The following is a 57,671-nucleotide window of genomic DNA, read 5'->3' on the forward strand; positions in this document are numbered from 1 at the left end:
GAAACGCCCGGTTACATTCCGAACCCGGAAGCTAAGCCTCAAAGCGCCGATGGTACTGCAGGGGGGACCCTGTGGGAGAGTAGGACGCCGCCGAACAAATTTTGATAGTGGAAAGGCCCCTCCCGGGTTCGGGAGGGGCCTTTCTGCGTTAATCTCTGCGAATGCAGAACCTGACCCTTACGTGGCAGACCGCGGGCGGTGCCTCGGTGGTCCTGGTCGGAGCGGCGTATGCGGTCAAGCGTGCCACGCGTTCCGGACCTGCCACACGTGCTGCCGGTACGGCGGCTGTGCTGCGGGAGGCCGGTATTCTGCTGGGGCTCTTCATGCTCTGGCAGTTGGTCGGCCATCTCTCGCTGTTGAGCGCGGATCATGCGCTGGACCGGGCGGAGTGGATCCACCGGACCGAACTGCGGCTGGGGCTGCCCGACGAGGCGTCCTGGCAGCGTGCGGTCGTGCCGCACGGATGGCTGGTCACGGCCAGCAACTACTACTACGCGACCATGCACTTCGGTGTGATGCTCGTGCTGTTGCTCTGGCTCTTCCTTCGCCACCGGGACCGCTACCGGTGGGTGCGGACCACCGTGGTGCTGACCACGGCCGCCTGTCTGCTGATCCAGTTCATTCCGGTCGCGCCGCCGCGCATGCTGCCGGACAGTGGGTTCGTCGACCTGGCGGCCGAGTACGGGCAGTCGGTGTACGGCGGCAGGGTCGGCGGGGTGGTGGCGGATCAGCTGTCCGCGATGCCGTCGGTCCACGTGGCGTGGTGCGTGATCGTGGCGGTGGCCGTCGTACGGGTCGCACGAGGGCCGTGGCGGTGGCTGGTCGTGCTGCACCCGCTGATCACGGTCTTCGTCGTGGTGGTGACGGCGAACCACTTCTGGGCGGACGGCCTGGTGGCGGTGGCGCTGCTGGCGGTGGTGTACCTGGTGCAGCACGCTGCGAGCGGTTGGCGGACGGACGTCGAGGAGCCTGCGGGAACGTCCTCGAAGGTGACGGTCCGGGTGGCGGAACGGACGTCCGCGAGCAGGCCGTGAACGCCCGGCACGTGTACGCCCGGCAACCGTCCCGCACGGCAAGACAGCAATGGGGTGGGGCCGGACTCCCTCGGGAGTCCGGCCCCACCCTTTCTGCTGCCCGGCTGCCCGGCTGCCCGGCTGCCCGGAGGGTCCGACGCTGCCGGCTGGTCCGGCGCTCCAGGCGTCCGGAACACGCGGGCTGTCGGTTACTTCACCGGCAGTGCGGTGCGGCCCCAGCCGCTGTTGGTGAGGGCCGCAGTGGCCCAGTACCAGGCGACCACTCCGGCGAGGGCGGCGATCCAGCCGGCTGCCTTGGCGAGCCCGCCGCTGCCGGCGAAGGTGGCGATGGCGGTGAGCAGCAGAGCGACCGTCAGCAGGCCGTAGACCAGGCGGCTGAAGAGGCCGGAGGTCCAGCTGGCGACCGCGAGGGTGAAGGCGAGCAGGGCCCACAGCAGCAGGAAGAGGCCGGCCGCGTGCTTTCCGGCGCCTGCGGCCACGGACCAGGTGGCCCAGAAGGCGCCGAGGCCGGTGAAGGCGGTGCCGGTGAAGGTGTCGCCGCTGCGGAGCTGCCAGAGGCCGGCGATGAAGAGGGTGACCCCGCCGACCAGGTGGGCGAGGGCCACGGCGTCCTTGACCCCGGTACCGCTGAGGATGCCGGTGGCGAGCAGGCCGTATGCGAGAAGGGTCAGTCCGAGGGCCAGGTGTCCGAGGGGACCCGCGTCGGCTCCTGCGGGTCGGGCGTTCGCCCCGGTAGCTTCAGTGCTCACCGGAGGCTCCTTTCACTCTGTGTGCCGGGTGGCGGCGTGAGTGCGATCGAGGTGCTGCGTGCGATCGAGGTTCGGTGCGTCGTTCCGTGCCGAAGGCGCACGGGAGCGGCACGCGGCACAGGGCGCATGGCACCGGACACAGTGCGCAGGGCAGAGTGGCATCGGGCATACGGCTCTGGACGCGTGGCGCCGGCGTGCGGGCGGCTGCGGTGGAGTGAAGAACCGGCACATCCGGCAGGTCGAGCCGGCGGCGGTCCGGTGGTTGATGTCCCCTCCGGGGGAATCCCCGGTGAATCCGGTGTACCCGCCTCCGGACGGCTTGTACCCTTGTGAATCTCACAATTTGTACAGTCGTCAGCTGTCGGGCGGCCGAGGATGACCGGTTGCTGAACGAGAGTGAGCGGGAGGGTGGCGCAGCCGGTCAGCGGGTCCGCTGGGTGGGCAGCCGGAGGGTGAGGATCGCCATGTCGTCCGAGGGTGGCTCGGGCGCGAAGCGCTCCACGGCTCGCTGGACGCGTGCCGCGACCGCTCCGGCGGTGAGCCCTGTGCAGCCGCTGAGCACCTGGGCGAGACCGTCCTCGCCCAACATCCTTGATCCCTCGCGGCGTTCGGTGACGCCGTCGGTGACGCAGAGCAGGACTTCGCCGGGGTGCAGCACCAACTCCTCGGCCTCCAGGTCCAGTTCCTCCAGTACACCGAGCAGCGGCTGCGGTGAGGCGGCCGGCTCGACCTCGCCGTCGGTGCGCAGCCGGAGCGGCAGCGGGTGGCCTGCGCAGACCAGGGACAGGACGGTGGTGCCGTCCGGTCGGGGGGTCAACTCCCCGTACAGCAGGGTGAGGAAGCGGCTGCGGGCGCCCTCGTCCAGGATGGCCGCGTTGAGCCGGGTGAGGACCTGTGGTGCGTCCAGGCCCTCGCGGGCGAGCAGCCGCAGTGAGTGGCGGGCCAGGCCGGTGACCGAGGCGGCTTCGGGGCCGGTGCCGCAGACGTCGCCGATGGCGAAGCCGTAGGTGCCGGGGCGGATCGGGAAGATGTCGTAGAAGTCGCCGCCGACCTCGTTGCCCTCGCCGGCGGCCTGGTAGAAGACCTCGACCTCGACGCCCGGGATCTTGGGCAGCTCCGGTGGCAGCAGTGCGCGCTGGAAGGCCTGGCTGGTGGCGGTGCGCTCGGAGTAGAGCCGGGAGTTGTCGAGCGCGAGGGCCGCTCGCCGGGAGAGGTCCTCGGCGAGTTCGAGCATCTCCTGGCGGAAGCGGACGCCGGTGCCGACGCCGAGCACCAGCAGGCCGATCACCCGGTTGCGGGCGGCGAGCGGCAGGACCACGGTCTCGCCGAGCAGTCCGGCCAGGTCGGGGGTGTCGGCCAGGCCGGAGGCGCGGGCGGTCTCCAGCGGGCCCTTCCAGAACCGGGCGCCGGGCGCGGGGTCGGTCTCGGGTGCGGGGGTCTTGTCGAGCAGGGCGCGCAGCGGGTCGATCCGGTCCTCGTCCTCGTGCAGGACGAAGGCGAGGTCGGCGCCGCCGTTCTGGTCGGCGGTGGTGTAGACCGCGCACCAGGCGGCGAGGGTGGGGACGGCCATCTGCGCCATCAGGGCGAGCGTCTGCCGGTGTTCCAGGGTGCCGGCCAGCAGGTCGGAGGCCTCGACCAGGAAGGACAGCGAGCCTCTGCGCAGCCGTTCGAGCTCGGTGAGCCGGGCGCTCTCCAGGGCGAGGGCGATCCGGTCGGCGGCGAACTGCAGCCGCAGCGCGTCCTCGTTGTCGTACCGTCCCGGGGTGGCGGCGGCCACGCCGAGCGAGCCGGTGAGCCGGCCCTCGACCTTGAGCGGGACGGTGATGAGCGAGCGCAGGCCGGTGCCGGTGAGCAGCGGGGCCGAGCTGGGCCGGACCGAGAGGTCCTCGTGCACGGCGGGCAGCCGGGCGGAGTCGTAGCGGCCGGCGCCGGATTCGACCGGGATCGGTCCGTGCCGGCGGCCGACCGGGCTGAGACCGGTGGCCGCGCGGACCTCGAACTCGGTCTCGTCGTCGGTGGTGAGCATCAGGTACGCGGCGTCGGCGTCGAGCAGGTCACGGGCGCGTTCGACGACGCGCTGGAGCAGGCCGCCGAGGTCGTGCTGGTCGATCGGGCCGACCAGCAGGTCCAGCGGTTCGATGGCGGAGGGGGTCTCGACGGAGGTGCCGGGGGAGCGCAGCACGCCCCGGTCGGTCTCGCGGACCAGCAGGCAGAGGGTGGACGGGATGCCGTGGGTGTCACGGACCCGGACCTGGAGACCGTACACCTCGGTGACCTGGCCGTCGGCGCGGCGCAGCCCGAAGCTGCCCTCCCAGCGGGCCAGGCGGAGCGTCTCGGCGAGGCCGAGGCCGATCCCGGCGGTCTGCGGCCAGGCGGCCAGGTCGCTCCAGGTGCGGCCGAGGACCTGGTCGGCGGGGTGCTGGAAGAGGGCTTCGGCGTCCGGGTTCCAGGCGCGGACCAGCCCGTGCTCGTCCACCTGGACGACCGCGACCATGACCGGCCCTTCGGCGTCCGGGAGTTCGCCGCCGGGGAGGCTGGGGAGGGCGTAGCGGGTGCCGGCCACCTGGGCGGGGAGCGGCAGCCGGAACCAGACGGTCTTCTGTCCGGCGGCGTACTCGACGCCCCAGCGGCTGGAGAGCGCGGAGCACATCAGCAGGCCGCGGCCGCCCTCGCCGTCGGGGTCGGCGTAGCGGTCGGAGGAGGCGGCGGGGACGTTGGCGAAGGACGGCAGGCCGCGCTCGGGGTGACGGTCGGTCACCTCGATCCGGATCGAGTCCTCCTCGCGCAGGCAGGCGACCTCGGCGGCGGTACCGGCGTGCACCACGGCGTTGGTGACGAGTTCGCTGACCAGGACCACGGCGTCGTCGACGACCTCGGGCAGGCCCCAGCCGAGCAGCGCGTCGCGGACGAAGCCGCGCGCGGCCGCGGCCGAGCGGCCGACCGGTTCGAAGGTGGCGGTTGCGCGCGCGGTGACCACGTGCCACTTCTCCCATCAGGTCGATCGACGGCCCTGCTCCGGCCGGTAGGCTCCGGCCGGGAATGCCTTCCCGGTGGCGCCGACCGGGAACCCCTCCCGGCCTGGCCGACCTGGCGGCGGGTGTCGGTGCGGGCGCGGGAAGCGCCCATGGCCAGGTGCAGCGCTCCACCCTACTTTCCGCTTGGTACCCCGTGGGCCCCGGGCGCCGAAACAGGCACCAGAGGGTGATTCTGGCCACCACTTTGTTCCCGGCCGGTGGAGACCCTGTGCAACGGGCCGGACACGGAGCGCCGGTGCTGACAGACTGGGGGGTCCGCAGCATGCGGCGACGCAGTACGGTCGGTGGGGTGTCGGCGGCTGTCCGCAGCAGCCGGGGCGGCGTTCGGGGGCGGGCCGGTGCCCGCTTTCGATCGGACCTGAGCAGTCACGATGTGGGAGGGCCCGTTGAGTTCGGCCACCAAGGACGTACCCGGTACGACTCCGGCGACCGCGCGCGCCGGGCGGGCTGCGCAGGCGCGCGGCAGCCTGGGGCGGCGTCCGAACCACAACCGGGGGGCCGAGCCCGCCGATCTGCGCAAGCTGCTGGCGGCGCTGACGGCGATGCGGGACGGCAACTTCCGGCGCCGCCTGACCGTCCCGGGGGACGGGCCGCTGGCCGAGATCGCGGCTGTGTTCAACGAGGTCGCCGAGCGCAACCAGCATCTGACCGGTGAGCTGGCCCGGGTCCGCCGGGCGGTGGGCCGGGAGGGACGGCTCTCCGAGCGGCTGGAGAGCGGGGTCGGCGAGGGCGCCTGGATGGCGGCGGTCGACAACTGCAATGCGCTGATCGACGACCTGGCGCGGCCGATGGCCGACGTGGGCCGGGTGCTCTCCTCGATCGCCGAGGGCGACCTGGACCAGCGGATGGAGCTGCGCTCGGTCCACACCAACGGGGTGAGCCACCCGCTGCGCGGCGAGTTCCTCAAGGTGGGCCGGACCGTGAACGGGCTGGTGGACCAGCTGTCGGAGTTCACCGACGAGGTGACCAGGGTCGCCCTGGAGGTGGGTACCGAGGGCAAGCTGGGCGGCCAGGCCAGGGTGCGCGGCATGTCGGGCAGCTGGAAGGACCTGGCGGACTCGGTCAACACCATGGCCGGTCGGCTGACCGCGCAGGTGCGCAACATCGCCGAGGTGACCACGGCGGTGGCCAAGGGCGACCTGTCGCACAAGGTCACGGTGGACGTGGCCGGCGAGATGCTGGAGCTGAAGAACACCGTCAACACGATGGTGGACCAGCTCAACTCCTTTGCCGCTCAGGTCACCAGGGTGGCCAGGGACGTGGGCACCGAGGGCCGCCTCGGCGGGCAGGCCCAGGTGCCGGGTGTCGCCGGGGTCTGGCGTGATCTCACCGACTCGGTGAACTTCATGGCCAACAACCTGACGGCGCAGGTGCGCAACATCGCCGAGGTGACCACGGCGGTGGCCAAGGGCGACCTGTCGCGCAAGATCGAGGTCGATGCCCGGGGCGAGATCCTGGAGCTGAAGAACACCATCAACATCATGGTCGACCAGCTCTCCGGCTTCGCCGAGCAGGTGACCAGGGTGGCGCGCGCGGTGGGCACCGAGGGCATCCTGGGCGGCCAGGCCCAGGTGCCGGGCGTCGCGGGGGTCTGGAAGGACCTCACCGAGAACGTCAACTCGATGGCCAACAACCTCACCAACCAGGTGCGCAACATCGCCCAGGTGACCACGGCGGTGGCCAAGGGCGACCTGTCGCAGAAGATCCAGGTGGACGCCAGGGGCGAGATCCTGGAGCTGAAGAACACCATCAACACCATGGTCGACCAGCTCGGCGCCTTCGCCGACGAGGTCACCAGAGTCGCCCGGGACGTCGGCACCGAGGGCATCCTCGGCGGCCAGGCGAGTGTGCCGGGGGTGTCGGGTACCTGGAAGGACCTGACCAACAGCGTCAACTTCATGGCCTCCAACCTGACCAGCCAGGTCCGCAACATCGCCGAGGTGACCACCGCGGTGGCCCGGGGCGACGTCTCGAAGAAGATCACCGTCGATGCGCGCGGCGAGATCCGCGAGCTGGTGATGACCGTGAACACGATGGTCGACCAGCTGTCGGCGTTCGCGGACGAGGTCACCAGGGTCGCCCGCGAGGTCGGCACGGAGGGGATCCTGGGCGGTCAGGCCCGGGTGAGCGGGGTCTCCGGTATCTGGCGGGACCTGACCGACAACGTCAACTTCATGGCATCCAACCTGACCAGTCAGGTGCGGAACATCGCCGAGGTCGCCTCGGCGGTCGCCCGGGGTGACCTCTCCAAGAAGATCACCATCGAGGCGCAGGGCGAGGTCGCGGCCCTGGCGGGCACCCTGAACACCATGGTGGACCAGCTGTCCGCGTTCGCCGTCGAGGTCACCAGGGTGGCCCGTGAGGTGGGCACCGACGGCATCCTGGGCGGCCAGGCCGGCGTCCCCGGCGTCGCGGGCATCTGGAAGGACCTCACCGACAACGTCAACCAGATGGCCAACAACCTGACCGGCCAGGTCCGCAACATCGCCCTGGTGATCACCGCGGTCGCGCGCGGAGACCTCTCGCAGAAGATCGACGTGGACGCCCGCGGCGAGATCCTCGAACTCAAGACCAGCATCAACACCATGGTCGACCAGCTGTCCGCGTTCGCGGACGAGGTCACCAGGGTCGCCCGCGAGGTGGGGACCGACGGCCGCCTCGGCGGCCAGGCCCGCGTCCCCGGGGTGGACGGCACCTGGCAGGACCTGACCGAGTCGGTGAACGAGCTCGCCAACAACCTGACCCGCCAGGTGCGCGCCATCGCCCAGGCCGCCACCGCCGTGACCAGGGGCGACCTGTCGCTGCGGATCGACGTGGACGCGTCCGGAGAGCTCGACGAGCTCAAGGACAACCTCAACCAGATGATCGCCAACCTGCGCGAGACCACCCGCGCCAACCAGGAGCAGGACTGGCTCAAGACCAACCTGGCCCGGATCTCCGGTCTGCTCCAGGGCCGCCGCGACCTGGAGGCCGTCGCCTCGCTGATCATGACCGAGCTGACCCCGGTGGTCTCCGCCCAGCACGGTGCCTTCTTCCTCGCCCAGCCCGCCGGCCGGACCGCCGAGCTGATCACCGAGGACGACGACGAGAACGACACCGTGCTGCGCCTGATCGGCAGCTACGGCTACCAGCGCCGCGCGATGCCGACCACCTTCCGGCCCGGCGAGGGCCTGGTCGGCCAGGCGGCGGTGGAGAAGCGCTCGATCATCCTCAAGGAGACCCCGCCCGGCTATCTGAAGATCGCCTCGGGCCTGGGCGAGGCCAGCCCCGCCCATGTGGTGGTGCTCCCGGTGATGTTCGAGGGCCGGCTGCTCGGCGTGATCGAGCTGGCCACCTTCAGCTCCTTCACCACCGTCAACCTGGACTTCCTCAACCAGATCGCCGATCTGATCGGCGTCACCGTCAACACCATCAGCGTCAACACCAAGACCGAGGGCCTGCTGCTGGAGTCCCAGCGCCTCACCGCCGAACTCTCCATGCGGTCCGCCGAACTGGAGGCGCGCCAGGAGGAGCTGGAGCGCACCAACGAGGAGTTGCAGGAGAAGGCCGAGCAACTCGCCCAGCAGAACCGCGACATCGAGATCAAGAACAGCGAGATCGAGGAGGCCAGGCAGGTCCTGGAGGAGCGCGCCGAACAGCTCGCGCTCGCCTCGCGCTACAAGAGCGAGTTCCTCGCCAACATGTCGCACGAGCTGCGCACCCCGCTCAACTCGCTGCTGATCCTGGCCAAGCTGCTCTCCGACAACAACGAGGGCAACCTCTCCGGCAAGCAGGTCGAGTTCGCCGAGACCATCCACGGCGCGGGCTCCGACCTGCTCCAGCTGATCAACGACATTCTCGACCTCTCCAAGGTCGAGGCGGGCAAGATGGACGTCCGCCCGGCCAAGATCGCCCTGGTCCAGCTGGTCGACTACGTCGAGGCCGCGTTCCGCCCGCTCACCGTGGGCAAGAGCCTCGACTTCGCGGTGATCGTCACCTCCGACCTCCCGGTCACCCTGCACACCGACGAGCAGCGGCTCCAGCAGGTGCTGCGCAACCTGCTCTCCAACGCGTTCAAGTTCACCGAGTCCGGCGCCGTCGAACTGCGGATCCGCCGCGCCGACCTCGCCCCGCAGCACGTCCGCGAGCAGCTGCTGGAGAGCGGCGCGATCACCTCCCCCGACGAATCGCTGATCGCCTTCTCGGTCTCCGACACCGGCATCGGCATCCCGGACAACAAGCTGTGGGAGATCTTCGAGGCCTTCAAGCAGGCCGACGGCGGGACCAGCCGCAAGTACGGCGGGACGGGCCTCGGCCTGTCCATCAGCCGGGAGATCGCCCGCCTGCTCGGCGGCGAGATCCACGCCGAGAGCGAGCTGGGCCAGGGCTCCACCTTCACCCTCTACCTGCCGCTGCGCAGCGAGGCCCCCGGCCCGGCCGTCACGCTGGAACGCCTGGCGTCGCCGCTGGTCAGGGCCAGCGTTGCGGTGACTCCGGCCGGCACGCCGGTGCCGGTGGGGGAGAACCCGGCCGAGCACTGGGCGCAGGAGGTGCGCGAGCTGGCGGAGGAGCGCCGCCGCGGCGAGGCCGAGCGGCGCCGGGCGGCGGCCGAGGAGCCGGCCGGCGGCCCCGGCGGCGAATCCGCCGCACGACCGAGCACGGCCGCGCAGTTCCAGGGCCGCTTCGACGGCCAGCGGGTGCTGATCGTGGACGACGACGTCCGCAACGTCTTCGCGCTCACCAGCGTGCTGGAGCAGTACGGCCTGACGGTGCTGTACGCGGAGAACGGGCGGGCCGGCCTCGAAGTCCTGGAGCAGCACGAGGACGTGGCCGTGGTCCTGATGGACATCATGATGCCGGAGATGGACGGCTACGCGACCACCGAGGCGATCCGCCGGATGCCCCAGTTCTCCGGCCTGCCGATCATCGCGCTGACCGCCAAGGCGATGAAGGGGGACAAGGAGAAGAGCCTGGACGCGGGAGCCAACGACCATGTGACCAAGCCGGTCGAGACCGACCACCTGTTGGCGGTGATGCGCCAGTGGCTTCCCGGCAAGTAGTCGCCACGGCGCCGGGCCCGGAACTCCCGGCGCCGAGCGGTGCCGCAGCAGGGCCGAGCCGGGCCGCGGGAAAGAGGAATCCGGCTCTCCGGCCGGGCTGGCGGGTCGTGCCGGGAACCCGGTAAGGTCACCCATCGTTGCGAACAGTGACCGAACGGTGACAAGGCGCTCTCATGGGTCGGCTGCGGTTCGGGTGTCTCCACGAAGTCTGCAGGCCGCATTTGCGCACAGCGATGTGGCGGGCGAGGGGGTGCGGCTAGCATGACCGGGGCAGTGGTGGGCGGCACGCGGGTGCCTTCCCTCGGAAAACAACCGGCAGGAGGGCGGGTCCTGGTGCAGAAGGCGAAGATCCTCCTGGTAGACGACCGGCCGGAGAACCTCCTCGCGCTGGAGGCGATCCTCTCGGCGCTGGACCAGACTCTGGTCCGCGCCTCGTCCGGTGAGGAGGCGCTGAAGGCGCTGCTCACCGACGACTTCGCGGTGATCCTGCTGGACGTGCAGATGCCGGGAATGGACGGCTTCGAGACGGCCGCCCACATCAAGCGCCGCGAGCGGACCAGGGACATCCCGATCATCTTCCTGACCGCGATCAACCACGGTCCGCACCACACCTTCCGGGGTTATGCGGCCGGTGCGGTCGACTACATCTCCAAGCCCTTCGACCCGTGGGTGCTGCGCGCCAAGGTCTCCGTCTTCGTGGACCTCTACACCAAGAACTGCCAGCTCAAGGAGCAGGCGGCGCTGCTGCGGCTGCAGTTGGAGGCGGGTGAGCAGCAGGCCATCGGCGGTGCGCTGCTCGGCGAGCTGTCCGCGCGGCTGGCGTCGGTGGAGGAGCAGGCCGAGGCGCTCACCAAGCAGCTGGCCGGCTCCACCGAGGCGGGTGCGGCGGTGACGGCGGCTCATCTGGAGCGCAAGCTCGCCAGTCTGCGCCAGGCGCTCGACGCCCTGCGGCCGGGCGCCAACTGAGCGCCGGGAGCGCGCGGGAGGCTCCGCGCGCTCCCGGCGCGCCTCCAGGCGCCGGGCGGCCGCGGACGGCTGTCCGACAGCTCTCTGACGGCTCGCCAGGCTGCCTCGCAGGGCCGGTGGATGAGTGCCTCCGCAGGGCGTGCCGAGGTGGTTCCCGGCGCCTCCGGCGGCCCTGACAAGGCGTCGGCGACACGTGGCCGGGCCCGGGGATCGGTCACATGTGCAGGGCAGACGACCCCCGGTAGGCTGCTGACCCATGGCCACACGTATGCCCGGAAGCCCCGCACGCAACTCGAAACCCGGGCCGGCCAAGAAGGCCCCCGCCGCCAAGCCAGCCGCTGCCAAGCCCGCCGCGAAGCCCATGGCGAAACCGGCTGCCAAGAAAGCCCCCGCCGCCAAACCACCGGTCAAGCGGGCCCCCGCGAAGAAGGCCGCCGCCAAGGCTCCGGCGTCGCCGCCGCCGAGGCCGATGCTCTTCCGGGCCGTCCGAGCGGTCTGGTTGGGCATGGCGCACAGCATCGGTTCGGTCTTCCGGGGCTTCGGCGACAGTGCCAAGAACCTCCACCCCGACCACCGCAAGGACGGGGTGGCGCTGCTGCTGCTCGCGCTCTCCCTGATCACGGCGGCCGGTACCTGGTTCAGCCCGCAGGGCTGGCTGGGCGAGGCGGCCACCAACGTGGTGTCGGGGCTGTTCGGCCGGCTCGACGTGCTGATGCCGCTGCTGCTGCTCGTGCTGGCGATCCGGCTGATGCGCCACCCCGGCGTGCCGGAGGCCAACGGCCGGGTGGCGATCGGGCTCAGCGCCCTGATCGTCGGTGTCCTCGGCCTGGTCCACATCGGCTGCGGTGCACCCGGAATGTCCACCGGAGCGACCCGGATACGGCAGGCCGGCGGCATCCTCGGCTGGGCCGCCTCGACGCCGATGATGGCCGCCGCCGGACCGCCGCTGGCCGTCCCGCTGCTGCTGCTGCTCGCCTTCTTCGGCCTGCTGGTGGTCACCGCCACCCCCGTCAACCGGATCCCCGAGCGGCTGCGCCTGCTCGGCGAGCGCCTGGGGGTCGTGGAGTCGCCGTACGACGAGTACCCGGACGAGGCGTACGACCGCGAGTTCTCCACCGAGCCGCCCGAGGACGCCGACCCCGAAGCGCTGCCGTTCAGCATCGAGGACACGGAGGACGAGGTGGCGGCCCGGCGCCGCCGCCGGCGCAGGAAGGCGGACGGGCCGGAGCCGGCCGACGCCGTCCCCGACGCGTTCGCCAAGGACCCTTACGCGACCCGGGACATCGCCGCCGGGGTCGCCGCCGAGCTGGACGGCGCCCTGGTGCACGGGGTGCCCGCGTCGCCCGCGGTGGCAGGCATCATGCACCAGGTGCAGGACCGCACCGCCCCGCCGGAGGAGCCCGCGGTCCCGGCCGCCCGCGCCGCCGGGGTCGACCTGGACAAGCACGGCGCCGCGCCGGTCCGGATGGAGCAGCTCCAGTTGACCGGCGAGGGCACGTACACCCTGCCGCCGTTGGACCTGCTGGAGTTCGGCGCGCCCGGCAAGGCCCGCAGCGCCCTCAACGACGAGGTGGTGGCCCAGCTCAGCGGCGTCTTCGCGGAGTTCAAGGTGGACGCCCGGGTCACCGGTTTCACCCGCGGGCCGACGGTCACCCGCTACGAGGTCGAGCTCGGCCCGGCGGTGAAGGTCGAGCGGATCACCGCGCTGGCCAAGAACATCGCGTACGCGGTGGCCAGCCCGGACGTGCGGATCATCAGCCCGATCCCCGGCAAGTCGGCGGTCGGGGTGGAGATCCCCAACCGGGACCGGGAGATGGTCAACCTCGGCGACCTGCTGCGCTCACGGACCGCGGCCGAGGACACCCACCCGATGGTGGTCGGCATGGGCAAGGACGTCGAGGGCCACACCGTGATGGCCAACCTCGCCAAGATGCCGCACATCCTGGTGGCCGGTGCGACCGGCGCGGGCAAGTCGTCCTGCATCAACTGCCTGATCACCTCGGTGCTGGCCAGGGCCACCCCGGACGAGGTCAAGATGGTGCTGGTCGACCCCAAGCGGGTCGAGCTGACGGCGTACGAGGGCATCCCGCACCTGATCACGCCGATCATCACCAACCCCAAGAAGGCCGCCGAGGCCCTCCAGTGGGTGGTCCGCGAGATGGACCTGCGCTACGACGACCTGGCGGCCTTCGGCTTCCGGCACGTGGACGACTTCAACGCGGCGGTCCGGTCGGGCAGGCTCACCCCGCCGCTGGGCAGCGAGCGCGAGCTGAAGCCGTACCCGTACCTGCTGGTGATCGTGGACGAGCTGGCCGACCTGATGATGGTCGCCCCGCGTGACGTCGAGGACTCGGTGGTGCGGATCACCCAGCTGGCCCGGGCGGCCGGCATCCACCTGGTGCTGGCCACCCAGCGGCCCTCGGTGGACGTGGTCACCGGGCTGATCAAGGCCAACGTCCCGAGCCGGCTGGCCTTCGCGACCTCGGCGATGGCCGACTCCCGGGTCATCCTGGACCAGCCGGGCGCCGAGAAGCTGATCGGCAAGGGTGACGCGCTCTTCCTGCCGATGGGTGCCAGCAAGCCGGTCCGGATGCAGGGCGCCTTCGTCACCGAGGCCGAGATCGCCAAGGTGGTCCAGCACTGCAAGGACCAGCTGAGCGCGACCTACCGGGACGACGTGACGGTCGGCGGCGGCCCGAAGAAGGAGATCGACGAGGAGATCGGTGACGACCTGGACCTGCTGATCCAGGCGGCCGAGCTGGTGGTCTCCACCCAGTTCGGCTCGACCTCGATGCTCCAGCGCAAGCTGCGGGTCGGCTTCGCCAAGGCCGGACGGCTGATGGACCTCATGGAGTCGCGCGGCATCGTGGGCCCGAGCGAGGGATCCAAGGCCCGCGACGTGCTGGTCAAGCCGGACGAGCTGGACGCCGTCATCCTCACCATCCGGGGCTGACCCGCGGGTTTCCGTGCCCCGGCCTCACTCGTTCGGAGGAAGCCGGGGCGGCCCGGCCGACCGGGAACCACCGACCGGGCCGCCACGTCACTCCAGGCAGGGCGGCCCGGTGCGGCCACCCGGTTGACGGCCGGTCGCCACCGGCCGTACGCCGCGGGGTGTATTCGGGCCCGGTCCGCTTGAGAAAGGCTCCACCCCCGCCCCTAGACTGTCTTCTCAGCAGATGGCCAACGCTCGAAAGGCGCTCCCAGTGACCATCGGCAAGTCCCTCCGCCGCGTCAGTCGCCGGCCCTCCGCCGACCCCTCGGGTGCCGTGCCGGAGCAGCAGGTGCCCGTCGAGCCCGCCGCCGAGGCGGAGAGCATCGGCCGGGTGCTCGCTGCCGCGCGACTGGCGGCCGGGATGACGGTCGATCAGGTGAGTGTCGGCACCCGGGTGCGGGTGCCGATCGTGTACGCCATCGAGGACGACGACTTCAGCCGTTGCGGTGGCGACTTCTACGCCCGGGGCCACATCAGGTCGATCGCCAGGGCGGTCGGTGTCGACAGCGAGCCGCTGATCGCCAGGTACGACGCCGCGCACGGCGGCGCGCCGGGGCCGCAGCGCCCCACCAAGCTGCTGGACACCGGACCGATCAAGGTCACCGACCACCGCCGCCCGAACTGGACCACCGCGATGATGGTCGCGATCGTCGCGGTGGTCGTGCTGATCGGCTTCAACCTGTTCGCCGGCAAGCCGACCCACCCGACTGCAGGCTCCCCGCAGTCCGCGGCCGCGCCGCAGACCGCCCCCGTCCAGCCGCCCGCCCCCGCGCCGAGCACCGCACCGCCGAGCAGCGCGGCACCGAGCGCGATCGCCGCCGCCCCGGCCGACAAGGTCACCGTCAAGCTGGTCGCCGAGAAGGACACCAGCTGGGTGTCGGCGACCGACAGCACCGGCAAGTCGCTCTTCCAGAACAACCTGGACCAGGGGACCGACCAGACCTTCACCGACCCCAAGCAGATCAAGCTGGTGATCGGCAACGCGGCCGCCGTACACGTGTACGTCAACGGCAAGGACCTCGGCCCGGCGGGCGAGGACGGCCAGGTGGTGCACCTCACATACACCCCCGGGGACCCGCAGGCGGGCTGAGCGGAACCGTACATTCGGGGCGCGCGACCTCCGGGGCGAACGGCACCGGAGCTCGCGCGTTAATCTTGGCCCTATGCCTGAACGCCGTACAGTCGCCCTTGTCACGCTCGGATGCGCCCGCAACGAGGTGGACTCCGAGGAACTCGTCGGGCGACTGGAGGCCGATGGCTGGCAGTTGGTCGACGACGCCGCCGAAGCCGATGTCGCCGTGGTCAACACCTGCGGCTTCGTCGAAGCCGCCAAGAAGGACTCCGTCGACGCCCTGCTGGAGGCCAACGACCTCAAGGGGCACGGCCGCACCCAGGCCGTCGTCGCGGTCGGCTGCATGGCCGAGCGCTACGGCAAGGAGCTGGCCGACGCGCTGCCCGAGGCGGACGGCGTGCTGGGCTTCGACGACTACGCCAGCATCTCCGACCGCCTGCAGACCATCCTCTCCGGCGGGCACCACGCCGCCCATCTCCCGCGCGATCGCCGCAAGCTGCTTCCGCTGACCCCGGTCGAGCGGCAGGCGGCCGCCGCCGAGGTCGCCCTGCCCGGCCACGGCGCCCCCGAGGACCTGCCCGAGGGCCTCGCCCCCGCCTCCGGTCCCCGCACGCTGCGCAAGCGGCTGGACGACAACCCGGTCGCCTCGGTCAAGCTGGCCTCCGGCTGCGACCGGCGCTGCTCCTTCTGCGCCATCCCCGCCTTCCGCGGCTCCTTCATCTCCCGCCGCCCCTCCGACGTGCTGCACGAGGCCCAGTGGCTGGCCGAGCAGGGCGTCCGCGAGGTCGTCCTGGTCAGCGAGAACAACACCTCGTACGGCAAGGATCTCGGCGACATCCGGCTCCTCGAGACGCTGCTGACCGAGATCGCCGCGATCGAGGGCATCGAGCGGGTCCGGGTCAGCTACCTCCAGCCCGCCGAGATGCGGCCCGGGCTGATCGACGTGATGACCGGTACCGACGGGGTCGTCCCGTACTTCGACCTCTCCTTCCAGCACTCCGCCCCGGCGGTGCTGCGCCGGATGCGCCGGTTCGGCAACACCGACCAGTTCCTGGAGCTGCTGAAGACCATCCGGGACAGGGCCCCGCAGGCCGGCGCCCGCTCCAACTTCATCGTCGGCTTCCCCGGTGAGACCGAGGAGGACTTCGCCGAGCTGGAGCGGTTCATCACGCACGCCGGGCTGGACGCGATCGGCGTCTTCGGCTACTCCGACGAGGACGGCACCGAGGCCGCGACCTACGACGGCAAGCTGCCCGAGGACGTGGTCGCCGAGCGCCTGGCCAAGCTCTCCCGGCTCGCCGAGGAGCTCACCGCCCAGCGCGCGGAGCAGCGGATCGGCACCGAGGTCCTGGTCCTGGTCGAGTCGGTCGAGGACGGCGTGGTCGAGGGCCGGGCGGCCCACCAGGCCCCCGAGACGGACGGTCTGACCACCCTGCTGGGCGCCGAGCACGTCGGGGTCGGCGAGTTCCACCGCGCCCTGGTGGTCGGCACCGAGGGCGTCGACCTGGTCGCGGAGCTGCTTGGGGCCGAGGCATGACCCAGGGGCCAGGTGCCCCGGCAGCGCCGCACCCGGGCCGCCCGGGTGCGGCGCTGCCGCCGCAGCCGGGCCTCTGGAACATCGCCAACATCCTGACGATGGTCCGGCTGCTGCTGGTGCCCGTGTTCGTGGCGCTGCTGTTCGCAGCGGGTGGCCATGATCCCAAGTGGCGCTCGGTGGCCTGGGCCTCCTTCGCCATCGCGATGATCACCGACCTCTTCGACGGGGAGCTGGCCCGGCGCAAGGGCCTGGTCACCGACTTCGGCAAGATCGCCGACCCGATCGCGGACAAGGCGATCATGGGGTCCGCGCTGATCGGCCTCTCCGTCCTCGGCGACCTCGCCTGGTGGGTCACCGTGGTCATCCTGGCCCGCGAGCTCGGCATCACCCTGCTCCGCTTCTGGGTGATCCGCTACGGCGTCATCCCCGCCAGCCGGGGCGGCAAGCTGAAGACCCTCACCCAGGGCATCGCGGTCGGCATGTACGTGCTGGTGCTCACCGGCTGGCTGGCCACCGGGCGGGCCGTGCTGATGGGCCTCGCCGTCCTGCTCACCGTCGGCACCGGGCTCGACTACATCGGACAGGCGGTCCGGCTGCGCCGCGAGGGCATGGCCAAGGAACGGGCCGGGCAGTGAACGACATCCTCTCGCCGGGCTCCGGCGCGACGGCGGGCCACGCGGCAGCACCGCAGCACGGGTCGGCGCAGGGCCCCGGACCGGCCGAGCTCGCGCATGCCGCGCTGCGCGGACGCGGTGCCACGCTGGCCGTCGCCGAGTCGCTGACCGGCGGACTGCTGGCGGCGGCCCTGGTGGACGTCCCCGGCGCCTCCGCGACCTTCCGCGGCTCGGTCACCGCGTACGCCACGGACCTGAAGGCTTCCCTGCTCGGGGTGGACGAGGGCCTGCTGGCCGTCCACGGTCCGGTGCACCCGGTGGTGGCCCGGCAGATGGCCGACGGCGTCCGCAGACTGCTCGGTGCCACCTACGGACTGGCGACCACCGGCGTGGCCGGTCCCGAGCCGCAGGGCGGCCAGGAGGTCGGCACGGTGCACCTGGCGCTGGCCGGGCCCGAGGGGACCTTCGTCGTCTCGCCCCGGCTGTCGGGGGCACGTGACACAATCCGTGCCAATGCGGTGACCGCCGCGCTGGAGTTGCTGAGCGACCGCGTAGCGGTTGAACCCCTGTCGCGCTGAGATTGCCGACTGTTTTCCTGAATTGGCACTGAACTGGCTGTCAGAGCTGGAGGATCGTGTTACACCAGATGGCCTGGCTGGGCAGAAACCAGGTAGCCGGTAAGTCGCGTGGCCTCGACTGCGGGCCCGGAGCGGGCGCGTGGACAGTCCGGGCGGGGAACAAACAGGGGAGGGGACAGCCTTGCAGCCCAGAGTGAACACGACCATGGTCCCCGCACGCGATGCGGACGAGGCGGTACGGTGGGGTCGTGACATCTCGATCCGCAGTCCGAGGAGGGAGGCACCGATGATCCTGCTCCGTCGCCTACTGGGCGATGTACTGCGTCGGCAGCGCCAGCGCCAGGGCCGCACACTCCGCGAGGTGTCGGCGGCCGCCAGGGTTTCGCTCGGTTACCTCTCCGAGGTCGAGCGGGGGCAGAAGGAGGCATCCTCCGAGCTGCTCTCCGCCATCTGCGACGCACTCGATGTCCGGATGTCCGAAGTCATGCGCGAGGTCAGCGATGAGCTCTCGCTCGCCGAACTTGCGGCAATGGCCACCCTCTCGGAGGGTGAGCTGCTGAGGCCGGTACTCGAACCGGTTCCGCTGCCCGCTCCCGGTGTCGACCGGATGAGCGGCATCTCGCCCAAGGCTGCGGCCGTGGACGTGGTGGCGGCCTGACCGGACCTCGCCCTCCCCGCGTGCCGCGGGGGACGAGTGAAGGAGGCCGGTGGTGCGGAGAGTCCGAGCGGCATGTGCCGCCGTACGACAAGGCGTTCTCGGGCGAATAGGCCCGGACCGGCGCTGGTTCCCGTCTCTGTTCCTGGCTCTGCTGGGCTGCGGACTGCTGCTGGGCAGCGGGTTCCGCAGCGGCGGTGCCGTACTCGGCGTACTGGCCCTGGGCGGCTGGGGCCTCGGCCTCGTACCGGTACACAGCAGTCGTCTGCTGACCGGGGCACGACACCGTACGGGTGAACCGCCGGAGGCGGAACCGGGTGCACCGCTTGACGGATAGCACCGGGCAGCCCTTCCGGGGCAGGAGATGGCTTCTCAGGGGCGCGGGGAACTGCCCACACACGCAGTTCCCCGCGCCTCGGACGTTTCCCGGCTGATCGGGTGTGCGCGACCAAGGGGTCGTGGGCACCTCCCGCGTGCTTGCCCGCGCCGCTGGGGAGTTGACTCCTCGCCCCGGCGGTCAGGCGCGCAGCCGCAGGCCGCGCGGGGTGGGGTGGAAGCCGGCCTGCTCCAGGAGGCGGCCCAGCTCGGAGGTGAGGGCGGCCTCGCCGTTGGCGCGCTCGATGGTGACACTGCTGCCGAGTGCGCCGTGCCGGACCGCCTCGGCCAGTGCCTCGACCGCCGCCGGGTGCGGCTGCCAGGCCAGCAGGGACTTCCCGCCGCGCTCGACGTACAGCGCAGGCTCGCCCTCGACCAGCACCACCAGGGCGCCGGCCTTGCGGCCAGGTCGGTGGGCGGCGGCGGTCGGCCTGGCACCCGAGGCGGTCGGCGGCTCCGGCCAGGGCAGGGCGGCGCCGTACGCGTTGGCCGGGTCGGCGGCGGCCAGCACCAGGACCTGCGGCGGTTCGACGCCGGTGCCGCTGCCCGGCCACTCGGTCGCGGCGGCCCGCTCCAGCCTGGCGTTGACCGCGCGCAGCCGGTCGGCCGCGCCGTCCATGGCGAACTGGGCGCCGCCGAGGCCCTCCACGAAGTAGCCCCGCCGGGCTCGGCCGCGCTCCTCGAAGGCGGCCAGGACCCGGTACACCCCCGCGAAGCCGCCGGGAACGCGCTCGGCGGCGACCGCGCCCCGGGTGAGCACACCGTGCCGGTCGAGCAGGCTCTGGGCCTGCGCGGCGGCCCGGGTGGTCGCGTCCTCGGAGAAGGCGGGCAGCAGCGACCAGCGGCCGGCGGCCGTGGGCGGACCGGAGCGCAGCGCGCCCGCCGGGCGGCCGAAGCCGCGCCCGGCCCCGCCGTACCGGCCGCGCGGGGTGGACCGGGGGGCCCGGTGCGCGGTGGCTCCGGCCGTCCGGCCGGAGCCGAGCAGGGCACGCAGCGGTGCGAGGGTGTCGTTGGTCACGTATCCGGCCCAGACCAAGTCCCAGAGGGCCTCGACGAGTTCGGGCTCGGGGGTGTCGGGGGACCGCTCGGCGAGCTGACGGAAGAACAGGCCGTACCCGCCCGCCAGGGTGTCGAGCAGGGCGGTGTGCACGGGGGTCAGTGCGGGCGGCACCGGCTCGGGGCGGAGCAGGTGGGCGGACTCCGGCAGGTGCAGGCTGATCCAGCCGTCCTTGCCCGCCAGGGCGCCCGCGCCGGACCAGCCGACCTCGCCGGCCGCCGTCAACTCGTCCAGCGCGCCCGGGGTGTAGTCGGCCAGGCGGGCCGGAAGGATCAGCTTCTCCAGCGCGGAGGCGGGCAGTGCGGTGCCCTGGAGCTGTTCGACCACGCGCAGCAGGCCGTCGAGGCCGCGCAGCCGGTGGCCGGCCAGGTGCTGCCACTGGGGCAGGAAGGCGGCCAGCGCGCGCGGCGGGACCGGCTCGACCTCCTGGCGCAGCGCGGCCAGCGAGCGGCGGCGCAGTCTGCGCAGCACCTCGGCGTCGCACCACTCGACGGTGGCGGTGTGGCCCTCGACCGGGCGGAACTCGCCCTGGACCAGGCGCCCGGTGGCGGTGAGCCGGTGCAGGGTGCCCGTGACCACGGCGGTGCCCAGGCCGAACCTCGCCGCCGCCTCGGCCGAGGTGAACGGGCCGTGCGTGCGGGCGTACCGGGCGAGCAGGTCGCCCAGTGGGTCCTTCACCGGTTCGGTGAACGCCTCCGGGACGCCGACCGGCAGCGGGGTGCCGAGGGCGTCGCGCAGCCGGCCGGCGTCCTCGATCGCCGCCCAGCGCGGCTCGCCGGCGATCCGGACCTGGATGGCGCGGCGGGCCGCCTCCAACTCCAGCGCCCAGAGCGGCTCGGCGCCGCGCGCCGTCAACTCGGCCTCGCCCAGCGGGCCGAGCAGGCGCAGTGCGTCGGCGACGTCTTCGGCGTCCCTGATCCGGCGGTCGGGGGTGAGGCGTTGGAGTTCGGCCTCCAACTCGGCGAGTACGGCCGGGTCGAGCAGCTCGCGCAGTTCGGCCTGGCCGAGCAGCTCGGAGAGCAGCCGGGAGTCCAGCGAGAGGGCGGCGGCGCGGCGCTCCGCGAGCGGGGAGTCGCCCTCGTACAGGAACTGGGCGACGTAGCCGAAGAGGAGCGAGCGGGCGAAGGGGGAGGGCTCGGGGGTGGTGACCTCCACCAACCGTACGGCGCGTGACTCCAGATCGCGCATCAACTCGACCAGCCCCGGGACGTCGAAGACGTCCTGGAGGCATTCGCGGACGGCTTCGAGGACGATCGGGAAGGAGCCGTACTCGGCGGCCACCTCAAGGAGTTGCGAGGCGCGCTGGCGCTGCTGCCACAGGGGCGTGCGCCTGCCGGGGCTGCGCCGGGGGAGCAGCAGGGCGCGCCCGGCGCACTCGCGGAAGCGGGAGGCGAACAGCGCGGAGCCGCCGACCTGGTCGGTGACGAGCTGTTCGATCTCCTCGGCGTCGAAGAGCGCGGCGTCGGCGCCGACCGGGGCCTCGTCGGACGTGGGCCGGTCGACGGGGAAGTCGAGCAGGTCGGCATCGGGGAGGCGGAGCACGATCCCGTCGTCGGCGTGCATCACCTGCGGGTCCAGGCCGTGCTTCTCGCGCAGCCGGGCGCCGAGGGCCAGGGCCCAGGGCGCGTGCACCTGGGCGCCGAAGGGGGAGTGGATGACGATCCGCCAGTCGCCGAGCTCGTCGCGGAAGCGCTCGACCACGATGGTGCGGTCGTCCGGCAGGTGGCCGCAGGCGGCCCGCTGCTCGGCGAGGTAGCTGAGCAGATTGCCCGCCGCCCAGTCGTCCAGACCGGCGGCCTTGAGCCGCTCGGTGGCCCGGTCGGGCGTCAGGGAGCCCAGCTCGCGGACGAAGGCGCCCACCGCGCGGCCGAGTTCGAGCGGCCGGCCGAGGGTGTCGCCCTTCCAGAACGGGAGCCGCCCGGGGATGCCGGGGGCCGGGGTGACCAGCACCTTGTCGTGGGTGATCTCCTCGATCCGCCAGGAGGTGGTGCCCAGGGTGAAGACATCGCCGACCCGGGACTCGTACACCATCTCCTCGTCCAGCTCGCCCACCCGTCGCCCGCCGCCACCCTTCTTGGGAGGCGCCTCGCGCTGCCCCTCCTGTTGCCCGCCGCCCTTCTTCGGATCGGTGCCGGCGATGAAGACGCCGAACAGGCCGCGGTCGGGGATGGTGCCGCCGGAGGTGACGGCGAGGCGCTGGGCGCCGGGGCGGCCGGTGACCGTGCCCGCCACCCGGTCCCACACCAGGCGGGGGCGCAACTCGGCGAAGGCGTCCGAGGGGTAGCGGCCGGCGAGCATGTCGAGCACGGCGTCGAAGGCGGACTGCGGCAGGGTGGCGAAGGGCGCGGCCCGGCGGACCAGGGCGAGCAGCTCGTCCACGTCCCAGGTGTCCAGGGCGGTGATCGCGACCAGCTGCTGCGCCAGCACGTCCAGCGGGTTGCGCGGGATGCGCATGGCCTCGATCCGACCGGCGCGCATCCGCTCGGTCACCACCGCCGACTGCACCAGGTCGCCGCGGTACTTGGGGAACACCACGCCGGTGGAGACCGCCCCGACCTGGTGGCCCGCCCGGCCGACCCGCTGCAGGCCCGAGGCGACCGAGGGCGGCGACTCGACCTGGACCACCAGCTCCACCGCGCCCATGTCGATGCCCAGCTCCAGGCTGGAGGTCGCCACCACGGCGGGCAGCCGGCCGGCCTTCAACTCTTCCTCGACCTGGGCGCGCTGCTCCTTGGAGACCGATCCGTGGTGCGCCCTGGCCAGCACCGGGGGAGCGCCCCTGGCGACGCCCGACTCGGCCATCAGCTGCGCCGGTGCGTGCGACTCGGGCAGTGGCTCACCGGTGGCGCGCTCGACCGCGATCTCGTTCAGCCGGTTGCAGAGCCGCTCGGCGAGGCGGCGGGAGTTGGCGAAGACGATGGTCGAGCGGTGGGCCTGGACCAGGTCGACGATCCGCTCCTCGACGTGCGGCCAGATCGACGCTCCGTTGGCCTGGCGGCCGGGCGGCGGCCCCGGCCGGGACGGGTCGTCGGCCACGGGGGTCGGCAGGTCGGCCAGATCGGGGACCGGGACGACCACCGAGAGGTCGAACCGCTTGGCGGAGGGCGGCTGGACGATCACCGCCCCGCGCTGCGGGCTGAGGAACCTGGCCACCTCCTCGACCGGCCGGACGGTCGCGGAGAGGCCGATCCGGCGGGCCGGGCGCTCCAGCAGCTCGTCGAGCCGCTCCAGGCTGAGGGCCAGGTGGGCGCCGCGCTTGGTGCCGGCGACGGCGTGCACCTCGTCCAGGATCACGGTGTCGATGCCGCGCAGCGCCTCCCGGGAGGCGGAGGTGAGCAGCAGGAAGAGCGACTCCGGGGTGGTGATCAGGATGTCCGGCGGATGGCCGGCGAAGCGGCGGCGGTCGGCGGCGGGGGTGTCGCCCGAGCGGATGGCCACCTGCACCTCCGGCTCGGGCAGGCCCAGCCGGACGGCGGCCTGGCGCAGCCCGGCGAGCGGCGCCCGGAGGTTGCGCTCGACGTCCACCGCGAGGGCCTTGAGCGGGGAGATGTAGAGGACCCGGCAGCGGTGCTTGGGGTCGGCGGGCGGCGGGGTGCTGCTGAGCCGGTCGAGTGCGGAGAGGAAGGCCGCCAGCGTCTTGCCGGAGCCGGTGGGGGCGACCACCAGGACGTCCGTCTGCCGCTGGATGGCGGCCCAGGCCTGGGACTGGGCGGTGGTGGGCGCGGTGAAGGCGCCCGTGAACCAGGCCCTGGTCGCGGGGGCGAAGCCCGCGAGCGGGTCGGGGGTGTCCAGAGGCTCCTCGCCGGTACGTCGCGCCATGCCCCCATGGTGCAGCCCGCCACTGACAACCGGGGTCGGCGGCGGCACTGCCACGGCGTCGGGGAGCGCATGGCTCGCGGCCCGAGGCGGACGGCCGTCTGACCTAGTTCAACGGGTCAATTCGGATAGTCGGCTCATATCGTGATGAGTCAGTCCGGTGATCGCAGGGGTCGAGGAGCGGAGGCGGTGCGATGGAACGGGTCGGTCCGGCCGGCGGCAGGCCCGCGAAGCGCCCGAGCGGCCCCGTGCGCGCGCTGCTGGCCATGCTGCTGACCGCCCTGCTGCTCGGCGGCGCGGTCCCGTACGTCTCCGGGTCCGGCCGCTCGTACCTCAGCTACCTGGTGCTGGCCGAGGGCCAGGACGCCCAGGGCGCCACCCGGGTGGCCGGACTCGCCAGCGCGGCGGGCGGACAGGTGGTCCAGGAGTACCCGCAGATCGGGGCGGTGCTCGTGTACGCCGCCGACGGTTTCGGCGAGCGCCTCCGCGGGCGGCCCGGGGTGGCCGCGGTCGGGGCGACCCGGACCGAGGCGGTACCCAGCCCGCCGGGCGCGCTCGCCGGCATCGGCGACTTCCGGCGCGGCAGCGACGCGCTGAGGGCCGCCGGAGCCGGCCGGCCGGCCGGCCGCCGCCCCGGGGGCGCGCAGGACTGCGCGACCGGCGCGCTGGAGACGTGCCCGCTCTCCGCCCGCCCTGCCCGCGTCCCCGGCGGGTGCGACCCGCACCCTCGGGCCGGGTGCGGCAGCGCTGCCGCCCCTTCCGTGCGGTCCGCCGCCGCTTCGGGCGGCCTGCGGCCACCGTCGGCGGAGACGTCGAGCGGATGGGACGAGGCCGAGGCGACCACCCCCGACCCGCGGGAGGCCGCCGACTGGAACCTCGCGATGATCGGCGCGGTCGAGGCCCCGGAACGCACCGCCGCCCTGCTCCGCAGGCCGGCCGCCGACCACGGCTCGAACCGGCCGCTGCCCTCGGTCCAGCAACTGCGCCGGGTGCTGGTGGCGGTGCTCGACTCCGGGGTCGACGACACCCACCCGGACCTGCGCAGTGCCGTGGATCCGACGGCGTCCGCCTCCTGTGCCGACGGCCGCCCGGACCCCCGGTCCGGCGCCTGGCGCCCCGACGAGGGGGTGACCGAGAGCGGGCACGGCACCCACGTGGCCGGGATCGTCGGGGCGGCCCGGGACGGCAAGGGGGTCACCGGGGTCGCCCCGGGCGTACGGATCGCCGCCGTCCGGCTGCTCGGACCGCTCGGCCAGTACTACGCGGAGAACATCGTCTGCGGGGTGCTCTGGGCGGCCGACCACGGGGCCAAGGCGATCAACGACAGCTACTTCGCCGACCCGTGGAAGTACAACTGCCCCGAGGACCCGGACCAGGCCGCGCTGATCACGGCCGTCGGCCGGGCCGTCGGGTACGCCCAGCGGCAGGGCGCCGTGGTGGTGGCCTCCGCCGGGAACGACGGCCAGGACCTCGCCGCCGCCCGGACCGACCAGCGCAGTCCGAACGACCGGACCTCAGGACCGGCCCAGGACCGGCACCTCGGCACCGAGTGCATCCGCCTCCCCGGCGAGCTGCCCGGCGTGGTGGCGGTCGGCGCGGTGGACCGCAGCGGGATGCCGACCGCGTACTCCAACTACGGGCGGGACCGGATCGCGCTGACCGCCCCCGGCGGCGACCCGGACGGCGGGGCGCTCCGTGCGATCGTCTCGGACTGGCCCGGCGGCCAGTACGCCGCGCTGGCCGGTACCTCGATGGCCGCCGCCCATGTGACCGGGGCCGTCGCGGTGGTGGCAGCCGAGCACCCGGACTGGAGCCCGGACCGGACGGTCGCCCTGCTGGCCCAGGCGGCTGCGGCCAACTGCCCGATCGGGCAGGGGCGTTGTACCGAGCGCGACTTCTACGGAGCCGGGGTGCTGGCGCTGCCCAGGGAGTGACGGCCGGGGCCGGAGCGGGCCGGACCGGAAAAGGGCGTGCGGCCGGACATCGGGCCGAGGGAGCATCGCGGGATGCTGGTTCATCTGGAGACCGAACGCCTGATCCTGCGCAGGTTCACCGCCGAGGACACCGACCTCCTGGTCGAACTCGACTCCGACCCCGAGGTGATGCGCTATCTGACCGGGGGCCGGGCCACGCCCAGGGAGGCGGTGCAGGACAGGATCCTGCCGCTGTTCCTCTCCTACTACCGGCGCTTCCCGGCGCTCGGGTACTGGGCGGCGCTGCGGCGCGACACCGGTGAGTTCCTGGGGTGGTTCGAGTTCCGCCCGCCGGACGCCGACCGCCCCGGCGAGGTCGAACTCGGCTACCGGCTGCGGCGCCCCGCCTGGGGGCACGGCTACGCCACCGAGGGCGCGCGGGCGCTGATCCGCAAGGGGTTCGCCGAGCCCGGCGTGGAGCGGGTGTTCGCCTGCACCATGGCGGTCAACCGGGGCTCGCGGCGGGTACTGGAGAAGTCCGGCCTGCACTACGTCCGGACCTTCTTCGCCGACTGGCCGGAGAGCATCGCGGGCTCCGAGCACGGCGAGGTCGAGTACGCGCTGGAGCGGGCGGAGTGGCACGGGCTCCGGCAGGGCGCGTGCTGACGGAGGGGATACTGGAGGCCATGAGGCTGACCGAGTTCTGGCGACGGATGTACGAGCACTTCGGCGAGGCGTACGCCGAGTCCTTCGCGAGCGACCACGTGATGACCGAGCTCGGCGGGCGGACCATCCGGCAGGCGCTGGAGGCGGGCTGGGAGGCCAAGGACGTCTGGCGGGTGCTCTGCGACACCCAGGGGGTCTCGGCGCTGCTGCGCTGAACCCCTGCGCTGCGGGCCGGCCGACGCGGCCGGGGCCCGACGCACCAGGGGCGGGTGCCCGCCGGTTCCCGGCGGGCCATGGGTGAGACTGGGCGAGTGGTTAGTAGCGCAGAGAATCAGACCCCTGACCGGACCGCCTCCGACCAAGACTCTCCGCCCGCCCGCCGCGGTGCCCTGTGGGGCGAGGCGATGCCCCGCTGGCTGCCCAAGGCGATGATGCTGGCCCTGCTCCTGGTCGGCGCCTTCAAGTTCGCCGACTGGGCGTTCCACCAGCTCATCGACCTCTTCGTGATGCTGCTGGTGGCTTTCTTCCTGTCGCTCGCGATCGAGCCGGCGGTGGACCGGATGGCCGCCCGCGGCATACGCCGGGGGGTCGGCACCTTCCTGGTCTTCATCGGCCTGGCGGTCGCGGTCGCGGGCTTCCTCACCTCGCTCGGCACGCTGCTGGTTGATCAGGTGGCGAAGATCGCCGGCGATCTGCCGCATCTGGTCGACAACCTGATCGGCTGGATCAACCGGACGTTCCACCAGAACCTGTCGATGGATCAGCTCCAGCAGCGCGTGCTCAAGGACTCCGGGAGCATCGAGAAGTACGCCCAGCAGGCCGCGGACAACGTGTGGGGCCTGTCCAGCACGCTGATCGGCGGGCTGTTCCAGGCCTTCACCGTCGGCCTGTTCACCTTCTACCTCACCGCCGACGGACCCCGGGTGCGGCGGACCGTCTGCTCGCTGCTGCCGCCCGCCAAGCAGGCGGAGGTGCTGCGGGCCTGGGAGATCGCGCTGGCCAAGACCGGCGGCTACCTCTACTCCCGGGCCCTGCTGGCGGTCGCCTCGGCCATCGGGCACTGGGTCATGTTCGCGGCCCTCGGGCTTCCGTACGCGGTGGCGCTGGCGGTCTGGGTCGGGGTGATGTCGCAGTTCGTCCCGACCATCGGCACCTATCTGGCCGGGGCGCTGCCGGTGCTCGTCGCGCTCACCCTGAGGCCGGTGGACGCGCTCTGGGTGCTGGTCTTCGTCATCGTCTACCAGCAGATCGAGAACTACCTGCTGCACCCCAGGATCACCGCGAAGACGGTGGACGTGCACCCGGCGGTGGCCTTCGGCGCGGTGATCGCCGGGGCGGCGCTGCTGGGCGCGGTGGGTGCGCTGATCGCGATCCCGGCCGCCGCCACCCTGCAGGGCTTCGTCGGGACGTACGTCCGCCGGTACGAGGTCGCGACCGACCCGCGGATCGACCGCGGTGAGGAGCGCAGGCGGGCCGCCAGGGAGCGCAGACTGGAGACCGCGCGCCGGTTGCGGCGCCTGGTGAGCGGTGGCGGATCGGATGATTCCGCAGGTCAGAGCAGGGAGGACGAGAGCCGGTAGGCGCTTTCGTTCAATTCGAACATCTGTTCCCTATACTGTTCGGTGGCGAGTTTTCCACAGGCCGAGCCCGATCCGGGTCGATTGTCGGTGGGACGCGCTAGCGTCGAGACCGATGAAGCGCACAGCACAGAACCCGAGGGTGGAAGCCATGGCAGGTACGGACCGCGAGAAGGCTCTTGAGACCGCACTCGCCCAGATTGAGCGGCAGTTCGGCAAGGGCTCGGTGATGCGCCTGGGCGAGAAGGCCAACGAGCCGATCGACGTGATCCCCACCGGGTCCACGGCCCTCGACATCGCCCTCGGTGTCGGCGGTATCCCGCGCGGCCGGGTCGTCGAGATCTACGGTCCCGAGTCCTCCGGCAAGACCACGCTGACCCTGCACCTGGCGGCCAACGCCCAGCGCATGGGCGGCACGGTCGCGTTCGTGGACGCGGAGCACGCGCTCGACCCGGAGTACGCCAAGAAGCTCGGCGTGGACACCGACGCCCTGCTGGTCAGCCAGCCGGACACCGGTGAGCAGGCCCTGGAGATCACCGACATGCTGATCCGCTCCGGCGCGATCGACCTGGTGATCATCGACTCCGTCGCGGCGCTCGTCCCGCGCGCGGAGATCGAGGGCGAGATGGGCGACTCGCACGTCGGTCTGCAGGCCCGGCTGATGAGCCAGGCACTGCGCAAGATCGCCGGTGCGCTGAACCAGTCGAACACCACCGCGATCTTCATCAACCAGCTGCGCGAGAAGATCGGCGTGATGTTCGGCTCCCCGGAGACCACGACCGGTGGCCGGGCGCTGAAGTTCTACGCCTCGGTCCGGCTGGACATCCGCCGGATCGAGACCTTGAAGGACGGCACCGAGGCGGTCGGTAACCGCACCCGGGTCAAGGTGGTCAAGAACAAGGTGGCCGCCCCCTTCAAGCAGGCCGAGTTCGACATCCTCTACGGCATCGGCATCAGCCGCGAGGGCGGCCTGATCGACATGGGCGTCGAGCACGGCTTCATCCGCAAGTCGGGTGCCTGGTACACCTACGAGGGCGACCAGCTCGGCCAGGGCAAGGAGAACGCCCGCAACTTCCTGCGGGACAACCCGCAGCTGGCCGACGAGATCGAGAAGAAGATCAAGACGAAGCTGGGCATCGGTGTGAAGGCCGACGCCGAGGTCGACGCCGCCGGGCCGGCCGCCGAGGTCGAGGGCGCCGCCAAGCCGATCACCGCGACGGCGGCCAAGACGGCGGCGACGAAGAAGACCGCGGCCGCCAAGGCCTGAGTCTGGTGAGGTACGAGGAGGAGCGGTCGCCGGGCGCCGACCCCGGCGGCCCCGGTGATCCCGGTGATCATGGCCCACCGGACTGGTGGACGGGCAGCGCGGAGGAGGAGGCGCCGGGCGACCTGACGGAGCTCGGGGTGGTCCGGGCCTCCGAGCTGCCCACCGGGCGCCGTCGGCGGCGGACAGCCGTGGCCGCCGAGGGCCCGTCGGCCTTCGACGCCGCCCCCGACGAGCCCTTCCCCGACGGCCCGGCCCGGGAGCGGCGGCGCAGCACCCGGAGTGAGGGGCGCCGCGCAGCCGGCGAGGGGCACGGCGAGCGGGCGGAGCGGTCCGAACGGCGGGCGCGCCCGGCGAAGTCGGAACGCTCGGAGAAGCCGGCCCGGGAGGAGACCACCGATCCGGCGTCCCGGGCGCGGGACATCTGCCTGCGCCTGCTCACCGGCACCGCCAAGACCCGCAAACAGCTGGCCGACGCGCTGCGCAGACGGGAGATCCCGGACGAGGTCGCGGAGGAGGTGCTCGCACGGTACGAGGAGGTCGGCCTGATCGACGACGCGGCCTTCGCCGAGGCGTGGGTCGAGTCGCGGCACGCCGTCCGGGGCCTGTCCCGGCGGGCGCTGGCCCAGGAGCTCCGGACCAAGGGGGTGGCCGGTGACCTGGTCGAACAGGCGGTCGCCCAGCTGGACGAGGACGACGAGACGGCGGCCGCCCGCGCGCTGGTCGACCGGAAGCTGCGGTCCACCCGGGGGCTGGAGCGGGACACCCGGATGCGCCGGCTGGTCGGCATGCTGGCCCGACGCGGATACTCGGAGGGGCTGGCCTTCCGGGTGGTGCGGGACGCCCTGAGCGAGGAGGAGGCGGGGAACGGCGGCTCGGCGGCGGGCTGGTGACATCGATCGAGGTCAAGGTCGGTCAGGTCGCGGCCGCATCTTGACCGTTTCGTAACCCGCACCTAGCCTCGCAAGCAGTGAGGGATCACTTCGATCATGTCGCCTTCCCGGCAGATCCGTCGGCCGCAGTCCGCGGTTGCGTACGCCGGGCCGGGCGGCGCCGGTCGGAGTCGGATCGGTGCTGCTCACCGCCCTGCGACCCTCGGGCTCTCTCATCGCGGGAGCGGCCGAGTGCGCGGGGACGGGAGTGGAGCGGATGAAGCTCGCGACGGGTGTCGGGCCAGTGGCCGCCGTGCTGTCGGCAGGACTGCTCTGCCTGCTCCTCCTGTCCCTGGCCGCCACTCTGACGGTCCGTAGAGTGCGGATCGCCCGCTCCCGTGCCGTCGAGGAGGCGGAGCGGATCCGGACTTCGGCCGAGGGCCACGCGGCGCAGCTGCGCGCCGAGCTCGACCGCAGGGAGGAGCGGCTGACCGAGGAGCTTCGCCGCCTGCGTACGCAGGAGGAGCGACTGGCGCTTCGGTCCGCCGAGTTGGACCGGCGGAAGTCCGAAGTGCGGGCGCTGGAGGAGCAGTCCAGGAGCACGCTGGAGCGGACGGCCGGTCTGACGGAGGGGCAGGCCAGATCGGAGCTGGTGCGGACGATCGAGGCCGAGGCCAGGCGGGAAGCCGTCGTGGCCGTACGGGAGATCGAGCGGCGGGCGAAGGCGGAGGGGGAGCAGCGGGCCCGGGAGATCGTCGCCGGATCGATCCAGCGGCTGGCGGCCGAGCAGACCGCGGAGACCGTGGTCACCGCCTTCCGGTTGCCCAGCGAGGACTTGAAGGGCCGGATCATCGGGCGGGAGGGCCGCAACATCCGTGCGTTCGAGGCGGTCACCGGGGTCAACCTGATCGTGGACGACACCCCCGAGCTGGTCCAGCTCTCCTGCTTCGACCCGGTACGCCGGGAGACCGCCCGGCTGACCCTGGAGGCGCTGGTCGCGGACGGGCGGATCCACCCGGCCCGGATCGAGGAGGTCCACGGCCGCAGTCAGAACGAGGTCGAACGGCTCTGCCTGCGGGCCGGCGAGGACGCGCTGCTGTCCACCGGGCTCGGCGACATACACCCCGAACTGGTCCGGGTGCTGGGCAGGTTGCGCTACCGGACGTCCTACGGGCAGAACGTGCTCGGGCATCTGGTGGAGTCCGCGCACATCGCCGGGATGATGGCGGCCGAGCTGGGGGTGGACGTCGAGGTGGTGAAGCGGGCCGCGCTGCTGCACGACATCGGGAAGGCGATGACCCACGAGGTCGCGGGCAGCCATGCGGCGATCGGGGCCGAGCTCGCCCGTCGGCACGGTGAGGCGGACGAGGTGGTGCACGCGATAGCGGCGCACCACGGGGAGGTCGAGGCGCGGACGGTGGAGGCGGTGCTGACCCAGGCCGCCGACGCCTGCTCGGGCGGACGTCCGGGCGCTCGGCGGGAGTCGGTGGAGGCGTATGTGCGGCGGTTGGAGCGGTTGGAGGAGATCGCGGGGGCGCACGACGGGGTGGCGAAGGTGTTCGCCATGCAGGCGGGGCGGGAGGTGCGGGTGATGGTGCAGCCGGAGGTGGTGGACGACCTCGGCGCGCAGCTGATCGCCCGTGAGGTGGCCAGGCAGGTGGCGGAGGAGCTGACCTACCCGGGGCAGATCCGGATCACGGTGGTCCGGGAGAGCCGGGCGACGGAGTTCGCCCGCTGAACCCGTCCGGCGGGGGAGTCGGGGCGGCAAGGAACGTCCCGGACGGTGCCGCAGGGTTCCGGTGCCGTCGGCAGCCCCCGGCCGGTCGGTCGTCTTCCTAGTTCTCCGCGCCGGCCAGGGAGGGCGGTCCGCCGCGGGCGCGGTCGGCCAGGGCCTGGAGGTCGTCGGTGCGGCAGCCGTGGGTGGTGCCGACCAGGTGGCCGTCTGGGCGGATCAGCAGCACGGTGTGCGGTTCGGCGCCCGGGTACTCTTCGGTGACCAGCACCTCGGCGGGTACCGGCAGCGCGGCCGCGACTTCGGAGAGCTGGGGCATCAGCCCGGCGCTCAGCCAGTGCTGGGAGGCCCACACGGTGGTGCCGGGTGCCACCAGCAGCAGCAGGAACCCGGCGCCCAGCCGGGCCCGCAGCGAGTCGGCGGCCCCTTCGGTGGTGACCACGGGGACGTCGGGTACGAGGACGCCCGGCGCGGTCGCGGGCAGGTTCTCGCTGAGGGTGGCGCCCCGCCCGGCCCCGCGCTGCACCGGTACCCGGCCCGGGATGCCGGACGGTGCCGCCGGGTACGCGGGCGCCCCGCCGAAGCGGCCGGTGCCGAGCTGGCCGTCGGCGAGCAGCGGGGCGTGCTTGCGGAAGGAGCCGGTGAGCAGCGAGCGCCTGGTCTGCTGCCAGCCGCGCAGTGGCCGCAGCAGCGGCATGGCCTGGTCGACCGCGCGCAGTCGGGCGCCGACCGCGCCGCGCCGCTCGGCCTCGTACCCGTCGAGCAGGGAGCCGCCCGGCACCTCCCGCTGGCCTCCGGCCGGGGGCAGGTGCCAGGCGAGGGCGAGGCGCCAGGCGAGGTTGTCGGCGTCCCGGAGGCCGTCGACGAGGTTCTGCATGCCGAGCGCGCCGTGCAGATGGGCGGCGTCCCCGGCGAGGAAGCAGCGGCCGATCCGGAAGCGGGCGGCGAGGCGCTGCTGGTAGGTGTGGTCGGCGGCGGTGAGCAGCTCGTACGGGGGCAATTCGCCGCACCAGCCGGTGAGGGTGGACTTCACCCGGGAGAGCAGGGTGTCGCCGGTGACGATGCCGGGCCAGGTGGCGTGCGGGTCGACCGGTGTGGTGGGGGCCGGCCGGCCGGGGGGCAGCCGCCAGTCGAGCCGCCACAGGCCGTCGGGCAGCGGGCGGGCGGAGGCCTCGCGGTCGCCGCGCCACGGGGGTTCGCGGTGCAGCCGCGCCTCGCCGGCGAAGGGCAGGTCGACGCGGACGGTGGCGACGGCGTGCCGGTCCACCGCGGGGCGGCCGGGGAAGCGGATCTTGAGCAGTTTGCGGACGGTGGAGCGGGCGCCGTCGCAGCCGACGAGGTGGCTGCCGTGCCACCAGGTCTCGGTGCCGTCCTGGGTGTGCCGGGTGCGCACGCTGACGCCGTCCCGGTCCTGTTCGAGCTCCAGGACCCGGCTGAGCGGGGTGAGTTGGATCAGTGGGGTGGCGGTGACGGCGTCCCGCAGGCCGCGCTGCAGGCGGTGCTGGGGGAGGTGGAGCACCGGGTCGGCGTGCAGGTCCAGCCGCAGGACCTCGGAACGGCGGCGCCAGATACCGAGGGCGTCCCAGCGGGCGGCGTCGGAGGCGGCCCTGGTGTAGCCGAGGCGGGTGAGCAGGGCGGTGCTGTCGCTGCCGAGGACGACGCTGCGCGGGCCTTCCGGGCAGACGCCGGCACCTTCGTCCAGGACGATGCTGGGCACCTCGTGCCGGGCCAGGGCGAGCGCCAGCGCCAGGCCGACGGGACCGGCGCCGACCACGATCACGGGATCCACTTCGGGACCTCCGTCCCGCCCCGGGGCCCCGTGAGGGCTGCCGCGCGTGCCGGGACCTCCGGGCATACGGGGCGTACGCAGGACGCGGCCGATGCGGCGTCGGCTGCCGTGCAGGAGGTCCCGGGTCGTGTCACGAAGAGCAATGCAACAGATCACCTGGGTGTCCGTCAAGCAGCGACCGTTGTGCGCCGGTTCGCGCCGCGGCGCCCGCGCGCCTCGATCCACTTGGCCAGCGCCGTCAGTGCCAGGCACATGCCGATGTAGATCACACTCATCACGATGGTGACCGGGATGTAGGGGTAACCCGCGGGGGTGGAGGTGTTGCTGGCGATCAGCTTCCCGGCGTAGAGCAGCTCGGTGTAGGTGATCAGGAAGCCGAGCGAGGTGTCCTTGAGGGTCACCACCAGCTGGCCGATGATCGTCGGCAGCATCGAGCGGACGGCCTGCGGGACCAGGATGGTGAACAGCACCTGGGTCTTGCGCATGCCGAGCGCGTACGCGGCCTCGCCCTGGCCGCGCGGGACCGCGTTGACGCCACTGCGGATGATCTCGGCCTGGACGGCGCCGTTGTACAGCGTCAGTCCGGTGACCAGGGCCCAGAGCGGTGAGGTGGTGAACACCGAGTGGTACAGCGCGAAGATCATGATCAGCAGCGGCATCGCGCGGAAGAACTGCACGATCGCCGTGGCCACCGCGCGCACCGGTCGGTGGTCGGAGAGCCGCCCGGCCGCCAGCAGGGCGCCGAGCACGAGCGAGAAGCCCGCGGCCAGTCCGAAGGCGGTCAGGGTGTTCAGCAGGCCGTCGACGATCCGCTGCTGCACGGCCGTGTACTGGAACGGGTCCCACATCGCGGCGGTGAACTGCCCGGCGCCCGCCAGGCTGTCGTACGCGTACCAGAGCAGGCCCGCGATGCCGAGCACCGAGAGGAGGCCGAAGGCACGGTAGCGGGCCCTGGCCCGGGGGCCGGGGGCGTCGTAGAGGACGGTCGAGGTCGAGGCGCTCATCGGGCCACCGCCAGTCGGTTCTCCAGGAGACGGAAGAGCACGGCGACCACCGTGCTGATGAAGAGGTAGGCGGCGGCCAGCCAGAAGAAGATCGCGAAGATGTTGTAGCCGCGTTCGGTCAGGGTCTGCTGGGTGCTGAAGAGCTCCGAGACGCTGAACGCACCGGCGACCGCGGAGTTCCTCGGCAGCGCGATGAAGACGCTGCTCATCGGGCCGAGCACGGACCGGGCCGCCTGCGGCAGCACGATCAGGCCGAGTGTCTGGCCGAAGTTCATGCCCAGGCTGCGGGCGGCCTCGGCCTGCCCGAGCGGGACGGTGTTGATCCCCGAGCGCAGCACCTCGCAGACGAAGGAGGCGGTGTAGAGGCCGAGCGCGAGCACGGCGAAGACGAAGCTGGAGAAGTGGACGTCGAGCCGGGGAAGGCCGAAGGCCACCGCGAAGAACAGCAGCGTCAGCGGGGTGTTGCGGAAGACGTTGACCCAGACGGTGCCGAAGGCGCGGAGCGCCGGTACCGGGGAGACCCGGAAGGCCGCCAGCAGGGTGCCGATCAGCAACGCGAGCAGTGCGCTCAGCGCGCTGAGACCGACCGTCTGCAGAAAACCGGCGCGGAACAGCGCGAAGTTGCCGTCCTCGAAGAGTATGCCCATGCCGGCGGCCCTCCTCTCGATCAAAGGGGCGGTCAGGTGGTCAGAGACCAGCGGTCAGGAGGTGGCTCAGTAGCGGTCGAGGGCCGGGACGGCCGGGGCCGCGGCGCCGGACAGGCCGAGGGTGGCGTCGTAGGCCTTCTTCCAGTCGCCGTTGTCCTCGTGGGCCTTGAGCGCGTCGTCGATCGCGTTGCGCAGGACGGAGTCGTCCTTGGCCAGGCCCACGCCGTACGGCTCCTGGGTGAAGGGCTTGCCGACCACCTTGAGCTTGTCGGGGTTCTTGGCGGCGTAGCCCTTGAGGATCGCGTCGTCGGTGGTGACCGCGTCGACCTCACCGGTCATCAGCTTGTCCACGCACTGCGAGTAGGCCTCGTACTTGGTCACCTTGGCGCCGTACTTCTCGATGTTCTGGATCGAGGTGGAGCCCGTGACGGTGCAGACGGACTTGTCCTTGAGCGAGTCGGGACCGGTGATGTCCTTGTTGTCCTTCGACACCAGCAGGTCCTGGCCGGCCACCAGGTAGGGGCCGGCGAAGGAGACCTGCGCCTTGCGGCCGGGGTTGATGGTGTAGGTGCCGACGTAGTAGTCGATCTGGCCGCCGGAGATGGCGTTCTCGCGGTTGGCCGAGACGATCGTCTTCCACTCGATCTGGTCCGGGCCGAAGCCGAGGTCGGCGGCGACCATCTTGGCGATCTCGATGTCGAAGCCCGAGCGGGCACTGGCGCCGGAACCGGCCGAGAGGTCCTCGAAGCCGAGGAAGGGCTGGTCGGACTTGGCGCCGATGATCAGCCTGCCGCGCTTCTTGGCCTCGGCGAAGGCCTTCGAGCCGTCCAGCTTGACGTCGGTCTTCACCTGGTAGGTGGGAAGCTTCGGGGCGCCTGCGCCGGCTGCGGAGTCGCTCGGCGAACCGCTCTTTCCGCAGGCGGCGACGGCGGTCAGGGCGACGACCGACATGGCGGCGGCGATGGTGCGACGGGTCCTCATGAGGGTTTGCTCTCCTCGGTCTTGGCCACGGGTCAACCGGGCTGCTGGGGCTGGGAGTTCCTGGCGCGGTGCCCGCGCGCCACACCGGCGGGTGTGGGCACGCCCTCGGGCCCGGTTCCACCGGAATCGGGTACGACGCTAGATCAGTTGCGGTCTCAGTGGTGCAGGATCTTCGAAAGGAAGTCCTTGGCCCGGTCGCTGCGCGGTGCGGTGAAGAACGCCTCGGGGGTGTTCTGTTCGACGATCCGGCCGTCCGCCATGAACAGCACGCGGTTGGCCGCGGAGCGGGCGAAGCCCATCTCGTGCGTGACCACGACCATCGTCATGCCCTCGGCGGCGAGCGAACGCATCACCTCCAGCACCTCGTTGACCATCTCGGGGTCGAGGGCGGAGGTGGGCTCGTCGAAGAGCATCACCTTGGGCTTCATGGCCAGCGCGCGGGCGATCGCCACCCGCTGCTGCTGGCCGCCGGAGAGCTGGGCCGGGTACTTCTCCGCCTGGGCGCTCACCCCGACCCGCTCCAGCAGCTCGCGGGCGGTCTGCTCGGCCTCGCCCCGCGCTACGCCGCGGACCTTGACCTGGGCGAGCACCACGTTCTCCAGCACGGTCTTGTGTGCGAAGAGGTTGAAGCTCTGGAACACCATGCCGACCTCGGCCCGCAGCTTGGCCAGTTCCCGTCCTTCGGCGGGCAGCGGCCGGCCGTCGACGGTGATGGTGCCGGAGTCGATCGTCTCCAGCCGGTTGATCGTCCGGCACAGGGTCGACTTGCCGGACCCGGACGGGCCGATCAGCACCACCACCTCGCCCCGGGTGATCTCCAGGTCGATGTCCTGGAGCACGTGCAGCGCTCCGAAGTGCTTGTTGACGCCGCTCAGCACGACCAGGGGCGCGGGCCGGGAGTCGGTGCCGGTGGTCTCGGTCATCGCGCCGTGCTCCCTCTGATTCGACCCGGGGCGTCCCCCCGGGGCTGCGGTGCTGGTGCTGTGCTGTGGATGCCGGGGGCCGAGAGCCGGCGGAGCCCGACGGCCCCCGGTGGGGCAGACCCTAGAAGCGCCGACGATGTCATGTCAGCCGATCTGAGGGGAACTTGAGCATCACGATCCGGCCACGCATCATCCACGCAGTGGCCATGAGACGCCGCTCCGGGCGGGCGGCGCCGCTGTGAGCGGCCGTGCGCGAACGGTCGGACGACGACGGCCTGATGACAGGAAGCGGCGGACTCGACCATACTCCGCAAGGACCGGGCGGGACCCGGACCGCTCCCTCACAGGACAGACCACGGAAAGGAGGCAGAGGTGCGCCTGCTGCTCGTCGAGGACGACGAACGGGTCGCCGCCGCGCTGGTCGCCGTACTCGGCAGGCACGGATTCCAGGTCCGCCATGCCCGCAGCGGGCACGAGGCCCTGGACGCGCTGGTGCCCGACGGCAACGAGCCGTACCGGGTGGTCCTGCTCGACCTCGGGCTGCCCGACCGGGACGGTTTCGAGGTGTGCAGCCGGATCCGCGCGCACAGCGGCGTACCGGTGATCATGGTGACCGCGCGGGCCGACGTCCGCTCGCGGATCCACGGCCTCAACCTCGGTGCCGACGACTACATCACCAAGCCCTACGACATGGGCGAGCTGCTCGCCCGGATCCACGCGGTGGTCCGGCGCTGGCCGGCCGCCGGTGCCGGACCCGAGCCCGGCGACCAGCCGGCCCAGCCCGGCCCGCTGGAGTCGCGCGGCGTCTCGATCGACCGGGAGCGCCGCCGGGTCAGCGTGGACGGCCGCGACGTACCGCTCACCCGCAAGGAGTTCGACCTGCTGGCGCTGCTCGCGCAGAGCCCCGGCGTGGTCTACCGGCGCGAGCAGATCTTCAGCGAGGTCTGGCGCAGCGGCTGGGAGGGCAACGGCCGCACCCTCGAGGTGCACATCGGCTCGCTGCGCAACAAGCTCGGCCTGCCCGGACTGGTCGAGGCCGTCCGGGGCGTCGGCTACCGGCTGATCGCCGAGCAGCCCGCCACCGAGCGGCCCGCCACCGATCCGGGGCGCTGACCGCACGTGCGCAACCGTCTGCTCGGCATCCTGCTCTCCCTGATGGCCTGCGTGCTGGCGGCCCTCGGGGTGCCGCTGGCGGTCTTCATCGCGGCCGCCGAGCAGAGTGCGGTGGTGGTCGACCGGATCGACGACGCGGCCCGCTTCGCCCAGGACCTGCCCACCCAGGGCTACCTCGGCGTGGACACCGCGATCAAGGGAGCCCCCACGCCCGACCCGGGCGACGCGGGCCGCCGGAACGCGCTGGCCCAGGAGGCCGCGCGCTACCACGACCTGTACGGCATCAGCATCGGCATCTTCCAGCGCAGCGGCGCCGTCACGGCCAGTGCGCCGAACGGCTGGCGGGTGCCGGACGGCCGCGCCGGAACCCAGGCGTTCCAGGAGGCGCTGGACGGCCGGCGCAGCCACAACCCGCCGCAGGTCTGGCCCTGGACCCCGGAACGGACGCTCACCGTGGCCACCCCGGTGGTCCGGGACGGCGACGTGGTCGCCGTCGTGCTCACCGACTCGCCGACCGGGCCGCTGCGCGCCCGGATCCTGCACCGCTGGATGGTGCTCGGCGGGGGCGAGGCACTCGCCATGATCGTGGCCGTGCTGCTGGCGGTGCGGCTCACCCACTGGGTGCTGCGCCCGGTCCGCACCCTGGACCGGGCCACCGACGACATCGCCACCGGGCGGATGAACGCGCGGGTCGCCGCCAGCGCGGGGCCGCCCGAGCTCCGGCGGCTGGCGCGCTCGTTCAACCACATGGCGGACAACGTGCTGCTCGCCCTCGACCAGCAGCGGGCGTTCGTCGCGGACGCCTCGCACCAGCTGCGCAATCCGCTCGCCGCCCTGCTGCTGCGGGTCGAACTGCTCGGCATGGAACTGCCCGAGGGGCACGAGGAGGAACTCGGCGGAGTACGCGAGGAGGGTGCCAGGCTGGCCCGGGTGCTCGACGACCTGCTGGGCCTGGCGACCGCCGAGCACGCCCGGCCCGAGGCCGAACAGGTCGACCTCACCGCCCTGGCGCTCACCAGGATCGACGCCTGGCGGCCGGTCGCCGAGCAGCGCGGCCAGCAGCTGGACTGGGAGGGGCCAGCCACGGCGGTCGGCCTGGCGGATCCGATCGGGTTCGGCAGCGCGCTGGACGCGGTGCTCGACAACGCGCTCAAGTTCACCCCGGACGGCGGACGGATCACGCTGGGGATCGCGATGCACAAGCGCGAGGTCGCCGTGACCGTCACCGACGCCGGGCCGGGACTCACCGAGGAGGAGCTCGCCAGGATCGGCGACCGCTTCTGGCGCAGCCCCAGGCACCAGAACATCGACGGCTCCGGTCTCGGCCTCTCGATCGCCCGGACCCTGCTGCTGGCAGCCGGCGGCTCGCTCGACTTCGCCCCGGTCGAGCCCACCGGCCTCGCGGTGACGCTCACCGTGCCCCGCCCGCGCTGAGCACCCGGTGCCCCGGCCGGAGCCGCCGGCGGTCCCTCAGGGTTTGACCGAGGTGTAGTAGCGGCGGGCGCCCTCGTGCAGCGCGAGGGGGTCGGTGTAGACGGCGGTGCGCAGGTCGACCAGCTGGGCGGCGTGCACCTTGGCGCCGATCACGTCCCGGCTGTCGATCACCGCCCTGGTCAGGTCCTCCACCAGGCGCGGATCGACGTCGTCCCGGGTCACCAGGAGGTTGGGCACCGCGAGCGTGGGCACCGCCGTGTCGCTGTTCTGCGCCTTGGGGTAGGCGTCGGGCGGAATGGTCGCGGCCCGGTAGGCGTCGGTGCCGCCGCCCTCCTGCTGGTGCACCGACTCGGCCAGGTCGCCGAGCGGCACGATCCGGATCGGGAACTGCTCGGACAGGTCGGTGAGTGCGGACGTCGGCAGCCCGCCGGACCAGAAGAAGGCGTCCAGCCGGCCCGCCTTCAGCTGGTCGGCGGCGTCGCCGACACCGAGCATGGCCGGCTGGATGTCGTGGTCCGGGTCGAGCCCGGCGCCGGTCAGCAGCCGCTGGGTCACCAGGTTCACGCCGGACAGGCTCTGGCCGACGCCCACCCGCAGTCCGCGCAGGTCCGCCGCCCGGTGCACCGGTGAGCTCGCCGGGACGACCAGTTGCAGGTAGTCGTCGTACAGCCGGGCGATGCCCCGCAGCCGGGACTTCTGCGGGCCCTGGTAGTCGGCGACGGCGTCGGCGGTCGCTATGGCGAAGGCGTCCCGGCCGGAGAGCACCCGCTCCAGGTTGTCGATCGATCCCTCGGAGTTGTCCAGCCGCAGCTTCAGGGCGGGCAGGTGCTGGCCCAGGTAGTCGCGCAGCAGCACCCCGTAGCGGTCGTAGACCCCGCGCGATACGCCGGTGGCGAACCCGGTCCGGCCGCCCGGGTAGCCGGTGGTGTCCGAGGTGTGCAGCCACCAGCCGGTGAACGCGCCGACCACCAGCAGCAGCGCGGCGGCCACCCGGCCGAGCCGGCTGCGGGCCACCACGCGCAGCACGGTGCCCGGCGCGAAAGTCATGCGGGGGATCCTGCCAGGCGCAGGCCATGATCGGGAGAGGGTCACACGGGTGGACTGCGGTCTCGTACGCTTGGGTCCGTGGGTACGAGCCAGGATTCCAAGAGCTACAAGGTCGTCACGTACGGCTGCCAGATGAACGTCCACGACTCCGAGCGCCTCGCCGGGCTGCTGGAGGACGCCGGATACGTGAAGGCCGAGCAGGGTGGTGACGACCCCGACCTGGTGGTCTTCAACACCTGTGCGGTGCGGGAGAACGCCGACAACAAGCTGTACGGCAACCTCGGCCAGCTCGCGCCCGTCAAGAGCCGCCACCAGGGCATGCAGATCGCCGTCGGCGGCTGCCTGGCGCAGAAGGACCGCGACACCATCGTGCGGAAGGCACCCTGGGTCGACGTGGTCTTCGGCACCCACAACATCGGCCACCTGCCCGCGCTGCTGGAGCGTGCCGCCGTCGAGCGCAAGGCCCAGGTCGAGATCCTGGAGTCGCTGGAGACCTTCCCCTCCACGCTGCCCACCCGCCGCGAGTCCGCCTACGCGGCCTGGGTGGCCATCTCGGTCGGCTGCAACAACACCTGCACCTTCTGCATCGTCCCCGCGCTGCGCGGCAAGGAGGAGGACCGCCGTCCCGGCGACATCCTCGCCGAGATCGAGGCGCTGGTCGCCGAGGGCGTCGTCGAGGTCACCCTGCTCGGCCAGAACGTCAACGCGTACGGCTCCGACCTGGGCGACCGCGAGGCGTTCTCCAAGCTGCTGCGCGCCTGCGGGCAGATCGAGGGCCTGGAGCGGGTGAGGTTCACCTCGCCGCACCCGCGCGACTTCACCGACGACGTGATCGCCGCGATGGCCGAGACCCCGAACGTGATGCACCAGCTGCACATGCCGCTGCAGTCCGGCTCGGACACCGTGCTGAAGGCGATGCGCCGCTCGTACCGGCAGGAGCGCTTCCTCAGGATCATCCGGAAGGTCCGCGAGGCGATGCCGGACGCCGCCATCTCGACCGACATCATCGTGGGCTTCCCCGGCGAGACCGAGGAGGACTTCGAGCAGACCATGCACACGGTCCGCGAGGCCCGTTTCACCAACGCCTTCACCTTCCAGTACTCCAAGCGGCCCGGGACCCCGGCCGCCGAGATGGCGAACCAGATCCCCAAGGCCGTGGTGCAGGCGCGCTACGACCGGCTGATCGCGCTCCAGGAGGAGATCTCCTGGGAGGAGAACAAGAAGCAGGTCGGCCGCACCCTGGAGATCCTGGTCGCCGAGGGCGAGGGCAAGAAGGACGACCGCACCGACCGGCTCTCCGGCCGCGCCCCCGACAACCGGCTGGTCCACTTCACCCGGCCTGCGGAGCCCGTACGGCCCGGTGACATGGTGACCGTCGAGATCACCTACGCCGCTCCGCACCACCTGCTCGCCGAGGGGCCCACGCTGGCCGTGCGGCGGACCCGGGCGGGCGACGCGTGGGAGAAGCGGCAGGCCGCCCCGGCCGGGAAGCCGGCCGGCGTGATGCTCGGCCTGCCCACGATCGGTGCGCCCGCGCCGCAGGCCGCCGCGCCGAGCAACGGGTGCAGCACCTGCTGACGCCCTGATCCCCGCCGCCCGCGCAGCGCCCCGCCCCCCGGGGCCGCTGCGCGGGCGGCGGGGATCCTGGCGGGCGGCGCGGTTAGAGTGATCGACATGCTGGTTGCCGCCGCCGTCTGCCCCTGCCCCCCGCTGCTCGTTCCGGAGGTGGCCGCCGGGGCCGCACCCGAACTGGAGTCGCTGCGCACCGCCTGTGCGGAGGCGGTCCGGGAACTGCTCGACTCGGGTGCCGAACTGATCGTGGTGGTCGGCACCGGGCCGCAGGCCGAGGTGTGGACCGAGGGCGGCGCGGGGTCCTTCCGCCGCTACGGCGTCGACCTGGCGGTCCGGCTGCCCTCCGGCGGTGTCGAGGGGCCGCAGCTCGCCCCCTCGCTCACCCTCGGCGCCTGGCTGCTGACCGAAGCCCGCGCCGGCCTGCCCACGCACGCCTGTGCGGTGCCCACCGACGCGCCGCCCGCGCGGATGCTCGGTCTGGGCAAGGGCCTGGCCGAGCTCGCCGACCGGGTCGGCCTGCTGGTGCTGGGCGACGGCAGCGCCTGCCGCTCGGTCAAGGCACCCGGCTACCTGGACGAGCGGGCCGAGGACTTCGACGCGGCCTGCGCCCGAGCCCTGGGCGCCGCCGACACCGAGGCGCTCGCCGCCCTCGACCCCGTGCTCGCGGCCGAGCTGCTGGCCGACGGCCGCGCCCCCTGGCAGGTCCTGGCGGGAGCAGCCCAAGGCGCGGGCCTCGGCGGGCGACTGCGCTACGCCGAGGCCCCGTACGGGGTCGGCTACTACGTGGCCAGCTGGCGCTGACCCCCCCACACCCCGGCGCCCGCGCCCGGCGCCCGGGGAGCGGGTCAGTGGGCCGGCGGCTGGTCCTCGTCCTTGGGCTTGGTGGCGAAGCCGTCCACGGCCTCCTTGGTCTTGGCCGTGCCGTGCTCGATCTTGTCCGTGTACTTGTGCTTGGTCGCCTTGTCCACGGCGTGGCCGGCCTTCTCCACCACCTCGTCGATCTTCTCGTTGTGCTTGCCCGCGAGCTCGCTGGCCTTCTCCTTGAGCTCCTCGGCCTTGCCCTTGAGGTTGTCCATCAGGCCCATGGCAGTCTCGCTCTCCTCGTGCTCGGCTGTTCCGAAAGGTTCAACGCCGGGAACACCCTCATTGTTCTCCGAAGCGTTCGCCAGTACCGCCGGACGGTGTCGCCCCCGACTTTGCGAGACTGGAGCCGTGAGTAGCTCCCGTGTCACCCCGCTCCGTGTCGTCTCCGTGGTCGGTGCGACCGCCGCCGGAAAGTCCGACCTGGCGGTCGCCATCGCCCGCAGCCTCGGCGGCGAGGTGATCAACACCGACTCCATGCAGCTGTACCGGGGAATGGACATCGGCACCGCCAAGCTCACCGAGGCCGAGCGCGGCGGCATCCCGCACCACCTGCTGGACATCTGGGACGTCACTCAGGCCGCCAGCGTCGCCGAGTACCAGCGCCTCGCCCGGGCCGAGATCGACCGGCTGCTCGCGGCCGGGCGGACCCCGGTCCTGGTCGGCGGCTCCGGCCTGTACGTCCGGGCGGCGATCGACGAGATGGAGTTCCCGGGCACCGACGCCGGGGTGCGGGCCCGGTTGGAGGAGGAGCTGGCGGAGTCCGGATCCGGTGTGCTGCACGGCCGGCTCGCCGGCCTCGACCCGGCCGCCGCCGAGGCGATCCTGCCGAGCAACGGCCGCCGGATCGTCCGGGCGCTGGAGGTCATCGAGATCACCGGCCGCCCGTTCACGGCCAACCTGCCGGGTCACCACTCGGTGTACGAGACGGTCCAGATCGGCGTCCGGGTGCCGCGTCCCGAGCTGGACGAGCGGATCGAGCTGCGGGTCGACCGGATGTGGGCGGCGGGACTCCTCGACGAAGTCAGGGCACTGGAGAAGCTCGGTCTGCGCGAGGGCCGGACGGCCGGCCGGGCGCTGGGCTACCAGCAGGTGCTCGACCACTTCGCGGGTGAGTGCACCGAGGACGAGGCGCGCGCCGAGACGGTCCGGGCGACCAGGCGGTTCGCCCGCCGCCAGGAGTCCTGGTTCCGCCGGGACGACCGGATCCACTGGCTGGACCGGCCCGCCGGGGCGGACCCGGTCGAGCTGCTCGGACGGTCGCTGGAACTGATCGCGGGCTGAGCCGGGAACCGCCGCTGACCTGATTCGGCCTCAGACCGGGTCGATTCCGGCCATTGGGCGATGCACCTGCATGTGCATGGCGAACCGGCGGTTACGGCCGCATCACGTCCTGGCCACGGATCACCCGCCGAACCCTCGGGACGCCCTGTGGCAATCCCCGGACATGCCATCATCGAGAGCATCTGAGGTCAGTCACGCTGGCCGACCTCACCGTTCACGAGTCCCCGAGCTCGTGTCGAACCGTCAGGGGAGGCGGCGTGTCGCCGGGTACCGGCCCCGAGATCGAGCAGCTGCCGAACGGCGCCGACGAGAGCGCCGAGATCACGCTGCCCGAACTGGCCGTGCCGACCACCTCGTACGCCGTCGCCCTGCCCGCGATCACGGACCTGGCGGCGCCCGGTGTGGTGCACGAGCGGGAGATCCGGCCCCGGCGCAGGCTGCGCTGGTGGCAGATCCTGCCGATCGTCCTGGTCGCCACCCTCGGCTCGCTGATGTTCGCCTTCCCGCTCGCCTTCGGTTCGAGCGACAGCGCCTCGGCCATGATCGGGATGCTCGGTCTGCTGCTCACCGCCGCCTCGGTCGGCTGGGGTGCGATGGCGGCCAGGGTCGCCGGGTACAAGTGGCCCGGACTGCCGCGCCGGGGCACCGGCCGGCGGGCCAGCCGCCGGGCCATCGCGGTCTACACCCTGGTCGCGGTCGTCTCGGTGGTGCTGGCGGTCTGGCGGGTCGTCCACCTCAGCGGCTGAGGCCCCGGTGGGCCCCCGGGCCCGGGCGAGCCGCTCGCAGGCCGGACGGGGTGACCGGGGCGTGCGACCGGTCAGTACCATCGGCACTGTGAGTGCTTCCGCTACCGTGACGGGCCTGCCCTTCCTCAAGGGCCACGGGACCCAGAACGACTTCGTGATCGTCCCCGACCCGGACGGCCTGCTGGACCTCGGTCCGGCCGTGGTCGCCCGGCTGTGCGACCGCCGGGCCGGCATCGGCGGTGACGGGCTGCTGCGGGTGGTGCGCTCCGCGGCCGACCCGGCCGCCGCCGGGCAGGCCGACCGGGCCGAGTGGTTCATGGACTACCGCAACTCCGACGGTTCGATCGCCGAGATGTGCGGCAACGGGGTGCGGGTCTTCGCGCGCTACCTGGTCCACGCCGGGCTGGCCGAGCCGGGGCCGCTGGCGGTCGCGACCCGGGCCGGGGTGCGGCAGGTGGTGATCGCCGAGGACGCCGCCGACGGCACGCCCGGCGAGGTCACCGTGGACATGGGCCGGGTGCGGCTGCCCGGCCCCGACGGGATCGAGGTCGCGGTCGGCGGCCGCAGCTGGCCCGCCCTGAACGTGAACATGGGCAACCCGCACGCGGTCGCCTTCGTCGCCGACCTCGACCAGGCGGGCGATCTGCTGGCGGCGCCGCGCACCACGCCCGAGGGTGCGTACCCCGAGGGCGTCAACGTCGAGTTCGTGGTGGACCGCGGGCCGAAGCACGTCGCCATGCGGGTGCACGAGCGGGGCTCGGGCGAGACGCGGTCCTGCGGTACCGGCGCCTGCGCCGTCGCGGTCGCCGCGGCGCGGCGGGACGGGCTGGACCCGGCGCTGACCGGCGAGGCGGTCACCTACACCGTGGATGTGCTGGGCGGACGCCTGATGATCACCGAGCACCCGGACGGCCGGGTCGAGAAGACCGGACCGGCGGAGATCGTCGCCAGCGGCACGATCGACCCGGCCTGGCTGGGCGACCTGCCGGGCTGATCGCCGTGTGCCTGAGGCGGTGAGCGCTTGCTCGCCGGAGCGAGTGTTCCGCTTTGCCCCGTTACGGGACGGCTGAATCCGCCCGATCGGGTGATCTCGGTGACGGGTGGGAAGCAAGGCATCGCGGAACGTGTTGTGCTCGGTAGCATGGACCACCGGGGTCGGGAGCCGCTCCGGTGATCGCTGCCGGAGGTGCAGATGACCATCGACGCGGGCCGGCCCCTGACCGGTCAGTCAGCAGTAGGCCTACCCCCGATCGGCCAGCACGTCGTCGGCCGTCACGACGAGCCCCCCGGCCCGCCCGTGCGGATGAACCGGGCCTCGTTCGGTCGCGCCGCGCTCGGCCGGGCCGGGCGGGCCGCCCTGCTCGCCACCGGCCGTACGCCGGTCCCCGACGCGATCGAGCCGATCGTGGAGGCGCACCGCCGCCACCACCCGCAAGCCGACCTGACCCTGCTCAGCCGGGCGTACCGGACGGCCGAGGCGAGCCACCGGGGTCAACTCCGCAAGAGCGGCGAGCCGTTCATCACGCACCCGCTCGCCGTCACCATGATCCTGGCCCAACTCGGGGCGGGTACCACCACGTTGGTGGCCTCGCTGCTCCACGACACGGTCGAGGACACCGAGATGACGCTGGCCCAGGTCAGCGCCGAGTTCGGTCCCGAGGTGGCGTATCTGGTCGACGGTGTCACCAAGCTGGAGAAGGTCGACTTCGGTGCCGCCGCCGAGGCCGAGACCTTCCGCAAGATGCTGGTGGCCACCGGGGACGACGTGCGGGTCATGGTGATCAAGCTGGCCGACCGGCTGCACAACATGCGGACGATCCGCCATATGAAGCCCGCCAGCCGGATCAGGATCGCCAAGGTCACCAGGGACGTGCTGATCCCGCTGGCCGAGCGGCTCGGAATCCAGGTGCTGAAGGCCGAGTTGGAGGACATCGTGTTCGCCACCCTGCACCCGGAGGAGCACGCCCGCACCCGCGCCCTGGTGGCGGCCCACGAGGCGGAGCCGGACGGCCTGCTCCAGCCCTTCGCCCAGGCGCTCACCCGCCAGCTGGCCGAGTCGGGGGTGACGGCGAGCGTCACCGTCCGGGCCCGGCACTGCGTCTCGGTGCACCGCATCCTGCTCAAGCGCGCGGCCGCCGCCGGTCCGGACGGCCTGCCGCAGGGGCTGCAGCCCGCCGACTTCGGCCGGCTGCTGGTGACGGTCGAGGAGAACGCCGACTGCTACGCCGTCCTCGGCGAGCTGCACACCTGCTGGACACCGTTGCCGGGCGAGTTCAAGGACTTCATCGCGGTACCGAAGTTCAACCTCTACCAGTCCCTGCACACCGCCGTCTCGGCGCCCGGGGGCGAGGTGGTGGAGGTGCTGGTGCGGACGCGGCAGATGCACCGGGTGGCCGAGTTCGGCGTGGTCGCCCTGGGGGACCCGCTGGTCCCGGGCGGTCAGCCCGGCGACTCGGAGCGGACCGAGGGGGCGGATCCGGCCCGCCCCGGCTGGCTCCGCCGACTGCTGGAGTGGCAGCAGGAGACCCCGGATCCGGACACCTTCTGGTCCGCCCTCACCGCCGACCTCACCGCCGACCGCGAGATCACCGCCGTCACCGAGGACGGCGTGACCCTCCAGCTGCCCGCCGGCGCCAGCTGCGTGGACGCGGCGTACCTGCTCGGCGAGGGGACGGGACACCGCTGCCTGGGCGCCCGGGTCAACGGCCGGCTGGTCGCGCTCTCCACGGTGCTCCGGGACGGCGACGTGCTGGCCGTCCTCACCGAGCAGGCGGGGCCGGGGCCGGGCGGCGAGCCCTCGGGGCCGGCGCCCGAGTGGCTGGAGTGCGCCCGGACGCCGGCGGCCCGGCTCGCCATCGAGCGCTGGCTGGCCGAGCACCCGGCCGGTGTCCCGGGCGCCGCCGCGGCTCCGCCCGCCGGTCCGCCCGCGGAGCGGCCGCCGGGTGTCCCGCCGGCCCCCGCCGCGGCCCGCGGCGAGCGCTCCCCGGTGGCCGTGCCGGGGCGCTCGGGCGTGCCGGTGCGCCTGGCCCGCTGCTGCACGCCGGTGCCGCCGGACGACGTGGTCGGGTACGAGATCAGGGGCGGCGCGTTCGCGGTGCACCGGGTCGGCTGCCCGGCGGAGGAGCGGCTGCGCGGGGCGGGCCGCAGCCCGCTGGCGCCGGTCTGGGTGGCCGGGGTCTGTCCGCCCTGCGGCTTCCGGGTCACCCTGGAGGCCCTGGCGCTGAACCGGCCCCGGCTGCTGGCCGACCTGACCGCCGTGATGTCGGCCGAGGGCATCGGCATCGTCTCGGCCGCCGTGGAGCCCCCGCAGGACTTGAGGGTGCGGCACAGCTACACCGTCGAGCTGCCCACCCCCGAGACGCTGCCCCTGGTGATGCGGGCGATGCTGCGGGTCTCCGGGGTGTACGACGTCTACCGGGCGGGGCTGCCGAGGCGAAATGGGGATGACCCGCCCACGTCCGGCATGCGACCATTCAGGGGAATTCACGGCCGGTCCACGGCGTTCACCGGTACGCAGTAGTGCCGGTGCAGACCATGGCCTGCAGGGGTAGCTCACCACCGTCGTCCGATAGCAGAGGCGGGATTCTGGGCAGGCTCCGGGGTGCGCAAGGCTGCGCACCGGCCCTCCCGACATGCAAAGGATGAGATGACCTCCACGTTCGACAGCCGCAGCAATTCCAGTGAGTCCGCTCGTCGGCTCGCCGGCCTGAAGGCGGAAGCCCTCATGGACGAGGACCTCGCGGCGATCGACGAGGACCTCGACCAGCACTTCGACGGCGAGCAGTACGACCGCAGCGAGCGTGCCGCACTGCGTCGTGTCGCCGGTCTCTCCACCGAGCTCGAGGACGTCACCGAGGTCGAGTACCGCCAGCTCCGCCTGGAGCGGGTGGTACTCGTCGGCGTGTGGACGGACGGCACGGCGGAAGAGGCCGAGAACTCCCTGGCCGAGCTCGCCGCACTGGCCGAGACGGCCGGTTCGCAGGTTCTCGACGGCGTGATCCAGCGCCGTGACAAGCCGGACGCCGCGACCTACATCGGCTCCGGCAAGGCGCTGGAGCTGCGCGACATCGTCGCCTCCACCGGCGCCGACACCGTCGTCTGCGACGGTGAGCTCACCCCGGGCCAGCTGATCCACCTCGAGGACGTCGTCAAGGTCAAGGTCGTCGACCGGACGGCGCTGATCCTGGACATCTTCGCCCAGCACGCCAAGTCCCGAGAGGGCAAGGCGCAGGTCTCGCTCGCGCAGATGCAGTACATGCTGCCGCGACTGCGCGGGTGGGGTCAGTCGCTCTCCCGGCAGATGGGTGGTGGCGGCTCCGGCTCCTCCGGCGGCGGTATGGCCACCCGTGGTCCCGGTGAGACCAAGATCGAGACGGACCGGCGCCGGATCCGCGAGAAGATGGCGAAGCTCCGCAAGGAGATCGCCGAGATGAAGAAGGGCCGCGACACCAAGCGCCAGGAGCGCCGTCGTAACCAGGTCCCCTCCGTCGCCATCGCGGGCTACACCAACGCGGGCAAGTCCTCGCTGCTCAACCGGCTCACCGGCGCGGGCGTGCTGGTGGAGAACGCGCTGTTCGCCACCCTGGACCCGACCGTGCGCCGGGCGCAGACCCCGAGCGGCCGGGTCTACACCCTGGCCGACACCGTCGGCTTCGTCCGGCACCTGCCGCACCACCTGGTCGAGGCGTTCCGCTCGACCATGGAGGAGGTCGCCGACGCGGACCTCATCCTGCACGTGGTGGACGGCTCGCACCCCGAGCCGGAGACCCAGCTGGCCGCCGTCCGCGAGGTGGTCGTCTCGGTCGAGGCACAGAACGTGCCGGAGATCGTGGTGATCAACAAGGCCGACGCCGCCGATCCGCACGTCCTGCAGCGCCTGCTGCGCCGTGAGCCGCACGCCATCGTGGTCTCGGCCCGTACCGGTCTCGGTATGGAGGAGCTGCTGCAGCTGATCGACGACGAGCTGCCGCGCCCCGCGATCGAGGTCCAGGCCCTGGTGCCGTACACCAGGGGCGACCTGGTCTCCCGGGTGCACGCCGAGGGCGAGCTGCTCGACACCGAGCACACCGGTGACGGGACGCTGCTGCGCGCCAAGGTCTCCGCCGAACTGGCGGCCGAGCTGGGGCGCTTCGCGGTCGTCGCGCAGAGCTGACCCCCGCAGACGGGCCGAGGGCCCCGACCGTCCCATCGGGCGGTCGGGGCCCTCGGCGTGTGCTCAGTTCTGCTTGCTGCTGATGTAGTTGAACACCGACTGGGCCTCGTCACCCAGCGAGGGACCGGCCATCCAGCCCGCCGGGCGCGGACCGATCGAGTTCTCGCTGATCAGCGCGGGCTTGCCGTTCCTGGTGACGAACCAGCCGCCGCCGCTGGCGCCGCCGGTCATCGTGCAGCCGATGTTGTACATGGTCGGGCGGCCGGCGTCGAAGGAGAGCCGGGCGGGCGGGACGGCGGAGTCGCAGTGCTCCAGCTCGCGGCCGTCGAACGGCGCGGCCTGCGGGTAGCCGTACGCGGAGACCCCGGTGATCTGGTTGCGCGGGGCGTTGAACCAGACCGGGACCGAGCTGCCCACGGTCTCCTCCAGCGAGCGGCCGCTGCCGTCCTCGTTGTGCACCCGGATGACCCCGAAGTCGTACTGGCTGACCGGGCCGCCGCGCTCGCCGCCCTCCTCGGTCCACTGCGGCGGGACCACCGCGTAGTCGGTGTCCCACACGCCGTACGGGGTGACGACCTGCTGCTCGGTGACGCGCCTGCCGTTGCTCGCGGCGCCGCTGCGGTTGAAGGAGGGGACGAAGCTGATCTTCTTGAACCAGTCGGCGCCCTTGCCGCCGTGCAGGCAGTGGGCCGCCGTCCAGACCAGGTTGCTCTTCCCCGGGTGGGCCGGGTCGCTGATCACGGTGCCGGAGCAGACCGCGGCCTCGTCCGCGCTGACGGTCATGAAGATCTTGCCGAGCACGGCGGTGCCGGGCGTGTACGGGTGTGCCTGCGGCTTGGCCTGGATCACGGTCGGCTGCGGGTCGTTCTCGGGCGCCGTCCGGCTGGACTGGATGCCCGCCTCCTGGTTCTCCATGCCCTTGGCGGCCTCCATCTTGGCCTGGTCCCAGAAGCCCTTGATCGCCTCGGGCTTGAAGCCGTGCGACTGGGCCCACTTGGCCCAGTCGTCCGCGCTCCAGTTCTTGAGGTTCTGCAGGGCCTTGGCCAGGTCGAGACCGCCCTTGCCGGCACTGGCGGTCGCGGTCACCGAGGGCGAGGCGGCCGCCTGCGGGGAGGAGCCGCCCTTGTCGTCCGGGCCGCAGGCGGTGGCGGTCAGTGCCAGCGCGGTGGCGACGGCGGCGGTCAGCCCGGCACGGCGGCGCGTGCTGGTGGCGTGCGTGGTGGTGTTCATGAGGGTTCCCCGTGTACTGATACGAGCGGTCAACTGCCGCCCGGTGGTCACTTCTTGCCGATGTAGTCGAGGGCCTGCCTGGCCACGCCCTCCAGGTACGGACCGCTGAGCGAGGTGTGGTCCAGGGTGCCGATCGAGGTGTTGCTGACCAGGGCCTGGCGGCCGTCCGGCATGGTGGCGAACCAGCCGCCGCCGCTGGAACCCGCGGTCATGGTGCAGCCGATGGTCATCATCGACGGCCGCTTCGGGTCGAAGGAGAGCCGGGCCGGCTTTCCGCCGTCGCACCGGTCAAGCTCCTGCCCGTCGAAGGGCTTCACCGCCGGGTAGCCCCAGGCGGAGATGGACAGTTGGTCGCGCGGCGCGTCGAACCAGACCGGCAGCGCGGTGCCGACCGTCTCCTCCAGCGACCTGCCGTTCCCGTCCGGGTTGTGCACCTTCAGCACCGCGAAGTCGTACTGGTTCGCCGCGTTCCCGCTGTGGCCGCCCTCGGCCGTCCACTGCGGCGAGGTGATGACGTTGTCGGCCCACCACATGCCGAGCGGTGCGACGTCCTGCGGTGCGGCCTTGTGGCCGGAGCCGGCCGCGCCCGAACTGTTGTAGGCCGGAACGAAGATGATGTTCTTGAACCAGTCGCCGCCCTTGCCCTCGTGCACGCAGTGCCCGGCGGTCCAGACCAGGTTGCTCTTCCCCGGGTGCGCCGGGTCGGCCACCACGGTGGCCGAGCACTGGCCGGTGCCGCCGCCGGGCGCGGTCGAGAAGACCTTCCCGGAGGCCGCGTACCTGGTGTACGGGCGGGGCACCGCAACCGCCTGGACCGGCGCGGGATCGGGGTCGGTCACCCCGGCGTCGGCCGGCGGCTGGGTGGCGACCGGCTCGGGCTGCTGTGGCTGGGCGCTCTTCATCTTCTCCGGGTTCCAGAGGTCCCGGACGACCGGATTGTTGAAGACGTGCTTGGACGCCCAGCGGTCCCAGTCGTCGTACTTCCACTTCTTGAGCTCGTCCCAGCTCTTCGGCAGCCCGTCCAGCAGGCCCGAGGGCAGGCCGGACGGCAGGTGCAGCTTGCCGCCGGGCCCGGCGGAGGCCGAGTCGCTCGCGGCCGGCGCGGCGGTCCTCCCCCCGTCGCTGCCGCACCCGGCGACCGTGAACAGCGTTGCCGCGGCCAGCGCAGCGCAGGCCGTACGACGTATCGATGACATAGCCGTTCCCCCCGTGGCTCTCCGGTCGAGCGGCCCGGGAACGCACACCGGGCCCTGTGAGTCTCCCACCCCGGAGCATGACGGGCACCGCCGACCCCTGGTTGCCCGGACCGACCGATGGTCACCGATCCGTGACCCGGGCGCCGGTCCGTCGGCCAGTACCTCAGATCACTCACCCCCAGGGATGAGTGATCTGGCGGTATTCACCGGAACGAGTGAGCCGATCTTGTGATCACCCGTCAGGGGTAGGTACCCCTTACCTGTCGCCTGCCGGAGGCGCGCCGCGCGGCCCGCGCACCCCCATGACTCCCCGCGCCCGCGACCGCTCGCGTCCGCAGCCCCACGCGCCCCAAGGAGCAGCCTTGAGCACCGCCCTCACCGGAGCCCCGCCCGCCGGCCTCCCCCGCCAGAGTGCCGCCCCCGACCCGCTGCTCCACCCCGATCCGGCGGTGGCCGCCGAGCACGCCGCCGTGGAGAGCCTGCTGCGCTGCTGGGTCCGGGAGACCGGGGCGGCACCCGGGCCCGACGGGCTGCTGCGGATCCCGGTCCTGGGCGGCGCGGCCCGGCTGGCAGCGCCCGTACGGTACTGGTCGGCTTGTGGCTGGCACCGCTTCGGCGCCGCCACCCTGGACGGGCCGGCCACCCTGGAGGGGGAGGGCGGCGAGGGCACCCCCGTCGACGCGGTCACCCTCGCCGCGCTGGTCGCCAGCGCCGCCGCCGAGCGGCCCGACCCCGGACAGATCGCCGACCTCGCCGCCCGGGTCGCCGACTCCGTGGTCCGCACCGCCGACGTGCTCGCCTACCGCCGCCGGGCCGAGGAGGCGACCGACTGGCCCTTCCTGCAGGCCGAACAGGCACTGCTGCTCGGCCACCCGCTGCACCCGACCCCGAAGAGCCGCGACGGCCTGGGCCCGGCCCAGAGCGCCGCCTACTCGCCCGAACTGCACGGCGCCTTCCGGCTGCACTGGTACGCCGTGGACCGCGAGCTGCTCGCCGCCGACTCGGCGGCCGGAGTGCCCGCCGACGTCCTCACCGCCCGCCTGCTCGGCGACCGCTCCCTGCTGCCGCCCGGCACCGCCGCCCTGCCACTGCACCCCTGGCAGGCGCGGGAGTTGGCGCTGCGCCCGGAGGTGGCCGGACTGCTGGAGTGCGGACGGCTCCACGACCTCGGCGCACAGGGGGAGTTGTGGCACCCCACTTCCTCCGTCCGCACGGTCTGCCGTCCGGGCCGGCCCTGGATGCTCAAGCTCTCGCTCGGCCTGCGGATCACCAACTCCCGCCGGGAGAACCTGCGCAAGGAACTGCACCGGGGCGTGGAGGTGCACCGGCTGCTGGAGAGCGGCCTCGGCGCCGAGTGGCGGGCCGTGCACCCCGGCTTCGACATCGTCCGCGACCCCGCCTGGATCGGCGTCGACCTCCCCGCGCTCGGCGACCCGAACGGCCTGGACACCGTGCTGCGCAGCCAGCCCTTCGGCCCCGCCGAACAGGTGTTCTGCGTGGCCGGGCTGGTCGCCGAGCGGCCGATCGGCGCGGGCAGCCGACTGCCGTCCCGGCTCGGCGACCTGCTGCGCGGCCTGGCCGTCCGCAGCGGACGTCCGACGCAGACGGTCGCCGGCGAGTGGTTCCTGCGCTACCTGGACGCCATGGTGCTCCCGGTGCTCTGGCTGGACGGCCGGGCGGGCATCGCCCTGGAGGCCCACCAGCAGAACAGCCTGGTCCTGCTGGACGAGGACGGCTGGCCGGTCGGCGGACGCTACCGCGACAACCAGGGCTACTACTTCCGCACCTCGCACGCCGCCCGGCTGGCCGCCCGGCTGCCCGGCATCGGCGCGCACAGCGACACCTTCGTCGACGACAAGGTGATCGACAAGCACTTCGCGTACTACCTCGGCATCAACCACGTGCTCGGCCTGATCGGCGCCCTGGGCTCGCAGGGGCTGGCCGACGAGGGCGTGCTGCTGGCCGCCCTGCGCGGCTTCCTGGCCGGACCGCAGGCGGCGGCCACCGGCTCCGGCATGCCGGAACTGCTGCTGGACGAACCCTTCCTGCACTGCAAGGCCAACCTGCTCACCCGACTGCACGGGATGGACGAACTGGTCGGCCCGGTCGCCACCCAGTCCGTGTACGTGGACATCCCCAACCCGGTCGCGAGCCGGTGAGGGCCGTCCGCGCCGCCCGTCCGGGGCTGACGGAGGTCGCCGCACGGGGGCCGGTGCAGACCGCCGCCGGGGAGTTCCGGCTCTGCCCGGTCCGGCTGCCGCACGACCTGCCGCTGCTGGCCGCCTGGATGAACGACCCGGAGGTGGCCGACTTCTGGGAGCTGGCCGGACCGGCGGAGGTCACCGAACGGCACCTGCGCGCCCAGCTCGACGGCGACGGCCGCAGCCTGCCCTGCCTCGGCCTGCTCGACGGACTCCCGATGAGCTACTGGGAGATCTACCGCGCCGACCGTGACCCGCTCGCCGGGTACTACCCGGCCCGGCACCACGACATCGGGGTGCACCTGCTGCTCGCGGCCGGCGCGCGCGGCCGGGGCCTGGGCGCCGTCCTGCTGGCCGCCCTCGCCGACCACATCCTCGCCGTCCGGCCCGCCTGCCGACGGGTCCTGGCCGAACCGGACGTCCGCAACACGCGCTCCGTCCGGGCCTTCGCGAACGCCGGGTTCGAACGCGCCACCGAACTCGACCTGCCCACCAAGCGCGCGGCGCTGATGATCCGCCGCCGCACCCGCTCCTAGCCCCCTTGGACACCATGGACAACCTGCAGCCCGAGCCGTACGACCTGCTCGGGGTCGGCCTCGGCCCGTTCAACCTGTCCCTGGCCGCGCTGGCCGACCAGGTCGGCGGCCTCAGCTCGCTGTTCTGCGAGGCCAGAGCGGAGTTCAGCTGGCACCCGGGGATGCTGGTGGACGGAGCGCGGATGCAGGTCCCGTTCCTGGCCGACCTGGTCTCGCTGGTCGACCCCACCAACCCCTGGTCCTTCCTCAACTACCTGCGGGAGCAGCAGCGGCTCTTCCCGTTCTACTTCGCCGAGCGCTTCCAGCTGGCCCGCCGCGAGTACGACCACTACTGCCGCTGGGCCGCCGAACGGCTGGTCAACTGCCGTTTCGCCACCGCTGTCACGGCCCTGCACTGGTCGGCGGCGGACGAGCTGTTCCGGGCCGAGACCTCGGCGGGCCGGGTGTGGGCCCGCAACGTGGTGCTCGGCGTCGGCACCCGCCCCGTCCACCCGGAGCCGTTCGCCGCGCTGCGCGGCAACCCCGGGATCTGGCACTCCGCCGACTACCTGACCAAGCGCCGGTCGCTGGCCGGGGCGCGGGACATCACCGTGGTCGGCTCCGGCCAGTCCGGCGCCGAGGTCTTCCTCGACCTGCTGCGCACCCGGGCCGGCGACGGCACCCGGCTGCGCTGGCTCACCCGGACCAGGGCGCTGGCTCCCATGGAGTACTCCAAGCTGGGCCTCGAACACTTCACCCCCGACTACACCCGCTACTTCCACGCCCTCGCCCCCGCCGTCCGCGACCGCCTGGTCCAGTCCCAGTGGCAGCTGCACAAGGCCGCCAGCGCCGAGACCCTCGCCGAGATCCACGACCACCTGTACGAGCGCACCATCGGCCGCCCGATCGACGCCGACCCGGTCGAGATCATCCCCGGCACCGCCGTCATCGACACCCTGGCCGGCCCCTGCGGCGGCTTCGAACTGAGCTGCCGCCACCTGGACTCCGGCACCGAGCACACCGTCCGCACCGACGCCGTCGTCCTCGCCACCGGCTACCGCGCCGAACGCCCGGCCGCCCTCGACCCGATCGCCGAGCTGATCGACTGGGACGAGCAGGGCCGCTACCGGGTCGACCTCGACCACCGGGTGGCCACCAAGCCCCGGCTGACCGGCGGCCTCTACGTCCAGAACGCCGAACTGCACTCGCACGGCGTCGGCACCCCCGACCTCGGCCTCGGCGCCCACCGCGCGGCCGTCATCCTCAACGCCGTGGCCGGCAAGACCGTGCACCGGCTGCCCGCGCGCGCCGCCTGGACCAGTTTCGCCCCGCCCACCGCCACCGCCGTCCTTCCACGACCCCAGGAGGGGAACCGTGCCGCAACACCAACCCGCTGACCATCCCTCCCCGCCCGACATCGGGGGCGAGGGGCCCTTGCTCCATCGGCCTGCGCAGCTCACCGAGGAGCACTGGCAGCGGGCCTGCCGGGCGATGCTGGCCAAGATGCTCGGCGAGTTCGCGTACGAGGACCTGATCACCCCCGTACCGGAGACGGACGGCTACCGCCTGGAACTCCCCACCGCCGACTACCGGTACACCGCCCGGCGCGGGGCCTACGGCAGCTGGCAGGTCGACCCGGACTCGATCACCTCCACCGCCGAGGCGGACCCGCTGCGCTTTCTCCAGCACGCCCGGCACACCCTCGGACTCTCCGGGGACACCCTCGGCCACCTGCTCCGCGAACTCACCGCCACGCTGCTCGCCGACACCCGCCAGCTCGCCACCGAACTGACCGCCGCCGAACTCGCCGACCTCGGCCACGTCGAGCTGGAGGGCCGGCAGAGCGGCCACCCCTGGATCGTCCCGAACAAGGGCCGGATCGGGTTCTCCGCCCGCGACACCGCCGAGTGGGCCCCCGAGGCCCGCACCCCGCAGCGGCTGCCCTGGCTCGCCGTCCACCGCAGCCTCGCCCAGTACCGGGGACCGGCCGGCCTCTACCGGCGCGAGCTGGACGCCCCCGAGGACTTCCGCGCGGTCCTCGGCGAGCGGGCCGAGGAGTACCACCTGCTGCCCGTCCACCCCTGGCAGTGGGACGAGGTGATCCTCCCGCTGTTCGCCCCGCAGATCGCCGCCGGGCTGATCGTGCCGCTGCCCAGCGACGGCAACCTGCGGCTGCCCCAGCAGTCCATCCGCAGCTTCTTCAACCTCAGCCACCCCGAGCGCTGCACCGTCAAGCTGCCGCTCTCCATCCTCAACACCCTGGTCTGGCGGGGACTGCCGACCGAGCGCACCCTCGCCGCCCCCGCCGTCACCGCCTGGATCCACGGCCTGCGCGACAACGACCCCTTCCTGCGCGACGAGTGCCGGGTGATCCTGCTCGGCGAGATCGCCTCGGTCGCGGTGGACCACCCGCTCTACCGCGACCTGCCCGAG

Annotated in this window: 41 protein-coding genes and 1 rRNA gene (1 of these 42 running past the window's edge); 30 read left to right on the plus strand and 12 right to left on the minus strand. The window is 72.6% G+C overall.

The genetic code is table 11. From position 1 onward, the window contains the following. Positions 1 to 96 (plus strand): 5S ribosomal RNA (gene rrf / locus UK12_RS36515); the annotation flags it as partial. A 65-nt stretch (positions 97 to 161) separates the two neighbouring features. Beyond that, a complete protein-coding gene (locus tag UK12_RS11220; RefSeq protein ID WP_045302432.1) occupies positions 162 to 1,034 on the plus strand; it encodes a phosphatase PAP2 family protein in 873 nt (290 codons plus the stop codon). Positions 1,035 to 1,222: 188 nt separating this feature from the next. Here UK12_RS11220 and UK12_RS11225 read toward each other — a convergent pair whose 3' ends face one another. Both UK12_RS11225 and UK12_RS11230 read right to left on the minus strand, forming a co-directional pair. Further along, positions 1,223 to 1,783: an acetate uptake transporter gene (locus UK12_RS11225; RefSeq protein WP_045302434.1), complete on the minus strand. Its 561-nt coding sequence runs from the start codon at positions 1,781 to 1,783 to the stop codon at positions 1,223 to 1,225. 421 nt (positions 1,784 to 2,204) lie between these two features. Continuing rightward, positions 2,205 to 4,760 carry a SpoIIE family protein phosphatase gene (locus tag UK12_RS11230; protein ID WP_045302436.1) on the minus strand — a complete coding sequence of 852 codons (2,556 nt, stop codon included), beginning with the start codon at positions 4,758 to 4,760 and terminating at the stop codon, positions 2,205 to 2,207. 600 nt (positions 4,761 to 5,360) lie between these two features. On the opposite strand from UK12_RS11230, the gene UK12_RS11235 reads away from it, so the two are divergent. The 8 genes from UK12_RS11235 to UK12_RS11270 all read left to right on the plus strand — a co-directional run bounded on the left by UK12_RS11235 (position 5,361) and on the right by UK12_RS11270 (position 18,274). Beyond that, positions 5,361 to 9,857, plus strand: coding sequence for a HAMP domain-containing protein (locus UK12_RS11235; RefSeq protein WP_045302502.1), 4,497 nt, complete (start codon positions 5,361 to 5,363; stop codon positions 9,855 to 9,857). 333 nt (positions 9,858 to 10,190) lie between these two features. Further along, positions 10,191 to 10,823 (plus strand): response regulator, encoded by a 633-nt coding sequence (locus tag UK12_RS11240; RefSeq protein ID WP_231591147.1) that lies wholly within the window; start codon positions 10,191 to 10,193, stop codon positions 10,821 to 10,823. A gap of 256 nt (positions 10,824 to 11,079) precedes the next feature. After that, complete coding sequence (locus tag UK12_RS11245) at positions 11,080 to 13,776, plus strand: DNA translocase FtsK (protein ID WP_045302438.1); 2,697 nt, start codon at positions 11,080 to 11,082, stop codon at positions 13,774 to 13,776. Positions 13,777 to 13,999: 223 nt separating this feature from the next. Beyond that, positions 14,000 to 14,905 carry a helix-turn-helix domain-containing protein gene (locus UK12_RS11250; protein ID WP_082119507.1) on the plus strand — a complete coding sequence of 302 codons (906 nt, stop codon included), beginning with the start codon at positions 14,000 to 14,002 and terminating at the stop codon, positions 14,903 to 14,905. A gap of 73 nt (positions 14,906 to 14,978) precedes the next feature. After that, positions 14,979 to 16,424 carry a 30S ribosomal protein S12 methylthiotransferase RimO gene (rimO, locus tag UK12_RS11255; protein WP_045302440.1) on the plus strand — a complete coding sequence of 482 codons (1,446 nt, stop codon included), beginning with the start codon at positions 14,979 to 14,981 and terminating at the stop codon, positions 16,422 to 16,424. Further along, positions 16,421 to 17,059 carry a CDP-diacylglycerol--glycerol-3-phosphate 3-phosphatidyltransferase gene (gene pgsA / locus UK12_RS11260; protein WP_045302442.1) on the plus strand — a complete coding sequence of 213 codons (639 nt, stop codon included), beginning with the start codon at positions 16,421 to 16,423 and terminating at the stop codon, positions 17,057 to 17,059. The genes rimO and pgsA overlap by 4 nt, the downstream gene beginning before the upstream one ends. Then, a complete protein-coding gene (locus UK12_RS11265) occupies positions 17,056 to 17,616 on the plus strand; it encodes a CinA family protein (RefSeq protein WP_269432007.1) in 561 nt (186 codons plus the stop codon). The genes pgsA and UK12_RS11265 overlap by 4 nt, the downstream gene beginning before the upstream one ends. A 286-nt stretch (positions 17,617 to 17,902) precedes the next feature. Continuing rightward, complete coding sequence (locus UK12_RS11270; RefSeq protein ID WP_045302444.1) at positions 17,903 to 18,274, plus strand: helix-turn-helix domain-containing protein; 372 nt, start codon at positions 17,903 to 17,905, stop codon at positions 18,272 to 18,274. A gap of 514 nt (positions 18,275 to 18,788) precedes the next feature. Here UK12_RS11270 and UK12_RS11275 read toward each other — a convergent pair. Then, a complete protein-coding gene (locus tag UK12_RS11275) occupies positions 18,789 to 23,522 on the minus strand; it encodes an ATP-dependent helicase (protein ID WP_045302446.1) in 4,734 nt (1,577 codons plus the stop codon). Between the two features lie 191 nt (positions 23,523 to 23,713). Between UK12_RS11275 and UK12_RS11280 the strand changes: the two genes are divergently transcribed. From UK12_RS11280 to rny, 7 genes are all read left to right on the plus strand, one after another. Beyond that, positions 23,714 to 25,453, plus strand: coding sequence for a S8 family serine peptidase (locus tag UK12_RS11280; protein WP_045302448.1), 1,740 nt, complete (start codon positions 23,714 to 23,716; stop codon positions 25,451 to 25,453). A gap of 72 nt (positions 25,454 to 25,525) precedes the next feature. Then, on the plus strand, positions 25,526 to 26,098 hold the full coding sequence (locus tag UK12_RS11285; RefSeq protein WP_045302450.1) for a GNAT family N-acetyltransferase: 573 nt from the start codon (positions 25,526 to 25,528) through the stop codon (positions 26,096 to 26,098). 20 nt (positions 26,099 to 26,118) lie between these two features. Beyond that, the gene (locus UK12_RS11290) at positions 26,119 to 26,313 is read left to right on the plus strand and encodes a DUF3046 domain-containing protein (protein ID WP_045302510.1); all 195 of its coding nucleotides are present in this window, start codon (positions 26,119 to 26,121) and stop codon (positions 26,311 to 26,313) included. A 189-nt stretch (positions 26,314 to 26,502) separates the two neighbouring features. Next, complete coding sequence (locus UK12_RS11295; protein WP_045302453.1) at positions 26,503 to 27,678, plus strand: AI-2E family transporter; 1,176 nt, start codon at positions 26,503 to 26,505, stop codon at positions 27,676 to 27,678. A gap of 148 nt (positions 27,679 to 27,826) precedes the next feature. After that, positions 27,827 to 28,942: a recombinase RecA gene (recA, locus tag UK12_RS11300; RefSeq protein WP_045302455.1), complete on the plus strand. Its 1,116-nt coding sequence runs from the start codon at positions 27,827 to 27,829 to the stop codon at positions 28,940 to 28,942. 5 nt (positions 28,943 to 28,947) lie between these two features. Continuing rightward, a complete protein-coding gene (gene recX, locus UK12_RS37780; protein ID WP_231591148.1) occupies positions 28,948 to 29,832 on the plus strand; it encodes a recombination regulator RecX in 885 nt (294 codons plus the stop codon). A gap of 256 nt (positions 29,833 to 30,088) precedes the next feature. Further along, a complete protein-coding gene (gene rny, locus UK12_RS11310; RefSeq protein ID WP_045302457.1) occupies positions 30,089 to 31,549 on the plus strand; it encodes a ribonuclease Y in 1,461 nt (486 codons plus the stop codon). A 97-nt stretch (positions 31,550 to 31,646) separates the two neighbouring features. On the opposite strand, the gene UK12_RS11315 is transcribed toward rny, so the two are convergent. The 5 genes from UK12_RS11315 to UK12_RS11335 form a co-directional block, all read right to left on the minus strand. Then, positions 31,647 to 33,332: an FAD-dependent monooxygenase gene (locus UK12_RS11315; protein ID WP_045302460.1), complete on the minus strand. Its 1,686-nt coding sequence runs from the start codon at positions 33,330 to 33,332 to the stop codon at positions 31,647 to 31,649. Positions 33,333 to 33,499: 167 nt separating this feature from the next. After that, positions 33,500 to 34,336, minus strand: a complete 837-nt coding sequence (locus tag UK12_RS11320) for an amino acid ABC transporter permease (protein ID WP_045302462.1) — start codon at positions 34,334 to 34,336, stop codon at positions 33,500 to 33,502. Further along, on the minus strand, positions 34,333 to 34,983 hold the full coding sequence (locus tag UK12_RS11325) for an amino acid ABC transporter permease (protein WP_045302464.1): 651 nt from the start codon (positions 34,981 to 34,983) through the stop codon (positions 34,333 to 34,335). Before UK12_RS11325 ends, UK12_RS11320 begins: the two co-directional genes overlap by 4 nt. Before the next feature lie 66 nt (positions 34,984 to 35,049). Then, positions 35,050 to 35,964: a glutamate ABC transporter substrate-binding protein gene (locus UK12_RS11330; protein ID WP_045302466.1), complete on the minus strand. Its 915-nt coding sequence runs from the start codon at positions 35,962 to 35,964 to the stop codon at positions 35,050 to 35,052. A 155-nt stretch (positions 35,965 to 36,119) separates the two neighbouring features. Beyond that, positions 36,120 to 36,887, minus strand: coding sequence for an amino acid ABC transporter ATP-binding protein (locus tag UK12_RS11335; RefSeq protein WP_045302468.1), 768 nt, complete (start codon positions 36,885 to 36,887; stop codon positions 36,120 to 36,122). Between the two features lie 372 nt (positions 36,888 to 37,259). Here UK12_RS11335 and UK12_RS11340 point away from each other — a divergent pair, with 372 nt between their 5' ends. Both UK12_RS11340 and UK12_RS11345 read left to right on the plus strand, forming a co-directional pair. Continuing rightward, positions 37,260 to 38,000 carry a response regulator transcription factor gene (locus UK12_RS11340; protein ID WP_045302470.1) on the plus strand — a complete coding sequence of 247 codons (741 nt, stop codon included), beginning with the start codon at positions 37,260 to 37,262 and terminating at the stop codon, positions 37,998 to 38,000. Between the two features lie 6 nt (positions 38,001 to 38,006). Further along, a complete protein-coding gene (locus UK12_RS11345; protein WP_045302472.1) occupies positions 38,007 to 39,434 on the plus strand; it encodes a sensor histidine kinase in 1,428 nt (475 codons plus the stop codon). Between the two features lie 36 nt (positions 39,435 to 39,470). Here the strand turns inward: UK12_RS11345 and UK12_RS11350 are convergent, their stop codons facing one another. Further along, positions 39,471 to 40,481: a TAXI family TRAP transporter solute-binding subunit gene (locus UK12_RS11350; RefSeq protein WP_045302474.1), complete on the minus strand. Its 1,011-nt coding sequence runs from the start codon at positions 40,479 to 40,481 to the stop codon at positions 39,471 to 39,473. Positions 40,482 to 40,559: 78 nt separating this feature from the next. Here UK12_RS11350 and miaB point away from each other — a divergent pair, with 78 nt between their 5' ends. Further along, positions 40,560 to 42,059 (plus strand): tRNA (N6-isopentenyl adenosine(37)-C2)-methylthiotransferase MiaB, encoded by a 1,500-nt coding sequence (gene miaB, locus UK12_RS11355; RefSeq protein WP_082119509.1) that lies wholly within the window; start codon positions 40,560 to 40,562, stop codon positions 42,057 to 42,059. 96 nt (positions 42,060 to 42,155) lie between these two features. After that, entirely contained in the window at positions 42,156 to 42,854 is a 699-nt protein-coding gene (locus tag UK12_RS11360) for a class III extradiol dioxygenase subunit B-like domain-containing protein (protein ID WP_045302516.1), read from the plus strand. A gap of 44 nt (positions 42,855 to 42,898) precedes the next feature. Here the strand turns inward: UK12_RS11360 and UK12_RS11365 are convergent, their stop codons facing one another. Further along, on the minus strand, positions 42,899 to 43,138 hold the full coding sequence (locus tag UK12_RS11365; protein WP_045302476.1) for an antitoxin: 240 nt from the start codon (positions 43,136 to 43,138) through the stop codon (positions 42,899 to 42,901). Between the two features lie 127 nt (positions 43,139 to 43,265). Here UK12_RS11365 and miaA point away from each other — a divergent pair, with 127 nt between their 5' ends. From miaA to hflX, 5 genes are all read left to right on the plus strand, one after another. Continuing rightward, complete coding sequence (miaA, locus tag UK12_RS11370) at positions 43,266 to 44,198, plus strand: tRNA (adenosine(37)-N6)-dimethylallyltransferase MiaA (protein WP_045302478.1); 933 nt, start codon at positions 43,266 to 43,268, stop codon at positions 44,196 to 44,198. A gap of 257 nt (positions 44,199 to 44,455) precedes the next feature. Then, positions 44,456 to 44,944, plus strand: coding sequence for a hypothetical protein (locus UK12_RS11375; RefSeq protein ID WP_045302479.1), 489 nt, complete (start codon positions 44,456 to 44,458; stop codon positions 44,942 to 44,944). 88 nt (positions 44,945 to 45,032) lie between these two features. Beyond that, positions 45,033 to 45,938, plus strand: coding sequence for a diaminopimelate epimerase (dapF, locus tag UK12_RS11380; RefSeq protein ID WP_045302517.1), 906 nt, complete (start codon positions 45,033 to 45,035; stop codon positions 45,936 to 45,938). Positions 45,939 to 46,136: 198 nt separating this feature from the next. Beyond that, positions 46,137 to 48,464: a RelA/SpoT family protein gene (locus UK12_RS11385; protein WP_197084750.1), complete on the plus strand. Its 2,328-nt coding sequence runs from the start codon at positions 46,137 to 46,139 to the stop codon at positions 48,462 to 48,464. A gap of 204 nt (positions 48,465 to 48,668) precedes the next feature. Next, a complete protein-coding gene (gene hflX, locus UK12_RS11390; protein WP_197084755.1) occupies positions 48,669 to 50,096 on the plus strand; it encodes a GTPase HflX in 1,428 nt (475 codons plus the stop codon). A 63-nt stretch (positions 50,097 to 50,159) separates the two neighbouring features. On the opposite strand, the gene UK12_RS11395 is transcribed toward hflX, so the two are convergent. Further along, positions 50,160 to 51,326: a trypsin-like serine peptidase gene (locus UK12_RS11395; protein WP_045302481.1), complete on the minus strand. Its 1,167-nt coding sequence runs from the start codon at positions 51,324 to 51,326 to the stop codon at positions 50,160 to 50,162. A 47-nt stretch (positions 51,327 to 51,373) separates the two neighbouring features. Next, positions 51,374 to 52,522: a hypothetical protein gene (locus UK12_RS11400; RefSeq protein ID WP_045302482.1), complete on the minus strand. Its 1,149-nt coding sequence runs from the start codon at positions 52,520 to 52,522 to the stop codon at positions 51,374 to 51,376. Positions 52,523 to 52,884: 362 nt separating this feature from the next. Between UK12_RS11400 and UK12_RS11405 the strand changes: the two genes are divergently transcribed. The 4 genes in view from UK12_RS11405 to UK12_RS11420 are tightly spaced (at most 37 nt apart) and all read left to right on the plus strand, a layout consistent with a single transcriptional unit that may run on beyond the window. Next, complete coding sequence (locus UK12_RS11405; RefSeq protein WP_231591149.1) at positions 52,885 to 54,681, plus strand: IucA/IucC family protein; 1,797 nt, start codon at positions 52,885 to 52,887, stop codon at positions 54,679 to 54,681. Beyond that, the gene (locus UK12_RS11410; RefSeq protein WP_045302486.1) at positions 54,678 to 55,259 is read left to right on the plus strand and encodes a GNAT family N-acetyltransferase; all 582 of its coding nucleotides are present in this window, start codon (positions 54,678 to 54,680) and stop codon (positions 55,257 to 55,259) included. Before UK12_RS11405 ends, UK12_RS11410 begins: the two co-directional genes overlap by 4 nt. Positions 55,260 to 55,273: 14 nt before the next feature. Continuing rightward, positions 55,274 to 56,635, plus strand: coding sequence for a lysine N(6)-hydroxylase/L-ornithine N(5)-oxygenase family protein (locus tag UK12_RS11415; RefSeq protein ID WP_045302521.1), 1,362 nt, complete (start codon positions 55,274 to 55,276; stop codon positions 56,633 to 56,635). A 37-nt stretch (positions 56,636 to 56,672) separates the two neighbouring features. Beyond that, positions 56,673 to 57,671 carry the 5' portion of an IucA/IucC family protein gene (locus UK12_RS11420; protein WP_045302488.1) on the plus strand. It continues 783 nt past the right edge of the window, so 999 of the gene's 1,782 nt are visible here — the first part of the coding sequence; its start codon is at positions 56,673 to 56,675; its stop codon lies off the right edge, out of view.

This window comes from Saccharothrix sp. ST-888, assembly GCF_000955975.1.
Lineage (GTDB): Bacteria > Actinomycetota > Actinomycetes > Streptomycetales > Streptomycetaceae > Kitasatospora.

Coding starts and splice junctions, on each gene's coding strand:
- UK12_RS11335 (WP_045302468.1), bottom strand. CDS start 36,887: ATGACCGAGACCACCGGCACCGACTCCCGGCCCGCGCCCCTGGTCGTG.
- UK12_RS11220 (WP_045302432.1), top strand. CDS start 162: ATGCAGAACCTGACCCTTACGTGGCAGACCGCGGGCGGTGCCTCGGTG.
- UK12_RS11395 (WP_045302481.1), bottom strand. CDS start 51,326: ATGAACACCACCACGCACGCCACCAGCACGCGCCGCCGTGCCGGGCTG.
- UK12_RS11360 (WP_045302516.1), top strand. CDS start 42,156: ATGCTGGTTGCCGCCGCCGTCTGCCCCTGCCCCCCGCTGCTCGTTCCG.
- UK12_RS11325 (WP_045302464.1), bottom strand. CDS start 34,983: ATGGGCATACTCTTCGAGGACGGCAACTTCGCGCTGTTCCGCGCCGGT.
- UK12_RS11365 (WP_045302476.1), bottom strand. CDS start 43,138: ATGGGCCTGATGGACAACCTCAAGGGCAAGGCCGAGGAGCTCAAGGAG.
- UK12_RS11400 (WP_045302482.1), bottom strand. CDS start 52,522: ATGTCATCGATACGTCGTACGGCCTGCGCTGCGCTGGCCGCGGCAACG.
- UK12_RS11350 (WP_045302474.1), bottom strand. CDS start 40,481: ATGACTTTCGCGCCGGGCACCGTGCTGCGCGTGGTGGCCCGCAGCCGG.
- UK12_RS11280 (WP_045302448.1), top strand. CDS start 23,714: ATGGAACGGGTCGGTCCGGCCGGCGGCAGGCCCGCGAAGCGCCCGAGC.
- UK12_RS11245 (WP_045302438.1), top strand. CDS start 11,080: ATGGCCACACGTATGCCCGGAAGCCCCGCACGCAACTCGAAACCCGGG.
- UK12_RS11250 (WP_082119507.1), top strand. CDS start 14,000: ATGGCCAACGCTCGAAAGGCGCTCCCAGTGACCATCGGCAAGTCCCTC.
- UK12_RS11285 (WP_045302450.1), top strand. CDS start 25,526: ATGCTGGTTCATCTGGAGACCGAACGCCTGATCCTGCGCAGGTTCACC.
- UK12_RS11320 (WP_045302462.1), bottom strand. CDS start 34,336: ATGAGCGCCTCGACCTCGACCGTCCTCTACGACGCCCCCGGCCCCCGG.
- UK12_RS11295 (WP_045302453.1), top strand. CDS start 26,503: ATGCCCCGCTGGCTGCCCAAGGCGATGATGCTGGCCCTGCTCCTGGTC.
- rny (WP_045302457.1), top strand. CDS start 30,089: ATGAAGCTCGCGACGGGTGTCGGGCCAGTGGCCGCCGTGCTGTCGGCA.
- pgsA (WP_045302442.1), top strand. CDS start 16,421: ATGACCCAGGGGCCAGGTGCCCCGGCAGCGCCGCACCCGGGCCGCCCG.
- UK12_RS11415 (WP_045302521.1), top strand. CDS start 55,274: ATGGACAACCTGCAGCCCGAGCCGTACGACCTGCTCGGGGTCGGCCTC.
- UK12_RS11330 (WP_045302466.1), bottom strand. CDS start 35,964: ATGAGGACCCGTCGCACCATCGCCGCCGCCATGTCGGTCGTCGCCCTG.
- UK12_RS11275 (WP_045302446.1), bottom strand. CDS start 23,522: ATGGCGCGACGTACCGGCGAGGAGCCTCTGGACACCCCCGACCCGCTC.
- UK12_RS11385 (WP_197084750.1), top strand. CDS start 46,137: ATGACCATCGACGCGGGCCGGCCCCTGACCGGTCAGTCAGCAGTAGGC.
- hflX (WP_197084755.1), top strand. CDS start 48,669: ATGGACGAGGACCTCGCGGCGATCGACGAGGACCTCGACCAGCACTTC.
- UK12_RS11270 (WP_045302444.1), top strand. CDS start 17,903: ATGATCCTGCTCCGTCGCCTACTGGGCGATGTACTGCGTCGGCAGCGC.
- UK12_RS11290 (WP_045302510.1), top strand. CDS start 26,119: ATGAGGCTGACCGAGTTCTGGCGACGGATGTACGAGCACTTCGGCGAG.
- rimO (WP_045302440.1), top strand. CDS start 14,979: ATGCCTGAACGCCGTACAGTCGCCCTTGTCACGCTCGGATGCGCCCGC.
- recA (WP_045302455.1), top strand. CDS start 27,827: ATGGCAGGTACGGACCGCGAGAAGGCTCTTGAGACCGCACTCGCCCAG.
- UK12_RS11235 (WP_045302502.1), top strand. CDS start 5,361: ATGCGGGACGGCAACTTCCGGCGCCGCCTGACCGTCCCGGGGGACGGG.